This is a genomic window from Arthrobacter sp. C2 (assembly GCA_024207135.1).
Lineage (GTDB): Bacteria > Actinomycetota > Actinomycetes > Actinomycetales > Micrococcaceae > Paeniglutamicibacter.
Genome location: CP042428.1, coordinates 1,708,880 through 1,764,454, shown reverse-complemented (window position 1 = coordinate 1,764,454; position 55,575 = coordinate 1,708,880). Strand labels below are relative to the sequence as shown.

The window sequence follows — 55,575 nt, the reverse complement described above, 5'->3', positions numbered from 1 at the left end:
GCAGGTCGCCGAATATGCGCTGCGCCTGGGCGACGACGCCCTGATCCTGGCCCAGCGGCTCTCGCACTGGATCTCGCGCGGACCGGAGATCGAGGAAGACATTGCCCTGGGCAACATCGCCCTGGACCAGCTGGGCCACGCCCGCTCCTTCCTTTCCTACGCCGCCAAGGCCTGGGACAAGACCGAGGACGATTTGGCCTACTGGCGCGAGGAAGAGGAATTCCGCTCGCTGCACATCGTCGAACAGCCCAACGGCGACTTCGGCGTGACCATTGTGCGCCAGTTGATCATCTCCATCTACCAGCACCTGCTCTACACGGCGTTGCTGGAATCGAGCGACGAGACCATCGCGGCGATTTCCGCCAAGGCCGTCAAGGAGGTCGACTACCACCGCGACCACGCCATCGCCTGGACCCTTCGTCTGGGCCTCGGCACCGAGGAATCGGCCCGGCGGATGCGCCATGCCCTGGACATCCTCTGGCCCTACGTGGGGGAGATGTTCGAGGACGAGGAACTGCACACCGCCCTGGGCGACGTCGCCGTGGCCCCTTCCTCGCTGCGCGCCGCCTGGGACGAAGAGTTCACGGCCGTGCTGAAGGACGCCGAACTCGAGCTGCCCACCGTTCCGTTCGCGATGGCCCGAGGACGGCGCGGCGAGCACTCCGAACACCTCGGCTTCATCCTGGCCGAGATGCAGGTGCTGGCGCGCAAGCACCCCGGCGCCACCTGGTAAGCAAAGGACACAAGAAATGACTGCCACCATCACCGAGCTTCGCGAGATCGCCTCGCGCGTCACCGACCCCGAAATCCCGGTGCTCACCATCGCGGATTTGGGGATCCTGCGGGACGTGGAACTGGCGGGCGACACCGTGGTCGTCACCATCACCCCCACGTACTCGGGATGCCCGGCGATGGATGCAATCACCGAGGACCTCGGCACCGTCTTCAGGGAATCCGGGTACCGGGACGTGAAGGTCAACCTGGTCCTGTCCCCGGCCTGGAGCACCGACTGGATGACCGAGTCGGGCAAATCCAAGCTCCAGGCCTACGGCATTGCCCCGCCCACGGGCACCGGCCACCGCGGCCCGGTGACCCTGGGGCTGGCCGTGAAGTGCCCGCAATGCCATTCGCTCAATACCAAGGAACTTTCCCGTTTCGGTTCCACTGCCTGCAAGTCCATGTACCAATGCAAGGACTGCCTGGAACCCTTCGACTACTTCAAGGTGCTCTCATGACAGACACGACTGCCTCCCTGCCCGCCAACGAGGGCATCGATCCAGAGGTCCCGGGCCGACGCCGGACCACCTTCCACACCCTGGAGGTCTCCGAGGTCCGCCGGCTCACCGCCGACGCCATCGAAGTGACCTTCGCGGTCCCCGCGGCGCTGCAGGGCCAGTACGACTACCTGCCGGGCCAGTACGTGGCCCTGCGCAAGGAACTGGAGGACGCCGACGGCAACCTCGTGGAGCTGCGCCGCAGCTACTCGATCTGCGCCGAGCCGACCGCCGGGGAAATTCATGTGGCCATCAAGCGCGACATCGGCGGCATCTTCTCCACCTGGGCCAACGAGTCCCTCGTGGCCGGCGACACCATGGACGTCATGAGCCCCACCGGCGGCTTCATCTCCAAGCACAAGATGAACGGGATGAACGACCCCGGGGACATCGACGTGGAAAACGAGGACACCTTCGTGGCGGTTGCCGCCGGCTCGGGCATCACCCCGGTCATGGCGATCGCCCGCACGGTGCTGGCCGCCAACAAGAACGTCCACTTTGACCTGATCTACGCGAACAAGGCCGCCATGGACGTGATGTTCCTGGAGGAACTGGCCGACTTGAAGGACCGCTACCCGGCCCGCTTTGCCCTGCACCACGTGCTGAGCCGCGAACAGCGAATCTCCCCGCTGCTCTCGGGCCGCATCGATGCCGAGAAGCTGAACAAGTTGCTCGGCGCGGTCATCCGCACCGACCAGGTCGACGAATGGTTCCTCTGCGGGCCCTTCGAGCTGGTCCAGCTGGTGCGCGACAACCTCGCCGCCCAGGGCGTCCCGGCCGAGAAGGTCCGCTACGAGCTGTTCACCACCGGCGAGCCGCACCGCCCCGAGGGAAACATCGGACGCCCGGTGCTGATCGACGAGTCCGACGAGACCTACCAGATCGCGTTCAAGCTCGACGGGCTGCAGGGCGAGGTCAAGAGCCCGGTCAAGGCGCGCGAAACCATCCTGAACGCCGCGCTGCGGGTCCGCCCGGACGTCCCGTTCGCCTGTGCCGGCGGGGTCTGCGGAACCTGCCGCGCCAAGGTCGTCGAGGGTTCGGTGGACATGGACGAGAACTACGCACTGGAACCCGACGAAGTCGAAAAGGGCTACGTGCTCACCTGCCAGTCCCGCCCCACCACCGAACGCGTGCTGGTCGACTACGACGCCTAGAAATAACCACATCGGCAAGGATCCATCCGCGAGGCGCGGGTGGATCCTTGCCGCAGGACCCGAGAAACCCCAGTGAACGGACCGAAGATGATTGAACTGAACATCACCGGCGGCGTGGCAGAGATCGTGCTCAATGCCCCCGAAAAGATGAACTCGCTGAACGAAGCCGCGCTGGCGGAACTGGAAGCCGCCTACGACAAGGCCGCCGAGGGCGTCGAAACCGGCCAGGTGCGCGCCCTGCTGCTGCGCGGCGAGGGCCGCGGCTTCTGCGCCGGGCGCGACATCTCCGGGGTCGTCCCGGCGGACGACGACGTCATGGGCTACCTCGGCGGGAAGGTGCAGCCGCTGCTGGCCAAGATGTCCTCCTTCCCGGCACCCACCTTCGCCGCCGTGCAGGGCGCCTGCCTCGGGGTCGGGCTGGGCCTGGCCATCGCCACCGACGTTGTCTACGTAGCGGAGAACGCGAAGATCGGTTCCCCCTTCGCCAACCTGGGCGCGACCCTGGATTCGGGAGGACACTGGCTGTTCACCGAGCGACTGGGCACGCACCGCACGCTGGATTTGATCTACACCGCCGAGCTCATCAGCGGCGCCGACGCCGTGGCCTCCGGGCTCTTCTCCCGGGCCATGCCGGCGGAGTCCCTGCTGGAAACCACGCGCGAGATCGTCGCGAAGGTCGCGACCGGAGCCACCGGCGCGTTCCGTGCCTCGAAGGAACTGGTCGCCGAAATCCGCGACGCCCGCCTGGGACTGTGGGACTCGATGGCCAACGAGAACCAGGCCCAGGCCGACCTCTGCGCGACCGAGGACTACGCCGAGGGATTCGCGGCCTTCCAGGAAAAGCGGAAGCCCGCCTTCAAGGGCTGATTTTCCGGATTGAATCGAAGCGGTGCCCCTGCGACGAACGGGGGGCGTCGCTTTGTCCGGCAGGGCACGCTCTGATCGCCATGATTGCCTTGGCCCGGTGAACCCGGTACTCGTGGCAGATGCATGCCTCATCGGGACACCGGAAGCCGTACTCGGTCACCGGACGAGGTCGCTTGGAAAAATTCAGAGTAGCAACGCAGCATAGCCATGGATAGGCGACCAGACATTGGTTTGGTTGCGCCATGTCCATGTTCGCGCTGGACGCGGCGCTTGCCCACTGCGGCAACCAGGTGGGCCACCTTGGAGACATGGACATGGCCTCCGCGGGAGCCCATGGAAAGCGCCATGTGGCAGACAACCCATGCCTTCTCGAGGTCGGGAAGGTATGGGAAGCAAGGTAGGTGGCACCTGCAAGCAGGCGCACCACGCCATCCAGGTTCAATCAAGCGGCACTACCGCAAGCCATCGATCTGGCCACAGGCGGGACGGCTGCCTTGCGGTGCTGCTACCTGCAGAGTGGCTCTCAATCCGTCATGCGGATGCGTCTATGACCATCCAGGGGTTGTACCCAGAGGCAGTCGCGCCGGGCCTGGGCTTCCGAAAACCAAACCCGCTGTGGAACGGTCCGGGTTGCCACCAACGCGGTCGAACTGACATGCTCAATGCCATGCGTCCCAACCCGATCGTCATCCTGAGCATCGTTGTCACCCTTGCCGCAAACATCGCGTTGGACACGTTTACGGATGTTCCCATGCTGATTCGTTGGACTCTATCGGTTGGCCTTGGGCTGCTCGCCACCCTCGCACTGAGCAAGTGGTCCCAACGCCGGAAAAGCCGGCGTAACAACGATGCATTGGACCGCCCGTAGGTCGGCGACGGAACAAACCTCCAGGAGCGGGCATGCCGAGGTCGAAGCGTCGCAACGTCCTCGACCCGGTGGCGACCACGGATCCGTCGGGTGCCGTGTAGAACGAAAACGTCGTCCCCGACCTCACCTTGAACTTCGCAGCCCATCGGCCCGCCGCGTTCCCTGTGGGAGTTGTGTCGGATTTTTTCGTTCCAACAGGGGTCCCCGGGACCAGGTTATTCCGACTCGGCGGCCTCGCCGGGAGGAAGCCGCCGAGAACTCCTCCCGGCAGTTCGAAAAGAACCAAGGCCTCTCGCGGGAAGCGCCAGAAACCGTGCCACAGGGCATCCTGGATTCCCGTCCTCCGCACGTGGGCAGCGGCCTGTGGGACGGGAGTCTTCGTGGAGGGTGTGGGCTCGAACCGAATCCTGGCGGGGATGATGATCGGTCACATAGGTGCAGGTGATCGTTCTTCGTGCAACATTGGAACAATGTCACCATTCGCCTTGTCCACGTCCCCAGTCATCCCCGATGCCGAGATCCTCTCGCTGTACGACTCTGTTGGCTGGACGGCCTACACCAAGAGCCCGGATGTGCTCCTCCAGGCGATCAAGAGTTCTTCCTTTGTCGTATCTGCCTGGAGCGAGGGCGGCAAGCTGGTTGGTCTCGCCCGGACGATTTCCGACGATGCAACGATCTGCTACCTCCAAGACATCCTGGTTCATCCGGACCTTCACCGAACCGGCGTGGGGCGTGCCCTCTTTGAGCAGGTGCTGGAGCGATACGACCACGTACGCCAAATGGTGCTCATCACGGACGACGAGCCACAGCAACGTGCCTTCTACGAGTCCATGGGGTTGACCGAAGGCGCCGATTTCAGCGGTCGACCGGTGCGTGTCTTCGCCAGGTTCCGCTAGCGGCGGGTCGAACCAAAGCCAAGGCTTCTGCGCGTCAAGGTCTGAACGGTGAGGTGCATCCGGACCGATTGGGAGGCCTGTGTCGGCCGGCCTGTGGCAGGATTGAACGATGCATCCCGAGTGGTTCGATAGGCCAGGTGGGGAACCCGTGGAGCTGTGTGCGGGCGATCCATTGTGGCCGGAAGCGGCGGCGGAATGGGCGGTCCGCATCCGAAGCGCGATCTTGCCAACGCTCGCGACAGTGGAGCATGTGGGCTCGACAGCGGTCCCTGGGCTGGTTGCCAAGCCGGTGCTCGACCTCCAAGTAGCAGTGCCCGACATAACCCACGAGGCTGCCTACCGTCCCGGCCTGGAATCGCTCGGCCTCGTGCTCCGGCAGCGTGCTTCCGAGCACCGTTTCTTCCGCCCGCCGGCCGGAGAACCTCGGACAGTGCACGTGCACGTCTGCGGGAGCGGGTCAGCTTGGGAGCGAGACCACTTGCGTTTCCGCGACCGGCTTCGAGCCGATCCCGCTCTTGCCGCCCGATACGCCGCGCTGAAACGCAGTCTCGCCGGTCAGGTTGGCCACGATCGGTTTGCCTACAACGACGGCAAGTCGCAATTTATCGCGGATGCCATTGCCCAGCGGTAGCCATCTCAAAACGGTGCTCCCGGTGGCCGATCGAAGTGGTGCGCGCTCCTTGGCGGAAAGAGACTGATCTTCCCTTTGGCCTCCCTGGGGAAATTTCCGGGGGCGGTCACCCGCAGTGGTTCGGCTCTTGCCGCGACCACGGTGCTGGCTCGTGGGACGCCAGCGGGCTATTGCCTGTTGGCGTCGATTTCGCGCACGTGGACGCGAACAAGGTCTTCGACCAAGCGGCCGGGCAGCGTCTTATCCAGCGTAAATTGGATCGCGTGTTCGGTGGTCTTGTAGCCCTTGAGCTGGTCCCTCAACGCTTCGATCGCCCACGAGGACGGGTAGAAGCTCATGTGCTTCTTGGACGCGGTGAAGTACACCAGTGCCCGGTTCTTGTATTTGAGCGTCGGCATCCCGTAGCTTATGGTTTCCTCGGTGTCCGGCACGAGCTGCGTGACGAGCGCACGGATCCGTTCGAGTTCGGCTCGGACCGCGGGGTCGAGCGCCTTGAGATACTCTTCGACGTTCTTCGCTTTTTCACCCATGACTCGAGTGTAGCGATCCGCGGCCCTGGCTACGCGTCGGTGACGACGCTCCCGGGCCCGCGGCGGCGGTACCCATCCTCCGCCACGAGGACTGGGGCGGGACCGGATTCCTCGGTCGCTGAAGTTGATCCTGCAGCAGTCCCTTGAAGAGGCCGGATTCCGGGACGCCATACCCTGGCACCTGGACGAGGAATGCCCGCCATGGTGTGTCCCACGGACGGCCCCCGAGGGGAACGGTTGCATGGCCTTGGTTCTTTGTTTGGCGCCCTGGACACGTGTGGCCGGTCCGCTCACTGCCTCGGTCGGCGGCCGGCGTGCGGGTGCTACTTGGTGCCGTGGGCCGACAGGCCGGCGATGACCGAGGGCAGGAAGCCGGGGTAGGCCCGCTCCATGTCGTCGATTCGCAGGAGGTTCATCCTGGAGGTGCCGACGTAGTACTGGTGCAGGACACCTGCCTGCCGCAGGGCAGCGAAATGGTGGGTTGCCGTGGATGCCTTGATGGGCAGTTCGATGGCTCCGCAGCTCAGTGCTTCCTGCGCGTTGGCCAGTTGCTTGAGGATGCTCAGGCGCACGGGGTCTGCGACGGCGGCGAGGATGCGGGGGAAATCGAAGTCGGCGATGTCGGGTTCGTCCGAGATCTTGGTGGTTCTTGCCATGGTTGTCCTCCTGTCAGCCTTCGATCCTACTAGTCGCCGCCGTCCGCCGGTTAGCTGACCTGGATGACGATCTTCCCGAACGCGCCGCGGGAGAGCTGGTCGTAGGCGGCGTGGGCTTCCTCGAAGGGGTAGACGGTGTCGATGACCGGGTGGATGGTGTGTGCGTCGAGGAACGTGGCCAGGTCGCGGAAGGCGCGCAGGTGCCCGACCGCGATCCCCTGGATCTGGGCCTGGTGCCAGATCACGTCCATCAGGTCCAGGGTGGCGCTCTGGCCCTGGAGGAAGCCGATGACCGCGACCAGGCCGTTGCCCTTGGTGGCACGGACCGAATCCCGCAGCCCGTCGCCGCCGACGACGTCGAGCACGACATCCACGCCCTGGCCGTCGGTCATTTCCAGGACGGCGGCAGCCCAGTCCGGGGTGGTGCGGTAGTTGATGGTGTCGGTCGCCCCCAGCTCGCGAGCCCTCAGGAGCTTCTCGTCGCTGCTTGAGGTCACGATCACCCGGGCTCCGAGGGCCGAGGCGAGTTGGATGGCGAAGATGGATACGCCGCCGGTGCCCTGGACCAGGACGGTGTCGCCGGCTTTCACCTTGCGGTACTCGCGCAGGACGAACCATGGAGTGAGCGCCGCGATGGGCAGGGTCGATGCTTCAAGGTCGGTCATGTCCCGGGGAGTGGGGACGACGTTGTCCTCGCCGAGGATCTGGTATTCGGCCAGCCCGCCGTTGATGGGCCCGCCGGTCTGGAAATCGGCGTATTCGTTCAACCACGGCCCGTCGTGCCAGGTGGAATAGAAGTGCGAGGTCACGCGGTCCCCGACCTTGTATTTCGTCACGCCTGCGCCGACGGCGGCCACGACTCCTGCGGAGTCGGCCACAGGGATAAGCCCCTTCGGCATTTTTTCCGGTGCGTAGATGCCATCCACCAGGGCCTTGTCCCGGTAGTTCAGCGAAACGGCCGAGACCTTGACCAGAAGTTCCCCGGCAGCCGGCTGGGGTGTCGGGATCTCGTGCAGGTTGAGGTTCTCGAGGCCGAAGTCGTCTAGCATCCAGGCGCGCATATGTGTCCTATCGTGTGGGCGGGGCACCGTGCCTCGCTTCGTCCATTCTTCGCCTTATTTCGATCTACGTCAAATATGATGAATATCGAACAATGCCCGTTCAGGCGCCGGCCCGGCACTCACCTACGCGGTCCGATGCCGCGGGAGCGCATCCTCCGTGCTCCGTGTTTTTAGCCGCCTTGCCATTGAAATCGACGCATCGCCCCGAACGGGGTGTTCCGCCTGGGTGCCGACCAAGCGTCCTGAGGCCGGTATTCTGCCAGTCTTTCCGATCTCGTGGGTGCCGGGTTGTAGATCGGCGGCTATCGCCGCGGCGTACAAACGTGGTGAATCGTGGCCAGCTCGGCAATTCCATCCGGGAGCTCAGGGCAAGAAAAAACAACATGACCCAAGTTGAGCTTGCCGCCCGGGTCGGCGTGACCCGGCAAACCATCATTGCCATCGAACAAGGGAAATAATCGCCATCTCTGGAGACCGCTTTCCTCATCGCCCATGTCCTGGGAAAACCGCTCACGCGGGTCTTTAGCTACGCGCCGGGATCGCAGGGCGGAAGCTGAACCTAATTCCCAGGCCGATTCCCGCTCCGCAGCAATGACATCAGCGGCAACGCCGCAAAAGCGGTCAGGCCCACCCAGATCCACATTGCCAACTGCAGGCCCAGCGCGTCGCCCGCCAATCCGCCCACGATGCCAAGGACGGGTACCGGCCCCATGGTGAACACCAGTCGGAATCCTTGCTGTCGTCCCATCATCTCGTCCGGGGTGAACTTGGCCAGCAAGCCGTAGGCCGTGGCGTTGTAGGAAACCATTAGCGCGTTGTAAAGAACCGAATGGCACACCACCATGGCAATGGCTGCACCCGGGACGGACGCGGCCAAGGGGAGAACGGCAACGGTAAGCGGCAGGCTGAGGATCGACAGTGCCAAGACCCCGTTCTCGCCCAGCCTCCTGACGAGCGAGGGAACGGCAAGGGAGCCGAGCAATCCGCCGACGGCGATGGTCGAGATGACCAACCCGATGACCTGGGGGCTGAAACCCAGGACCTTGACGAAATAGAGGGTCTCCAACGCCGAACCGAATGCCAGGCCCATGTTGGTGATCGCGGATGAGGAAACCAGGGCACGAATGGTTCGGTGCTTGAGGGTGAACCGGAGTCCTTCGGCGAAGGACTCCCTGAATCCGACCCGTGGGGCGGGATCTTCCGGGGACGCGACGGATCCGGATTTCTTCCTGAAGCCCCGCAGCAGGGTTGCTGCGGCCAGCAGGTTTGCGGCCCCTGCCACGATGAGGGTGAACGGCGCCGACATCACGGCGACAAGGACGCCGGCGATTCCCGGGGAGATGATTCCCACCGAGGTGTCCACGGTTTCCTTGCGGGCGTAGGCGCTGGAAACCAAATCGCGTCCCACGATGCCCGGGATCGCCGATCCGGCACCCATGCCCCACAACATGCCTGCCACTCCGACCAGGAACGACACGATCACCAGCTGCTGGTAGGTCAGCACGCCGGCGGACCTGGCCAGCGGCACCGAGAAAATCGCCAACCCGGAGGCCAGCTGTGCCCACAGCATGGTCTTCACCCGGTTGACGCGGTCGAGCATGATGCCCGCGGGGATGGCCAGAAACAGGAAGGCCACCGACTCGGAGGCGTTGAGGAATCCAATCTGGGTGGCGGTGGCGCCAAGGGCATAGATGGCGACCAGGTCGTTGGCTACGTTCAGGATGCCCGAGGCCACGGAGCCAAACGCGATGGACAGCAGCAAGGTCGGGAACCCGGGGCGGTGTCGCAGCAGTTGGACGGGTTCGGCTGCCAGGGGATCGGTGCCGCCCGCCTTGTCCACCGTTTCCTCGTCCACGAAACTCCCCGTTCTCCCGTCTCGGATCAAGCCATTGGGAAGAGTCTATGGGTGCTTCGGCATTTAGCGAGTGTCGACATCCTCGAAGACCAGGAACGTCTGGGTGTCCAGTATGCCGGGCATGGCCTGGAGCTGTTCAAAGATCACCCTGCGCAGATCCACATTGTCGCGGGCGCGCACCAGGAGGATCACGTCGAAGTTCCCGCCGACGAGTCCGATGTGGTGGACCTCGGGCATCGCGGCGAGGCGCTCGCGCAGCTCGCGCCAGGAGTGCTGGCGCAATTTCAGCGTGACGTAGGCGCTGGCCCGCAGGCCGGCGCGAAGCGGATCGATGACTGCGGTGTAGCGCGTGATGACCCCCTCGTCCTGGAGCCGGTTGATCCGGGAATAGGCATGCGCACGGGAGACATGGACCTTTTGCGCGACGGTGGTCACTGACTGGCGACCGTCCTTGGTGAGTTCCTCCAGGATCCGTCGATCCACCTCATCGAGCCGAACCGAGGGAGTCTCCATCAAATGCCTCTTTCCACTTTGTCCAAAAACCGTCATGTAGCGACGGTCACACTTTCAATCTGTCTCCAAGAGTAGTCATCCTATGCGCACTTTTCCAGAATATTCCAAGAAGCTGGATACGTTTCATGCCAAATACCCATAATTAAGGCAAGAACTGACGCTTGGGTGGGCATGGCCCAATGCCCTTGTCCCGAAAAACCAGAAAGGCGTGAACCGTGACGACCACCGAACCACGCGATGCAATCGAGCAGGTGAGCAGCAAATTCGGGATCACCCCCGAGGACTACATGCTCCCTGCGCGCACCGAAATCCACATGCTCGACATCAACGGCAAGCTGCACCCCTCGGGGCAGCAAGGGGCCGAACCCGGCCACGAATACCCGCTGCCAAGCCCCAAGGCCTTGGTGGACGCCTACGAGCAACTGGTCATTGGCCGGCGCGTCAACGACCAGAATTCCGCCCTGGTGCGCCAGGGCCGCATGGCCGTCTATCCCTCCAGCCACGGGCAGGAGGCCTGCCAGGTGGCGGCTGCCCTGTGCCTGGGCGAGAACGACTGGATGTTCCCCACCTACCGCGACACCGTCGCGGTGATGGCCAAGGGTGTGGCGCCCATGGAAGTGATGGCCGGGTTCCGCGGGGACTGGCACAGCGGGTATGACCCGAAGCAGTACAAGGTCTCGATCCAATCCACGCCGCTGACCACCCAGCTTTTGCACGCGGTGGGCGTGGCCCACGCGGCCAAGCTGCGCGGCGAGGACACCGTGGTGCTGGCGATGTGCGGCGACGGCGCCACGTCCGAGGGCGACTTCCACGAGGCACTGAACTTCGCCGCGGTCTTCAACCTTCCGGTGATCTTCTTCGTGCAGAACAACCAGTACGCGATCTCCGTGCCGCTGTCCCAGCAGTCGGTTGCACCCTCCCTGGCCCACAAGGCCGTCGGCTACGGCATGGCCGGCGAGCGCGTGGACGGCAACGACCTGGTGGCCCTGCTGGCCGTGCTGGGCCGTGCGGTCCGTCTGGCCCGAGAGGGCAACGGCCCGCTGCTGGTCGAGGCGCACACCTACCGCATGCAGGCGCACACCAATGCCGACGACGCCACCCGATACCGCGAGGATTCCGAGGTGCAGGGCTGGATCGACAAGGACCCGGTCACCCGCATGCGCACCTACCTGGCCGATGCCGGGCTGCTGCCCCAGGACACCGAGGCACGGATCACCGCCCATGCGGAGGCCGTCGCCACGGCCCTGCGCGACGGCATGAACTCGGAAAACGTTCCCGACCCGGCCGACCTGTTCGCCCACGTCTATTCGACACCCACCACCCAGATGGCCGAGCAGGCTGCGATGCTCGCCGACGAACTCGCCCGCGAGGAGGACGCAAAATGAGCCCCACGGCAACCACATCTTCGGCGGCCAACGGCAACGTTTCAGCCGCCACCGCCGCAGCCGCGGCACGCACCGCCGACGCCGGGACCCAGCCGGTCACCTTCGCCAAGGCGCTGAACAGCGCCCTGGCCGACGCCATGGCACTGGAGGATTCGGTCCTGGTCTTCGGCGAGGACGTCGGGGTCCTGGGCGGGGTCTTCCGCATCACCGACGGCCTGACCAAGCGCTTCGGCACCGGGCGCTGCTTCGACACCCCGCTGGCCGAGTCCGGCATCGTGGGCATGGCCATCGGCATGGCGATGAACGGCATGCGCCCGGTCATCGAGATGCAGTTCGACGCCTTCGCCTACCCGGCCTTCGAGCAGATCGCCTCGCACGTGGCCAAGATGCACAACCGCACCAAGGGCAGGATGCCCCTGCCGATGGTCATCCGCATCCCGTATGCCGGCGGCATTGGGGGAGTGGAGCACCACTGCGACTCCTCCGAGTCCTACTACGCCCACACCCCGGGCCTGAAGGTCTTCACCCCGGCCACGGTGCGCGACGCGTACCTGATGCTGCGCGAGGCCATCGACTCCCCGGACCCGGTCATTTTCATGGAACCCAAGAAGCTGTACTGGACCAAGGAGCAGGTGGACCTGGAGGCGCTGCGGCTCTCGCACGAGACCGATGCGGTGCCACCGACCGAGGGGCGCGCCGCGGTGGCCCGCTCGGGCACCGACGCGACGCTGATCGCCTACGGTCCCTCGGTGTCCACCGCGATGGCCGCGGCCGAGGCAGCAGCCCTGGAGGGCCGCAGCCTCGAGGTCATCGACGTGCGCACCATCGTCCCGCTCGACGACGCAACGATCTGCGAGTCCGTCCGCAAGACCGGGCGCGCGGTGGTTATCGCCGAGGCGCCGGGCTTCGCCTCGGTCTCCAGCGAGATCGTCGCCCGGATCCAGGAGCGGTGCTTCCACTCGCTGGCTGCTCCGGTGCTGCGCGTGACGGGATTCGACACCCCGTACCCGGCCCCGAAACTCGAGAAGTACTACCTGCCATCCGTTGACCGCATCCTGGATGCCGTGGATGCATTGCAATGGGAAGAAGGGGCATGAGCGTGAAGACCTTTTTGTTGCCGGACCTTGGCGAGGGATTGACCGAGGCCGAGCTGGTGAAATGGCTGGTTGCCGTGGGCGACACCATCGTCATCGACCAGCCCGTCGCGGAAGTCGAAACCGCCAAGTCGATGGTGGAGGTGCCCAGCCCCTACGCCGGAACCGTCCATGAGCTCCACGGCACCGTCGGCGAAATGGTGCTGGTGGATTCCCCGCTGTTTTCGGTGTTGGAGGAAGGCGCGGTCGCCCCGGCGGCGCCCGCCGTGGAACCCAAGTCCGGCATCCCGGAACGCGAGGTCGCCCAGAGCTACCGCGAGGAGGAACGAGCCGGAACCAAGGCCCCGGCGAGCGAAGGTTCGGGCAACGTGCTTATCGGCTACGGAACCCCGGAGGGGCTCTCGGCCAAGGCACGCAAGCGCCGCCCGCGCACCGATGCCGGCACCGCACCGGCCACCGCCATCGGGGTGCCCGCCGCCGTGCCGCGCCGCGCCCCTCTGGTGATCTCGCCACTGGTGCGCAAACTGGCCCGGGACCACGGCATCGACATCGCCACGCTCAACGGCAGTGGTGCCGGCGGGCTGGTCCTGCGCTCGGACATCGAGGCGGCTGCCGCCGCAACCACGGCAGCGCCGGTGGCGCAGGCCGCGGCACCGACCGCCGAACCGGCGCGCGAGGCTGCCTCGGCATCCGGGGCCGAGGGCGGAATCGATGCGCGCTCGGGCCTGGGAATTTCCACCAGGACCCCGATCAACGGCGTGCGCAAGACCATCGCCCAGGCCATGAGCCGGTCGCGCAGCGAGATCCCCGAGGCCACGGTTTGGGTGGACGTGGACGCCACCAACCTGGTGCGGATGCGTTCGGCCATGAAGGGAACCGACCCGGACAACACCCCGGGGCTGCTGGCCTTCATTGCGCGCTTCGTGGTTGCCGGGCTGCAGAAGTACCCGGCGCTCAACTCCCGCATCGAGCACAACGCGCAGGGTGAAGCCGAGATCGTGGGCTTCGAGGGCATCAACCTGGGCATTGCCGCGCAGACAGAACGTGGCTTGATGGTCCCGTCCATCCGCAACGCCCAGCTGCTCAGCGCCCGCGGGCTGAATGCCGAACTGGCACGGTTGACCGAGGTCACCCGTTCCGGCAAGGCCACGGTCGCCGAGCTCACCAGCGGCACCTTCACCCTGAACAACTACGGGGTCTTTGGCGTCGACGGTTCCGCGGCGATCATCAACTACCCGGAAGTTGCGATCCTGGGCGTCGGGCGGATCATCGACAAGCCCTGGGTCGTGGACGGCGAGCTCGCGGTCCGCAAGGTCACCGAGTTGACGCTGGCCTTCGACCATCGGGTTTGCGACGGCGCCACGGCCGCCGGCTTCCTGCGCTTCGTGGCCGACGCAATGGAAAACCCGGCCTCGGTCCTGGCGGACCTGTAGCGGTTTCCCGTATCGCGGCCTAGCAGGTGCCCGCGGCGAGAGGTTCCTCATGGAACCGCGCCGCGGGCACCTGCGCATCCGCCGCCGGGGCTCAGGGATGCTGCCGCTGGCACGTGATTCGCCTCGCCATCGCCAACCGCCTTGGCCGAGGCCCGGATCAGCTTCCCACCACCCCCTATTGAAAGCGGCGGCGACCAACTATCCTGATGCCATGGAAAAGCTACCTGCTGAATACGAGCATTACCTTGTAGGCAAGGACGAACTCCACATCGAAACGGTCATGCCGATCTTCCGGGAGTCCATGGCCGAAGGCAAGTACGGGGTTCACATCCGCGGACTCGGCGGCCATTCCGAACAGGCCTTCGTTGACGAGACCGTCCCCTTCGGGAAGATCAAGATCACCGTTCCCTAGCACCTGCCGTTCCACGGTGGTGCCACCCGATTCCCCGGCATGCCCCTGCGGTCCCCGGGGAATCGGTTTTGCCCGGACCGATTTTCATGCAGAATGTGGATATCGCCAAAACACCGGCACCGCCCGGCACCGAGGAAACGGGGAACCGCCATGAAGCAGCCCTTGGTACCCAGCGTGGAACAGCTTGCCCCGCATTGCTGGCGACTGCTCAACCACGGATTTTCCATGAACACCGGCCTGATCGTGGGCCAGGACCGCGCCGCTGTCATCGACACCGGCTCCGGGCCGCGGGAAGCGGAGGGCCTGTATGCGGCCATCCGCAAGATCACCGACCTCCCCTTGCTTGTGGTCAACACCCATGCCCACGGCGACCACGTCTTTGGCAACGGCTACTTTGCCGCGCAGGGCGTTGAGAACTTCCACGCCACGGCAGCGGCAATCGAGCACCTGCGCCGCAACGGGGAGTTCGAGCGCCAGCTGGTGCGCTTCCTGGAACCCGAAATGGCCCTGCGCCAGGGAGACCACTCGGGCATCGTCGTGCCGGCCAACATCGTCGCGGAAACCGGGGGCACGCTGGAGCTTGGCGATGTCACCGCGCAGCTCTTTGGCCTGGGCCCCGGGCACACCAGCGGAGACCTTCTGGTGCGCTGCGGCAAGGTGTTGTACACCGGCGACCTGGTCGAGGAGGGCGGACCGCCGAACTTCGAGGATTCGAACCCCTATCTCTGGGCGGAGGTGCTGGGCAGGCTCGTGCGCGAATGCGACGACGACGTGGTGGTGGTGCCCGGGCACGGAAACCCGGTTGACCTGGAATTCGTGCGCCGGCAGCACCGCGAAATGCTGGCCGCAATCCTGGAAGGGGAAACCATCGTGCGCTCCTGGCCGACCGGAAGCTTCGACCCCACCGCCCACCAATTGGAAGTGCTGCCCTACGGCCCCGAACAATCCACGATCTTCCTGCAAAGGCTGAGCAAAACCATGCCATAGCCCGTTCAGTAGGATGAACACATGAGTGCACAAACTTTCAGCCTGCGGAGGATCGCGGTGAAAGTGTATTCACCTTCCCTGCTGTACGGACTGGGGCTGGGTGCGGTCACGCCCATCATTGCCCTGTCCGCCCTGGACCGCGGGGCCAACCTGGCCACGGCCGCACTGGTCGTCACGCTGGTCGGCGTGGGCTCCCTGGTTTCCAATGTCCCCGCCGCGGTGCTGACCACGAAGGTCGGCGAACGGCTGGCCATGGTCTTCGCTGCAGGGTGGGCGGCCCTGGGCATGGTGCTGGGCATCGTCCCCTCGAGCCTCGGCCTCTTTGCCGTGGGCGTGACGATGCTGGGGATGGCCGGGGCCGTGTTCAACCTGGCCCGGCAGACCTATCTGGCCGAGGCCGTCCCGCTGGAATTCAGGGCCAGGGCCATGTCAACCCTGGGCGGGGTGATGCGCATCGGGGTTTTCATCGGACCTTTCGCCGCCACCCTGGCCATGAAGTGGCTCGGCATCGCCGGGGCCTACTGGGTGGGCATGGTGGCCATGGCCATTGCCACGGTCGTATGCCTGTGGATTCCGGACCTGGAGACCCGGGCGCCGGTTGAAGCAGGCCAAAGCCGCGCCGGGGGATCGATGCTCTCCATTGCCAAGGACCAGTGGCGGATCCTGCTGGGGATCGGGCTGGGCATCGTTTGCATCTCCGCGGTGCGCTCAACCCGCCAGGTCGTGCTTCCCCTGTGGGGCGAAAGCATCGGGTTGGACGCGGCCACGATCTCGTTGGTCTACGGGTTCTCCGGGGCCATCGACATGCTGATCTTCTACCCCGCGGGCAAGGTCATGGACAAGCGCGGCCGGGCCTGGGTCGCGGTGCCCTGCATGGCGGTGATGTCGTTGGCGCTGTTCCTGCTGCCGCTGACCCACTCCATGCCCACGATGCTGGCCGTGGCCATGGTGCTGGGATTCGGCAACGGCATCGGCTCGGGAATCGTGATGACCCTGGGAGCCGACTACTCGCCGGTGGCCGGGCGGCCCAAGTTCCTGGGGCTGTGGCGGTTGATGTCCGACACCGGCGCCATGGCCGGACCGGTGCTGCTCTCGGTCCTGGTGGCCGTAGCGACGCTGGGCGCCGGGGTGATGGCGATCGGCGGGATCTCGCTGCTGGGAGCGGGGATCTTCGGTTATTTCATTCCTCGGACCAACCGGCGGCGGATGGGTGCCCCGTAACGGGCAAAAAGCTCATGAATGAACCAGCCCGTGACCATGGCGGTGCCAAGGACCAATGCCAGGCCCACGGCCAGGAAGACGAACAGGGCGCCGTTCCCTACGGTACCGATCGCCGGGTGGTCCATGGCCAGCGCGAGGCCCAGTGCCGCTGCCGCAGCCACGGCGCCCACCACCGCTGAGGCGCGCAAGAGCCGCTCGGGAACCGACCTGGAGCCGGCGGCCGCGGTGCGGGGTCCGGGACCGCTCCCGTGGGCATGGCGCAGGAACAACCCGGCCAGCACGCTCCACCAAGCAACCACCAGGTAGGCGGCAAGCACGTCGCTGGGGCGGTGCCAGCCCAGCACCAGCGTCGAGGCCCCGGCCACCGCTGCGTAGGCCCAGCCCAGCAGGGCCACCGGCGGACGGTGCGCCACGGGGGCGACGATGAAGATCGCGGCCATGGCCGCGGCGGCGAACGTCGTGTGCCCCGAGGGGAACGAGTTCATCGAGGCGCCCGAAATGTTCAAATCCGGCCGCACCAGCAACACATGCTTGAGCAATTGGGTGGATCCGGCGGCACCCAGCAGCAGGGCCCCGGCTACCGCGGGGCGCAGGAAATCGCGCCTGCGAAGCAGGGCAAAGAGGATGAATCCGCCGGCCAGCAGCGCCGAGGCCGCCGGCATGTGGTCCAGGAAGGCCAGCGCGGGGCCCCGGGTCTTGTCCGCAGCCAGGAACGCCTCGCCGCCCAGCAACGCCGCCTCGTCGATCCATTGGCCGAGCTTGGTCATCACGAAGAAGCTGTAGCAGGCCCAAAAGAGGGCAGCCAGCAGCACCAACGCGCCGTACCAGGGGAGCAGGGCGCTGCCCGTTGATTGGTTGGGCGGGGGCTTGGAGGAAAAACTCATTGCCAACAGGGTTTCACACAATCCTTGCCGGTGGCCCGGAACGTGGGCTTTCTCCCATGGATCCGCCAAGCCCGCGCACGAGGAGAGGGCAACGCCGCAGCGGGTTACGGACCTCGACGATCCATTGACAAATTAATTTGTCAGTGAGATTCTTGGAAACATGTTGGACCTCGAAGTGATCGAAGACCCGCGGGCCGCGGCGGCAACGCTGGACCCGATGCGCCAGCGGCTGCTGGCCGAGCTGGCCGAACCCGCCTCGGCGAGCATGCTGGCGGCCAGGCTGGAGATCCCGCGCCAGAAAATCACCTACCACTTGAACCAGATGGCCGAACTCGGGCTGCTGGCCCAGGTGGAATTGCGCCACAAGGGCATCATGACCGAACGGCTCATGCAGGCAACCGCGGCGTCCTACGTGATCTCGCCGCAAAGTCTTGCGTCGCTCACCCCGGCGCCCGCGGTCCTGCGGAACGAATTCTCCGCAACCTGGCTGCTTGCCCTGGCCGCACGAACGATCCGCGAGGTCGGCGCCCTTCTCATCGGCGCACGCAAGGTGCGCAAGGGCTTCGGTACCTTCGCCATCGACGCGGACATCGTCTTCGCATCCGCCCGCGAACGGGCGGAATTCAGCGCCGAGCTCGGCCTCGCCGTCGCCCGGCTCGCCACCAAGTACCACGACAACACCAACGCACCCGCTGCCCGGGCCCACCGCCTGGTCGTGGCCCTGCACCCCACCTTGAAGGAAGGTACGCCATGAGCAAGGAATTCGAGATCGTCGAAGAACTGGCGATCGACAGCACACCGGAACGGATCTGGGAAGCTGTCACCAACGGCACCGCAGCCTGGATGTTCCCCACGGACCAATGGCCCTCCGTGCGCACGGTGGACGAGTACCCCACGCACCTGGTTACCCGGATGGACGGACCCGACGGCTGGTTCAACCAGCTCGAGCACGTGCTGACCCCGGGGGAGAACGGCACCGCGCTGCGCTACGTCCACTCGGGAATCTTCGTCGACGACTGGGACAACCAATACGACGGGGCCTCCAAGCACACCGCCTTCTACCTGCATACCCTGGGCGAGTACCTGCGCCACTTCGATGGGCTCCCGGTGGCCTTCAGCGACATCCAGGGACCCGAGGCCTCTAAGGCCCCGAACGCACTGGAAACCTGGCTTTCGGCCCTGGGCCTGGACGACGCCGCGGCCGGCGCCGAACTGGAACTCCAACTGCCCGGGCGCGGAACCACCCGGGCCACCGTGGACTTCCGCAACGAGAACTTCGTGGGTCTGCGCACCTCCGACGCACTGGTGCGGATCTTCGGCCGCAACGCCTTCGGCGGCCCCGTTGGGCTGACGGTGCACGACTTCGCCACGGGCGCCGATGCGCAGGCCAACACCGCGGCCTGGCAGGAAGCGCTCGACGCCGCCTACCAGGGCTGAGCATCAACGGAAGATAGGCTGGAGCCCATGACCCAGTTGCCCGACCTTGACGAGCTCATCAACGCCTCACATGTGATTTCCCTGCCCATGACCGTGCAGTTCCGCGGCGTGCGGCACCGCGAGGCGATGCTCTTTGAGGGCCCGGCGGGCTGGGGCGAGTTCTCTCCCTTCCTGGAATACGGTCCGGCCGAGGCCTCGGCCTGGCTGCGCTCGGGGATCGAAGCTGCGTGGGAAGGCCACCCGGATCCGGTGCGCCAATCCGTTCCGGTCAACGCCACCCTGCCGGCCGTGGGCCCCGAAAGGGTCGCTGCCGTCCTGGCTTCCTACGACGCGGCGCACACGATCAAGGTCAAGGTCGCCGAAACCGGCCAGGACCTTGCCCAGGACGTGGCCCGCGTGGCCGAGGTCCGCCGGTTGTTTCCCGAGGCCGCCATCCGCATCGACGCCAACATGGGCTGGACCCATGACGAAGCCCTGGCCGGACTGGAAGCGCTGGCCGGATTCGGGCTGCAATACGCCGAACAGCCCGTGGCGGGAATCGACGGCCTGGCGCGGGTGCGCGAGGAAGTCGCACGCCGCGGACTCGGGGTGCTGATCGCCGCCGACGAATCGGTGCGCAAGGAATCGGACCCGCTCGCGGTGGCCCGTGCCGGGGCTGCCGACCTGATCGTGATCAAGGCCCAGCCGCTGGGCGGGGTCCGTCGGGCGCTCCAAGTGGTTCGCGATGCCGGGTTGCCCGCGGTGGTTTCCTCCGCCCTGGACACCTCCATCGGCCTGCGCCAGGGCGCCGCACTCGCCGCCGCGCTGCCGGAGCTGCCCTACGCCTGCGGGCTGGCCACCGGTTCGCTTTTTTCCTCCGACATCACCAACGACAGGTTCCTGGCCGTGGGCGGGGAACTGCACTTGCGGGACATCGCCGCCGATCCCGACCTGCTGCGCAAACACGAGGTCAACGCCGAACGCCGCAGCTGGTGGCACCACCGCCTGGCCGACTGCCACCGGGAATTACTTGCGCCCAACCGGTAGCCGGTGCAGGGTACCTTCCCGCCGCAAATGCCGGATCTCCGCCGGCTTCGTGACCCGTGCCACGATTCGGCCCCCGCACCTCGAAACGGACACCCACCGCTTGCCTGCCGTTAACCTTGCGGCGGCCGGACGCTCACCGGTGGCTGGAACGCTGGGAATCGAAGTCATCCACTCGATAGCGTTGCACGGAGAAAACCATGAGCCTTACACGAACCTTCCTTCCCATGCTCGGCCACACCCGCGGCAACCGCGACGCGGCCACCTGCCACTTCAAGTGCGGCAACGCCTGCGCCAAGGACGTGTGCAACACCAGCTCCAACAGCTACTTCCGCGACATCGCCGACGCAGCCCTGAGCCGCCGCTCCATCCTGGGCATCGGTGCCGTGGCTTCGGCCGCACTCGTCATCGGCGTTGACACCCTGGGGGCACCGGGAGCCCAGGCGGACACCATCGTGGCCCCGCAGGGCGGCGGGAAGCTGTCCTTCCAGGCCATCGCCCCGGTGCCGCGCACGGTTGATGCCATGACGGTACCGGAGGGCTACGACTGGGCCCCGATCATCCGCTGGGGCGACCCGCTGTTCAACCACGCACCGAAGTTCGACATCACCAAGCAGAGCGCCAAGCGCCAGGCCGGCCAGTTCGGCTACAACAACGACTACCTGAACATCATCGTGGACAAGTACTCCGGACGCTCCGGCGTGCTGGTGGCCAACCACGAATACACCAACGAAGACCTGATGTTCGACCCCGCCTGGTTCGAGGCGAACAAGGCCGAGGCCGCGAAGATCGCCATGGCCGCCCACGGGTTCTCCGTGGTCGAGGTCAAGCGCGTGAAGGCCGGCACGCCCTGGAGCTACGTCCGCGGGGGCGAGCGCAACCGCCGCATCACCGCCACCACGGCCTTTGCCATCGACGGCCCGGCCGCCGGGTCCGAGCTGCTCAAGACCGTCGCGGACCCCACTGGCCGCAAGGCGCTGGGCACCCTGAACAACTGCGCCGGCGGCACCACCCCGTGGGGCACCGTGCTCTCGGGGGAGGAGAACTTCAACCAGTACTTCCGCGGCACCGGCTCGGCGACCGACGCCCGCTACGGCATCTCCGACAAAGCCACCGAGCGCGGCTGGGAGGACGTGGACCCGCGCTTCTCCGCCCACAACCCGGGCTACGAGAACGAGATCAACCGCTTCGGCTGGATCGTGGAGATCGACCCGCAGAACCCGGACTCGACCCCGGTGAAGCACACCGCGCTGGGCCGCTTCAAGCACGAGGGAGCCAACGTCCTCATTGCCAACGACGGGCGGGTCGTGGCCTACTCGGGCGACGACGAGCGCTTCGACTACGTCTACAAGTTCGTCTCCAAGGCGAAGTACCGCCGCGGGGACCGCAAGCACAACATGGGCCTGCTCTCGGAAGGCGACCTCTACGTCGCCAAGTTCTCCGGCAACTCCCCGGCCTCCCAGATCGACGGGTCGGCCGCCGTTCCCGCCGACGGTTCCTTCGACGGCACCGGCACCTGGATCCCTCTGGTCAAGGACGGCGCCTCCCAGGTCCCGGGCATGAGCCTGGAAGAGGTGCTCGTTTACACGCGCCTGGCCGGCGACAAGGTCGGGGCCACCAAGATGGACCGCCCCGAGGACGTCGAGCCGAGCCCGGTCACCGGAAAGCTCTACATCGCCCTGACCAACAACACCCAGCGTGACACCACCGGCAAGGCAACCGTGGACGAGGCCAACCCGCGCACCCGGAACCGCGACGGCCACGTCATTGAGCTGACCGAGGCCAACAACAACGCGACGGGCACCGCATTCGCCTGGAACATCCTGTTGGTCGCCGGGGACCCGTCCAAGGACGCGAGCACCTACTTCTCCGGCTACCCCAAGGAGAAGGTCTCCCCGATCTCCTGCCCGGACAATCTGGCCTTCGACTCCAAGGGCAACCTGTGGATCTCCACCGACGGGCAGCCGGGCACCATCGGGTACTGCGACGCCCTGCACAAGGTCACCCTGACCGGAGCGGACCGCGGCCGCGTCGAACAGTTCCTGGCCGTCCCGGCCGGCGCCGAGACCTGCGGCCCGCTGATCCACGACCGCGACGGTTCGGTGTTCGTGGCCGTGCAGCACCCCGGCGAGGGCGGCACCTTTGCCGACCCGATCTCGTTCTTCCCGGACTACGTGCTGAACCCCTCCAAGGCCAAGCGCGGCGAGGTCTACGGCCCCCGCCCCTCGGTGGTCCAGGTCTTCACCTCGGCCAAGGGCCACGGTCCCAAGAAGTAGCCGCGCTTCGCCGCATGCGTGCGGCGTCGATGCGCCACCGAGCGCCCTTGGCGGCAACGAGAAGGTTCGTTGCCGCCAAGGGCGCTTTTGCCTGCCCGGAAGATTTTCGGTTTCCCCATGTCAGGAACGCCCCGCTGGTGGAAATAGATAGGGTGTAAGACTTACCAACGAGATCGAGGGAGGCCCATGCAACCGGATGCAAGGTTGCTGGAGGGCGAACACGGACCCCCAAGCGCACCCGAAGAGCGGTTCAGCGACTTCTACCGGCAGCATTATTGGCTGGTGCTTGCCTATGCCCAACGCCGGATCAACAACCACGAGACGGCCCGGGACCTGGCCAGCGAGACCTTCCGGGTGGCATGGTCCAAGTTCGAGCAGGCCGAGCACCTGGGCCTGGCCTACCTGTACCAAACCTGCAAGAACCTCATCGGCAACGAGTACCGGCGCCAGCTACGTGTCGCCGCCCTCGAGGTCAAGCTGCAGCACTGTCCCGAACGCCATGCCGGGGACGAACACTCCCTCCAGCTGCGCGAGGCCATGCTGGGCATGCGGGATGCCGAACGCGAGATCCTGTACCTGACCTATTGGGAAGAGCTCAGCGCCCAACAACTGGCCAACGTCCTGGGCTGTTCCCAGGAAGCGGCCTGGGCACGGGTCAGCCGCGCACGCAAGTCCCTCAAGAACATCCTACGAAGCGGGGTTCACCATGCCTAAGCAACTTTTCGAGGACGACAGCACGCTCGACGCAGGGATCCGGAATGCCAACCCGTTCCCCGTCGAACAGGTCCAGGAGCTGGATCAGCGCGCCCTGGACGACCTGGCCTCCATCCTTGCCGCGACACCCGCCACGATGGCTTCAACCGACTCTGCTGTGGAGCCCGCCGCAGGGGAGCCTGGGGAGCCGGCGCCCAGCAACGTCGTGGCGCTGGACGCCACCCGCAGGACCACGCGCCGGTGGATACTGGGAGCCCTGGCCGCCGTCGCCGCCGGCGTGCTCGTGGCAGTGCCGCTGGGATCCGCTTTGGATGGCACCACAAAGGCCACCGCATCACCCATGCCCGTGGAAAAGATGACTCCAAGCGCCGTGGGAACCAAGGAAGCTCTGGGGAACCTGATCCAGGCAGCGGAATCCCATCCGGACCCGGCCGACTTTGATCCGGGCCGGATCGACATCGGGCACTGGGAGGGAGGGGCCTTCGGCGACGGTGGGGACTTCGATGATCGCTTGTCGATCCCGACGTTCAACGAACATCGAGTGAACCCGGATGGCAGCAGCTCCATCCGGCAAACCGTTGGAGAGCCTTTTTCGTTGACCGGCGAGTCCGTCAAGTACAACCGCAAGAATCTGATGGACAAGCCAGGCACCGTGATCAACCACGAGTTCGCTCCCGGCGAGCGCAGGAACATGTTCGACACCACGCTGGGTCGCACCGCCGAGGACTTCTATTCGAGCATCTACGATCAATTGCGGCCTGACAGTGCAGCCGTTAACGACGGTCCCCAGGGATTCTTGCAGATCATGGGCTTTGTCATGATGGACAGAAGGCTCGATCAGGCGGAATCCGCTTCGCTGTTGGGAGCGCTGGCCAAACTCGAAGGGCTGAATGTCATCGGGACCACCACCGATCGATGGGACCGGGAAGCCGTCGCCTTCGGTGTGGAAACACCCAACGAGGGAGGGACCTACCGGACCATGCTCATGTTCAATCCTCAGACCGGGCGGCTGACGAACTACATGGAAGAGTTCGTGGCCGACGACGACCCGGAAACGCGGGGGCACTTCGAGACCAGCATGGTCACCCGCTACATCGCCATCTCCGAATAGGCGGAAAACGGTTCTGGTCGGGGACGGAATTAGGATGGTACCCATGCCCTCCGATTCCGTTCCCGAACTTTCCTCCATGGAAGTTGCCCGCCTGTTGCTTGCCGCGCTGCAGACCCACGGGGTCCGCGACGTGGTGATCTGCCCCGGATCACGCAGCGCCCCGCTGGCCTACGCCCTGGCCGAGGCGGAAGCCGCAGGAACCATCCGGCTGCATGTGCGCATCGACGAACGCGTTGCCGGGTTCACCGCGCTGGGGCTGGCCCTGGCCGGCGGCGGGCCGGTTCCGGTGCTGACCACCTCGGGCACCGCGGTGGGGGAGTTGCTGCCGGCAGTCATGGAGGCCAACCATGTCGGAGCCACGCTGGTGGTCCTCTCGGCCGACCGTCCCTCCGAGCTCCACGGGACCGGCGCCAACCAGACCACCAACCAGATCGACTTGTTCGGTGCGCATGTGCGCGGAAGCGTCACCATTCCCGCCGGTACACGCCCCGATGCCCTGGTGGCCGAGGCCCTGGCCCTCGCGCGGGGCACCGCCGCGGTGGCACCGGGCCCGGTGCAGATCAATGTGGCCTTCCGGGACCCGCTGGTTCCGGCACCCGGGGACAGATTGCCGGAATTCGGCGCCAACGTCACCTATCCGCCCGTCGCGCTCGCCTCCGACAACGACCCGGGATGGCGGAACCACAAAACGGTGACCGAACGCCGAACCGTGGTGGTCGCCGGCCACGGTGCCGGCCCCGAGGCCGAGGGCTTCGCCCGGGCGCTGGGCCTGCCGCTGTTTGCCGAGCCGAGTTCCAATGCGCGATTCGGACCCAACGCCATTGGCCCGTACCGGACGCTGCTGAGCAGTCACATGGCACGGATCGAGCGCGTGGTCCTGTTCGGCCGTCCCACCCTGACCCGGCCCGTGGGCATGCTGCTGGCCAACCCGGACATCGTTTCGGCGCTGTGGGCCCCGGCCCCAGCCCCGTGGTTTGAACCGGGACGCCGGCGCGAGCAGGCCATCGGAGATCCCGCCGCATTGGCACGGTTCGCCGGGGTCGGTCCCGCCGGCTGGCTGGGGCAGTGGCAGGAACTGGGGCGGCAAGCCGAAGAGGCCATCGAGCAAGTCCTTGCGGCGGACGGCGTCCTGGACGGACCGGCGGTCGCACGCGAAACCTGGGCACTGTCCCGCGGGAACCTGGTCCTGGGATCCTCCAACGTCATCCGCGACGCCGACCTCTGCGGCCGCCCTGCACCCCATCCCTCCGCAACGGTCTACGCGAACCGGGGACTGGCCGGGATCGACGGAACGCTGGCCACCGCCACGGGCATCGCCCAGGCCCGCGGCGGGCGCAAGACCACGCTGCTGGTCGGGGACGTGACATTCCTGCATGACGTGGGAGCGCTGCTGATCGGCGAGGGTGAAGTCGCTCCAGAGATGGATGTCGTGGTCCTCAACGATTCGGGCGGCGCCATTTTCTCCACCCTGGAACACGGTGCGGTGGCCGAATCCGGGCGCTACGCCAACGCCGTCGAGCGTCTCTTTGCCACACCGCACCGGGTCAAAATCCAGCCGCTGGCCCAGGCCTACGGCTGGGAATACCTGGCCGTGGACACCGTGGACGAGTTGCGGGACGTGCTGCAGCGCCCCGGGACCCGTCGCATCATCGAGGTGGCCGTGACGAGGTCCGGTCTGCGTGCCCTGCATGCGGGCATCGCGGCACGGACCGGAGAACTGGCCTGGCCACCAATCCGCTAGACCGGAGCCGCCGGAAACGTACGGGCCCCCTTGCTGGGGCAAGCTTGGCCCATCGTCTAACCGGGCGGGTCCCGTTCGCGAAAGCTCGGCTGAAGGGGCAGCTACGGCCGCAGGCGCGCCGCTTGCGGTGCGGTTAAGGACCGAGGGGCGGTTTGGCATCCGGGTGGATGCCAAACCGCCCCTCGGGGTTTCCGGTGTGCGGGACCTACTCTGCGATCTCCACGTGGGTGGGATCGAGCACGCGCTTGAGGAAGTCCTGGGTGCGCGGCTGCTGCGGGTTGCCGATGACCTCCTTGGCGGGCCCCTGCTCGACGACGACGCCGCCGTCCATGAAGATCACCCGGTCTGCGACCTCCTTGGCGAAGGACATCTCGTGGGTCACCACCAGCATGGTCATGCCCCCCTTGGCCAGCGAGCGCATGATCGCCAGCACCTCGCCAACGGTCTCCGGGTCCAACGCCGAGGTCGGCTCGTCAAAGAGCATCAAGGTCGGATCCATCGACAGCGCACGGGCGATGGCCACCCGCTGCTGCTGGCCGCCGGAGAGCTGGTCGGGGTAGCGGTCGCCGAAGTCCCCGAGCCCCACGCGGGTCAGGTTCTTCCGGGCCGTTTCCTGGGCCTGGGCGGCAGGGCGCTTGAGCACCTTGGTCTGCGCGATCGTGCAGTTCTGCAGCACCGTCAGGTGCGGGAACAGGTTGAACTGCTGGAATACCATGCCAACTTTCTGGCGCATCTTGTCCAGGTTCACGTCGAGGTCGGTGGCGTCGAATCCGCCGACGTGGATGACGCCGGCATTCGGCTTCTCCAAGAGGTTGACGCAGCGCAGCAAGGTCGATTTCCCCGAACCCGAGGGTCCGATGAGGCATACGACTTCTCCGGGCTTGACCTCCAGGTCAATGCCCTTGAGGACTTCGTTGTCGCCGTAGGACTTGTGCAGGCCGCGGATGTCCACGCCTGATGCCTTGAAAGTGGTTGGGGTGTTGTTGTCAGACATGAGGTACTTCCCTAACGCTTCGTCCGTGCAGAACGGGATTCAAACTTTCGAGCGATCAGGCTCAAAGGAATGGTGATGACGAGGTAGAACGCACCGGCCACAATCAAGGGGGTGATGCCGGCGCCCAGGGAGGTGATCCCGTCTCGGCCGATCTTCGTCATTTCGTACTGTGCCATGCTCGCCCCCAAGATGAAGGCCAGGGACGAGTCCTTGGTCAGCAAGATGATTTCGTTGGTCATCGGCGGCAGGACGATCTTGAAGGCCTGGGGGATCACGATGGTGACCATGGCGCGCCACGCGGGCATGCCCAGCGACCTGGCGGCTTCAATCTGCCCCTTGGGGACGGCTTGCAGGCCCGCGCGCAGGGTTTCGGCGATGTAGGCGGCTGAAACCAAGCCAAGGGAAACCATGACCACTACCGGTTGCGGCCAGCTCGTGCCGGGGAAGGCGGTGGGCACACCGTAGCCAAAGGCGATCAAGACCAGGATTGCGGGAACCCCGCGGAAGAACTCGATGAATCCGGTCGCGAACCAGCGGTACGGAGCGAAGCTGGCCATCTTCATGAGCGCCAGGAGCAGACCCAGGGCCAATCCGAAGGCAAAGGAGATGACCGTGTAGTACAGGGTGTTCTTCAGGCCGACCGTGATCAGCTCGGGGAAGATGGGGCCCAGCTTGTCGAACGCGAAGAAGTTGTCGCCGAGGATCTTCCAGTCGACTTGGAGCACCACCGCCACGATGACGCCGACGAAGATGACGATCTGAATGATTTTGCTTAATCGGGCGCGTTGACGAGTGGTCATGGCCATGGGATTGAAGCCTTCCGTGAAAGATGGCGAGGCCCCGGTTCCGATCGGGAGCCAGGGCCTCGCCTGAGTGCCTGCATCAAATGGGACTGAAGTTAGTTTGTTGCGCCGAACCAGGTCTCGGTGAACTTGGCCAGTGAACCGTCATCGGTCAGGCGCTTGAGCGTGGTGTTGACCTGGTCGAGCATTGCGCCCGCACCCTTGGGGACTGCAACACCCAGCTGTTCGCCGGTCTTGAAATCGGCAACGCGCTTGAGCGTGGGGTCGTCCTTGATGGCGTAGCCCAGCACCGACTGGTTTCCCAGTGTTGCAACGGTGGTTCCCGCCTTGAGCGAAGCGAGCTGGAGACCCGAGTCCTCGTAGCCGATGGCGTCAAGGCCGTTTTCCGTGGCGAATTTCGCACCGGTGGTGGCCTGCTGTACGCCGACCTTCTTGCCCTTGGCGGACTCGAGGTCGGTGACGCCCGAGCCTTCCTTGGCGACGAGGGTCAGGTCGTCATCCATGTACGGGGTGGAGAAGTCCATGTTTCCCTTGCGCGCATCGGTGATGGACACCGAGGAAATCGCGATATCGCACTGCGTCTTGAACAGCCCGGACTCGATTGCATCGAAGCCGGAATCGATCACGGTGAGTTCGACCTTCATGTCCTTGGCGATTTCGGCGGCGATGTCCATGTCGAAGCCGACGTTCTTGCCGCCCTTGACGAATTCGAACGGCTCGTACGGGATGTCGGAGCAAACGGTGAGCTTGCCGGCATTGATGAGCTTGAGCGCGTTGGCGTCCGTCGACGATGCAGCAGGGGTTTCGCTGCTGCCGCAGGCAGTCAGGGCCAGGGCCCCCACGGCCGCTACTGCCAATGACTTGAGCACGGTTGATGTAATCCGCATGGAGTGTGATCCTTCTCTAGGTGATCGCTCGCAGGTTTTGCGTTGAAGTTCATTCTAACCGGCAGCGCAGCCCTTGTGAGATGTGCCTCACAGGCTACATTGTTTTTCTCATGGTAAACAAGCTTCGTTGTTCAATCGTTGTACGACGTGGGCTTGCCCAAAAACCTAGATGCCCAGTGCCTCGCGCATGGGGCGCATCTTGGCCCAGGACTCGGCAAGCTCGGCCGCCGGATCGGAAGCGGCAACCACGCCGCACCCGGCGTAGAGCCTAACCGAGGTGGGCGATTCGATGACTCCACCACGCAGGGCAATGCCGAACTCGCCGTTTCCGCGGGTGTCGATCCATCCCACGGGTCCTGCGTACGGCCCGCGGTCCATGCCCTCGAGCTCGCGCAGGATCCGGCCGGCCTCCTTGGTGGGAGTCCCGCACACGGCGGCCGTCGGGTGGAAGACCTCGGCCAAATCAAGCACGCTCGGCACCGAACCATCGGCCCTGGCCGCGAGGGACGCCTTGACGTCAGAGGCCAGGTGCCAGACGTTGGGCAGCTGCAGGACAAAGGGCTCGTCAGGGGCGTCCATGCCCGAGGAAAGCGGGCCGAGCTGCTCGGTGAGCGAGTCGATGGCCAACTGGTGCTCGTGGCGCTGCTTCTCGTCCTCGATCAGCATGCGGTGGGCGTAGCGGGAATCCCCGCTCGGGGCAGTGGCTCGGTCAAGGGTCCCGGCCAGGACCCTGGCCTCGGCAATGTCCCCGCGCACGCGCACCAACATTTCGGGGGTGGCTCCGATGAGCCCGTCCACCGAGTAGGTCCAGCAGTCGTCGTAGCGCAGCACCAGCTGGCGCAGGACCTGGGCCACGGCGATCGGGGAAGCGAGCTCGGCCACCGCGTCGCGGGCGAGCACCAGCTTGGTCGCGGCACCGGATTCGATGACCGCAACCCCCTTGCGCACCGAGTCCTTGTATTCCTGCTCCGAGATTTGCCCGGCCACGAGCCGGTCGAGGCCCTCGCCCAGCTCGTGCTCGGGGGAGTAGTCCTCCAGCAAGGCAGCCAGTTCCGCCTCGGCCGCCTCTGCGCTCAGTTCCGTTTCGGGGTCCGACACCGTGTAGGTGATCCAGCTGCAGGTCTCGTTGCGGCCCACCACGATCCGCGGCACGATCAAGCGGGAGGAGTAGGTGCTGGAAAACGAGAAGGCAAACGCCCCGAAGGCGATCAGGCCGGTGCCCGGTAAATCCAGCGGGTCACTTACCTGCGCCGCATCGGAAACCGCATCCCACCACGCGTGTGCCAGGGCAAAGCGCTCAGGGCCGGTGGATTCGAACCTCGCGACCTGGCCGAAACCGATGGTTCCCTCGCCATGTCGGGACCACACCAGGGAATCGTCGCGGGTGATGTAGTCGAGCAGGCCGTGTTCGCTCATGGCCGGCCGCTGGACGGTGAGCGAACGCAGGAGCGGGACGGTGCCCGGGACCGGGGTCCCCAAGGCGGCGGAAAGTTGCGAAGTCATGATCTGCCTAGCTTACCGCCGCGGAACGGGCCCCATGGGGCGGTAGTGGCCCCGCTCACCCGGGCGCCGGAGCAGCAAGGGTTTTCCCGATGCCCGTGAACTTTGCAACAATGAAACGGTGAGCCGTGCATCGCTGGAAAAGCGCCCCGAAGAAGTCCAAGCCATGTTTGATGATGTCGCCCCGCGTTACGACGTGATGAACGATGTCCTCTCCCTGGGCCAGACCCGGCGATGGCGAAAGGTCGTTGTCGACGCGGTGGGTGCCAAGCGCGGCCAGCGGGTCCTTGACCTGGCTGCCGGCACCGGCACCTCCTCCGAACCGTACGCGGATGCCGGAATCGGCGTCGTGGCGTGCGACTTCTCCCAGGGCATGCTCAAGGTCGGCAAGCGCCGCCGCCCCGACATCGACTTCGTCGCCGGGGACGCCACCAACCTGCCCTTCGTCGACAACAGCTTCGATGCCTCCACCATCAGCTTCGGGCTGCGCAACGTCAACGAGCCCAAGAAGGCGCTGGCGGAAATGCTGCGCGTGACCAAGCCCGGCGGAACACTGGTCGTAGCCGAGTTCTCGCACCCGACCTTCGCCCCGTTCCGCACCGTGTACTCCGAGTACCTGATGCGGGCGTTGCCGCCGGTGGCCACCAAGCTTTCCTCCAATCCCGCCGCATACGTCTACCTGGCCGAATCCATCCGCGCCTGGCCCACCCAGGATGGGCTGGCCGCGTGGATCGAGGAAGCCGGCTGGGAAAATTGCCGTTACCGAAACCTCTCCGGAGGGATCGTGGCGGTGCACCGGGCCACCAAACCGAAGGCCTGAGAATGGCCAATCGCGCCCTCCCGGGGTCCTCGACCTGCCGCGATCCCGGCACAAAGGGAGCCCGCGCGGTGAATGGCGATAGAGTGAACCTTGTACTTGAGCAGCTGGTGCCAACCGACCAGCACCCAGAATCGGCCACACGCCGCCCCTGGAGCCGACCGTCGAGAGATAGTAAGTCTTAGAACAGTGACCGATTCCCAGACAAACTGGACAGCTGCCGGACACGGCGTGCACGACTCCTTCGATTTGAACCCGGAAACCAGCGTGCTGGCCGCCGCGGTCAACCTTCCCGGCGGTTTTGGGCTCATCGCCCAGGACCCCGAGTTCGGTCCCGCCATCGCCACCGGGCTGGCCAGGGTCGAGAAGCTGCTGCGCGATGCGATCGCCAATTCCGACCCGCTGATCGATGCCACCAGCCGCCACCTGGTCGAGGCCGGGGGCAAGCGCATCCGGCCCCTGCTGGTGATCCTCACCTCCCTGCTGGGCGAGGGCGTGACCGAGGACGTCATCAAGGCCGCGGCCATCGTGGAATTGACCCACCTGGCCACGCTTTACCACGACGATGTCATGGACTCGGCGCCGCTGCGCCGCGGGGCCCCCACCGCCCACGAGGTCTGGGGCAACTCGGTTGCAATCCTCACCGGCGACCTGATCTTCGCCCGCGCCTCGGTGATCGGCGCGGAGCTGGGCCCGGAGGCCGTGTCCATGCAGGCACGCACCTTCGAGCGCCTGTGCCTGGGCCAGCTGCACGAATCCGTCGGCCCGCGCGAGGACGACGACCCGATCGAGCACCACCTGAACGTGATCTCCGACAAGACCGCATCGCTGCTGGCCACCTCCGGTGCCTTCGGCGCGCTCTTTGGCGGAGTGGCGCAGTACGTGGAGGTGCTGCGTTCCTACGGCGAGAAGGTCGGGGTGGCCTTCCAGGTCGCCGACGACGTCATCGACGTCACCGGCGCGCAGGTCCGTTCGGGCAAGACCCCCGGCACCGACCTGCGCGAGGGCGTCCCGACGCTGCCGATCCTGCTGATGCGCGATGCGGCCGCGGCCGGAGACACCGCTGCAGCGAAGGTGCTGGAGCTGGTGGACGGGGACCTGACCGAGGATGACGCGCTGGCCAGAGCCGTTGCCGCGGTGGCCTCAAACCCGGCGACCAACCAGGCCTGGGACGTGGCCCGGCACTGGGCCGATGCCGCCATCGAGGCCCTGGCGCCGCTGCCGGAGGGAACCGTCAAGGAATCCCTGGCCGCCTTTGCCGACGCTGTGGTCACCCGCGAGCTCTAAGCCGGGTCGGACACCAGGAACTAAAAACCGAATCCGTCGGGGGAGTCTCCCCAAAGATTTGCTTCGTCAAGGGCCGCCCGCAACTGGGCGGCCTTTTGCGCGCGTTCTTCAACCGATACGCGGTGGCGCAGGTGCCCGTAGAGGTTGTCGCCGGGGAAGCGCGGGAAGACATGCTGGTGGTAGTGCCAGACGTGCTGGTTCCCGGCCGGCTCGTTGTGCTGGCGGGTGCTGGTCCCTTCCGGGTTCCAGGCATGCTTCATGGCCAGGGCGACGCGCCTGGTCTCGAACATGATGTTCGCGGCGACCTCGTCGGGCAGGTCGTAGAGCGCCTCATGGTGCTGGACCGGGATAACCATCGCATGCCCGCCGTAGGGGCCGAATCCGTCGCAGGCCATGATCACGGCGACGGATTCGGTGCGGTAGATCAGGTCGGTGGGTACGCAGAGGTTTCCCTCCGAAAGCGGGCCGCCGGCCAGCAGCTCGCAAAACGGGCAGGCATAGCCCTGCGGAGCATGCGATTTCCACAATCCGCCCATGGGCCGCGCGTTAGTTGTTGAGCTCGGGGGAGAGCTCGTCGAACACCCAGCTGAACATGTCCAGGACGTACTCGCTGAAGGTGCCTTCCTCGGACTTCCAGATGCCGCGGGCATTCTGGCGGCGGTACACGATCGGGTCCGGGACCTCGAGCTGGTCCACGCGGATGCCCCATACGTACTTTTCCTCTTCGTCCTCCAGGAACAAGAGGTAGCCGTCTTCGATCTCGAGCTCGTCCGGGTCGAAGAAGTAGTGGTAGGCCTCCATGAGGTCCTCGCAGCCGCCCAGGGCCAGGTAGAACTCGCGCAGGACCAGCGGGATGGGGGAGCCGACCTCGGACAGGGCATCTTCGATTTCGGACTCGGTCAGTCCATCTTCAACTTGCCACTCGTCCTCGAGGTAAAGCGGAACCAGCGAACGGAACTTCTCAAGGAACATTTCAGCCATGCCAACCATCTTAGTCGGCCGGCGCCCTAGTTCAGGTCCATCGCGGTCAACGCCAGCCACAATTGCACCCGGTCCGCGGTGGTCGTGGGGTCGTAGCCGGAGAGCTCGCTGATTTGCTGCAGCCGGTAGCGCACGGTGTTCCGGTGCAACCCGAGGGCTTCGGCCACCGCCCCGACGCTGCCGTCGAGTTCCAGGTAGCTGCGCAATGTGCCCAACAACTCGGCCGAGTGTTTCTTGTCAAAGACCTGCAGCGGCTCCAGGGCCTCTTGCGCCAGGGCCTGCAGCGGCACGTCTCGGGCAGCCAGCAGCAGCGAGGTCAGCGACAGCTTGGAGGGGGTGTTGATTCGTTCGCCGTGGCGCAGCGCCTCGATGGCCTCGAAGAAGCTCCAACGCAGTCCGTTGGGTTGGGTGTAGCCGCCGCCGAACCCGACACGGGCCCCGATGCCTGCACCCTGGAGGTAGCGGTCGATCCCGTCGGCCACCTCGGTGCCGTCGTTGCGTGCCACCACCAGCGCCAGCCGGTCCTCGACAATGGCCGAGACGATGTGCTCGAATTGCGGCGGGATGGGCAGGGTGCGCAGGGCATTTTCCTGCCCCGGGGACGCCGCGACCAGCACCACCGAGTGCGGCTGGCTGGGGACGACCCCGATTCCCTGGAGCCTCGCGTTGGCCTCCGAGCCCTTGAGGGTTCCGGCCATGAGGTCCGAGAACACCTGCCCGGCGACCAGGCGGTTGGATTCCCGCAGCCTGGCCTGGTTGGCCAGTTCCAGGCCGATCAGGCCCTGGGCGTAGTGCACCAGGCCGTCGTGTTCGTAGGGCTCGGACAGGTACAGGGTGCATTTGTCCCGGAGCCCGGTGGCGATGGGCACCTCGTGCCAGGTGTCGTCGCCCAATTCGGGTCCGTGGATCCGGGCGGCATATTGGGTCAGGGCCACGGCGGTGCCCAGCATCCGGGACAGCTCGCTGAGCATCGCGCGCAGGCCGCCGGTCAGCAGGGTGGAGGCGAGCTTCTGGTGGCCCTGGAGAAGCTGCTCGAGGCGCTTGAGGTGGTCGTCGTTCAACGCATCGGCGATGAGCTTGGTGATGGCCATGAACGGGGTTTCGTAGGGGACTTCGAAGACCGGCAGTCCCAGCTCGGTGGCCTTGCGGACCACCGCGGCCGGGACGCTGCGGTGGCTCAGCCCTGTCCCGTAACCCAGCGCCAGGGCGCCAGCACCGTGGACCGTGGCGACGAAGGCCTCCTGGTTGGCAATCGTGTTTTGCCGCAGGCCCGTGGTGAGCACGATTTCCCCTCCGCTGAGAAAGGGGGAGGGGTCTCGCAGCTCGGTGACGGCCGCCCACTCAATGGGTTTGTGTCCCACCCCGGCGACGTTGGTGTGGGCCTTGAGTCCAAGGGTTTGGGACTCAAGAAGTTTCAACAGAGTGATGGCCATGCACTAATACTAAGAGAAATTTTGTGCACTCGTACTATGGCGATGGCCGAAAGCGGCCGGTAAAGGGATTCACTTCACAAAGGGCCGCACTCTTTGGGTAACGTTGAAACATGACCACTCCATCTTCAGTCCAGGGCGGAAACCCCGTCCAGGAGCGCCGGGAAACCTTCTCGTCGCGAAAACTCTTTATCCTCTCCGCCATCGGCTCCGCCGTCGGCCTGGGTAACATCTGGCGCTTCCCGTACATCGCCTACGACAACGGCGGCGGCGCCTTCCTCATCCCTTACCTGGCGGCGCTTCTGAGTGCCGGCATCCCGTTGCTCTTCCTTGACTACGCCATCGGACACAAGTTCCGTGGCTCGGCGCCCTTGGCATACCGGCGCCTGCACCGTGGCGCCGAGGTCTTGGGCTGGTGGCAGGTGCTGGTGTGCTTCATCATCGCCATCTACTACGCGGTCATCATCGCCTGGGCGGCCATGTACACCTGGTTCTCGGTCACCAAGGCCTGGGGTGATGACGCGGCCGGCTTCCTGATGGGGGAATTCCTGCAAGTCGCCGACGTCCCGGGGGTTAAGCTCGAATACGTGCCGGGTATTTTCTGGCCGCTGCTGGTCGTCTGGCTGGTGATCATCGTGATCATGGTTGCCGGAGTCCGCAGGGGCATCTCGCGAGCCAACGGCATCTTCCTGCCGCTGCTCGTGGTCATGTTCGTCCTTCTGGTGGTTCAGTCGCTGTTCCTGCCCGGCGCGATTGACGGCCTGAACGCATTCTTCACCCCCAATTGGGAAGCCCTGGGCGACCCGGGCGTGTGGGCCGCCGCCTACGGCCACATCTTCTTCTCGCTTTCGGTGGCCTTCGGCATCATGGTCACCTACTCCTCGTACCTCAAGCGCAAGACCGACCTCACGGGCTCCGGCATGGTCGTCGCGTTCGCCAACTCCGGGTTCGAGATCCTCGCCGGCATCGGTGTTTTCGCGGCGCTGGGCTTCATGGCCCAGGCCGCCGGCAGCGCCATCGACGAGGTCGCCACGGCAGGTGTCGGGTTGGCGTTCATCGCCTTCCCCACGATCGTCTCGGAGGCCCCGTTCGGTGCGCTGATGGGCGTGCTCTTCTTCGGGTCGCTGGTTTTCGCCGGCATGACCTCGCTGATCTCGATCCTCGAGGTCATCGTGGCGGCCGTGCAGGACAAGACGGGCTGGGGCCGTGTCGCCTCGGCGGTGTCCGTGTGCGTCCCGGTTGCGTTGATCTCGATAGTGCTCTTCCCGACGGTGACAGGCCTGTACCTGCTGGACACCTTCGACGCCTTCGTCAACAGCTTCGGCATCCTCGCCGGTGCCCTGGTGGCCGTTGTGCTGATCTCCTGGGTGTTCCGCAAGCTCCCGCTGCTCTCGAAGCACCTGAACCGCACCTCCACGGTCAAGATGCGCCGGACCTGGATGGTGTTGGTCGGCGTCGTTGCACCGCTGGCATTGGCCTACATGCTGTACAACGAGTTCGTCACCAAGATCACCGAGCCGTACGAGGGCTACCCGGTGGAGTTCCTGGCCATTTACGGGTGGGGCATGGCCGGAGCCCTAGTCGTTGTGGCGGTCATCCTGACGCTCGTGCCCTGGAGCCGCAAATCCAAGGTCGACGACCCCGAATACGCGGCGATCGCCGCCGACGAAGATGAGGAAAAAGTATCATGACACCCATCGCCATCACCATGTTGGTTATCGCGCTGCTGACCATTTGGGGAGGGCTTGCGCTCTCGCTGGTCAACCTCTCCCGGCACCCCGAGGACGAGGGCCAGCTGCCCGAAGACATCGCGCCGGAACTCTAACTGCGGACAAACGCACCACACGCGGGCCCGTGCCCCGGGAACAGACCCCGGGGCACGGGCCCGCGCTCGTATCGGGGCCGGTGCTGCTCTGTGCAACTGCACTGCGCCGCGGGAACGGAACTGTGCCAATTTCACTGGCGGGCGCCGAACGCCACAACATAGGCTTCGAGGTAGATAACACCACCACATCACCGGGTTTCCCCGCGCGCCTTCGTCGCCATTGCCGCCGCACGGCGCAACCAGGGGGAACCCGGCCCGGGAAAGGACTGAACGTTCATGGCCATCACCTACCGCATTGAACAAAAACGACAGATCAACGGCGCATTCCCCGGACCGAAGTCGGTGGAGCTGGCGGCACGCCGCACCAACGCCGTCGCCGCCGGCGTGGCCTCCGCCCTGCCGGTGTACGTCGCGGATGCCGACGGCGGCATCATCGTCGATGTCGACGGCAACTCGATCATCGACCTGGGCTCGGGCATCGCCGTGACGTCCGTGGGTGCCTCAAACGAGAAGGTCGCCGCAGCGGTCGCGGCCCAGGCCGCCCGCTTCACCCACACCTGCTTCATGGTCACCCCGTACGAGGGATACGTCGAGCTGGCCGAGAAGCTGGCCGAAATCACCCCGGGCACCCACGCCAAGAAGGCCGTCTTCTTCAACTCCGGTTCCGAGGCCGTGGAGAACGCCATCAAGGTTGCCCGCGTGGCCACCGGCCGCCAGGCGGTTGTCGCCTTCGACCACGCCTACCACGGCCGCACCAACCTCACCATGGGCCTGACCGCCAAGGCGGCCCCGTACAAGCGCGGCTTCGGCCCGCTGGCACCGGAAATCTATCGCATGCCGATGAGCTACCCGTACCGCGAGGAAAACCCGAACATCTCGGGCAAGGAAGCCGCCGAGCGCGCCATCCTGGCCATGGAGAAGCAGATCGGCGGCGACCAGATCGCAGCCATCATCATCGAGCCGATCCAGGGCGAGGGCGGTTTCATCGTCCCGGCCGAGGGCTTCCTGGGCCGCATTGCCGAGTGGGCCAAGGAGCAGGGCATCGTCTTCGTCGCCGACGAGGTGCAGGCCGGCTTCTGCCGCGCCGGTGCCTGGTTCGCCTCCGACATCGAGGGGATCGTCCCGGACATCATCACCGTGGCCAAGGGCATCGCCGGCGGCATGCCGCTGTCGGGCATCGTGGGACGCGCCGAACTGCTCGACTCGGTCCACCCCGGGGGCCTGGGCGGCACCTACGGCGGCAACCCGGTTGCCGTCGCCGCAGCACTGGAAACCATCAAGTACATGGAAGAGCACGACCTTGCGGCGCGCGCCCGCGAGATCGAAGAGCAGTTCTTCACCCGCATGCGCAAGATCGCTTCCGAGGTTTCGGTCATCGGCGACATCCGCGGCCGCGGCGCCATGGTGGCCATCGAGCTGGTCAAGGCCGGCGGCACCGAGCCGGATGCGGAGATCACCAAGAAGATCGCCGCCGACTGCCTCGCCGCCGGAGTACTGATCCTCACCTGCGGCACCTACGGCAACGTCATCCGCCTGCTGCCGCCGCTGGTCATCGGCGACGAGCTGCTGGCCGAGGCCTTCGAGGTCCTCGAAGGCGCGATCCGCGCCAACGCCTAGCCCCTGGGCTGGCGCCGCACCACGAAAGGGACCGATCCGGTCGTCCAGGGCTTTGGACAACCGGATCGGTCCCTTTTCGTGGTCCCGTACCCGGGCGCCCCCGGATCCGCCACGGCGGCCACGCCGAAATCCCGGGTGCGGATGCCTGCTAGGAGACCTTGGTCGGGGTGAGCCTGCGTGGCTGTCGGGCCATGTCGATGCACAGCATGGCCACGGCGACCCAGACCAGGGCAAAACCAACCAGCCGCTCCACCGGCATGGGTTCCTTGAACACCACCAGTGCCACGATGAACTGCAGGATCGGGGCCAGGAACTGCAAGGTCCCCAGCGTCGTCAGCGGCAGGCGTCGTGCCGCGGCCCCGAAGAGCAGCAACGGGACGGCGGTGATGATTCCGCTGGCGGCCAGCAGCCAGAAGTGCGCCGGCCCGGCGGAAAGAACGGTGTCGTTGTCCGAGGCGACCAACCAGACAAGGAACCCCAGGGCGGGGAGGGCGAGGATCGCCGTTTCCATGCTCAGGGACGTCAGCGCCGTGGCGGTGCGGCCCACGCGGTTCTTCACAAAGCCGTAGAAGCCGAAGGAAAATGCCAGGATCAGCGCGATGTAGGGGACGTTGCCGTAGGCAAAGGTGAGCGTGATGACCGCTGCCAGCCCGAACCCGATGGCCACCCACTGCAGCTTGCGCAGTTTTTCCTTCAGGAAGATCACGCCCAGGGCAATGGAGACCAGCGGGTTGATGAAGTATCCCAGCGCCGCCTCCGCCGCGTGCCCGTTGAGCACCGCATAGGTGTAGGTCAGCCAGTTCACCGCGATGAGCACCGAGGCCACCGACAGGCGGACCATTGCCCGGCGATCACGGCCCAGCGTGAGGAACCGGCCCCAGTTCCTGGTCACGCTCAACAGGATCGCGCAGAAAACCAGCGACCACACGATGCGGCTGGCAACGATCTCCCAGGGGGAGGCGAGGGCGATGGTCAGGAAGTACAGCGGCAGCAGTCCCCACAGGCCGTACGCACCCAAGCCCTGGATCAGGCCCGTCGTGCGTTCGGCGGCTGGCCCGCCAGCGCCTGCCGTGGCGGTGGTCGTTGCTGTGGACGGCGTTTGGGTCATGATCGACTCAACAGGGCGTGCATCGTTTCCATTCCGGGCGCGCGATCCCGTGAGGGATTCGCGCAGGTCTTGGGGCGGTCGGGCGCCGGTTCGCGATGCTCACGGGTAGCATGGGTGTTTGGCGTCGTGTTGGGGCACGATTTGCCCCTTACTAGGTGAGCCTATCGCGGGCCCGCGCCCGCCGGAGGCCCGGCGGCAGTGTCGGAACGTGCTGATTGCCCACGGCAAGCCGGGGCTGACCGCCCAGGGCGTGAGCATCCCCACAATGGTTCACGTTCGGCGACCGGTGCCAATTAGACTAGTTGGGTGTGCGCTATTTGCGCGGTCCAGTGATCATTCTCCGGAAGGAACCCCCCTCGTGTCCGATTCAGCAGTACGCCCGCTCCGTGTCGCCATAATCGGGGCAGGTCCGGCGGGAGTCTATGCTGCCGACATCCTCACCAAGGCGGAGCGCGAGTTCGAGGTCAGCATCGACCTGCTCGACGCCTACCCGGCCCCCTACGGATTGATCCGCTACGGCGTCGCCCCGGACCACCCGCGCATCAAGGGCATCGTCAATGCCCTGCACAAGGTGCTGGACCGCGGCGACATCCGCTTCCTGGGCAACGTGACCTACGGCCGGGACCTGACGCTGCGCGACATCCGCGACATGTACGACGCGGTCATTTTCGCCACCGGCGCCATCAAGGACGCCCGCATGGACATCCCGGGCATCGACCTTGAGGGATCCTTCGGCGCGGCCGACTTCGTCTCCTGGTACGACGGCCAGCCCGACGTGCCGCGCACCTGGCCGCTTCAGGCCAAGCAGATCGCGGTGCTGGGCAACGGCAACGTGGCCCTGGACGTGGCCCGCGTGCTCTCCAAGCACGCCGAGGACCTCCTTGTCACCGAAATCCCCGACAACGTCTTCGAGGGCCTGAAGGCCTCGCCCGTCACTGACGTGCACATCTTCGGCCGCCGAGGCCCGGCCCAGGTGAAGTTCACCCCGCTGGAACTGCGCGAGCTGTCCCACAGCCGCGATGTGGACATCGTGCTCTACCCCGAGGACTTCGAGTTCGACGAGGCCTCCGACGCCCTGATCAAGTCCAACAACCAGGTCAAGACGATGGTCAACACGCTGACCAACTGGATCGTCGAGGAGCAGGACACCGGCGCCTCGCGCCGCCTGCACCTGCACTTCCTGCACAACCCCGTCGAGGTCATGGGCGAGGACGGCAAGGTTGCGGGCATCAAGTTCGAGCGCCAGGAACTCGACGGCACCGGCAACGTGCGCGGCACCGGCGAGTTCATCGACTACCCGGTCCAGGCCGTCTACCGCGCCATCGGCTACCTCGGCTCGGAACTGGCGGAGCTCGAATTCGACGAACGCCGCGGGGTCATTCCCAACGAGGGTGGGCGTGTGCTTGATGCCGAGGGTGCCCACGTTCCGGGTCTCTACGCCACGGGTTGGATCAAGCGCGGCCCGGTCGGCCTGATCGGCCACACCAAGGGCGATGCCCTCGAGACCATTGGAAACCTGCTCGAGGACCGCCTTTCGCTGCCGGTGGCAAGCCACCCGGGCGAGGACGAGATCATCAAGCTGCTGGAATCCCGCGGCGTTGAGTACACGACCTGGGACGGCTGGAAAAAGCTGGACGCACACGAGATTTCCCTGGGTGCAGCGGCCTCCCCGGCACAGACCTCAAACGGTCCGGTTGACCGTGCCCGCGTGAAGGTTGTGGAGCGCGAGGAAATGGTCAAGATTTCCCGCGGTTAGACTGTATAGCGCAAGGGCCTGTGTTTTCCGAAGTAGCGGAGAACATGGGCCCTTGTTTTTTGCTTAATTCCACGGGGTTCCCGGGAGCCGTTGAAGCGTCCTGATGTCCATTGGCACCGGCTCGACGTCCAGGTGCAGGCCCTGTGCGGGGACGCCGTGGGCTTCCGGCGCCCGCTCGAGCTCCAAGCCCGGCGCATTGAAACGGCGGTAAGAGGTCGGATCCGTTTCAACGAGCGGGGCCTGCGGTTTCCGCGATACGTGGCCTCTGCCTCCGGTACCGAATCCTTGAAGGCCTTGCCCGTGTCCGCAGCCATCATGGACGTGGTTCGCTCCTCGTGGTCGATGCGCAATTGCCGGGACCGGGCCAACACCTGGGGAACCTCGCGGGTTGTTGGGCTTCGCGACGTTCGTGGACCCGGCGTTCAAGGTGCTGCCGGCGTGAGGGTCCGCTGCCGGGGTCCGAGCGACTCGGATGCCGTCCGGGCCAAAAGCCCTCCAGGTCCGCGCGGCACCTGGAAGCGGTTCGGCCCGGCCTCCCCACCGTGGGGAGGCCGGGCCGAACCGGTATTACTTGGTGGATGCCAGGGGCGGGTTAGGCCTTGCCGGCCATTTCAGCTGCACCGTCGGTGGAGCCTGCGACGCCGGCTGCATAGCCGTCACGCAGGATCTGGCCGAGGTTTGCATCAACGTTGGTCCAGTACTGGAAGAAGCCTTCGCGGATGGACTCGATGGTGATGCCGCCGCACTGGCCCAGCAGGGTTGCGTGGAAGCGTTCCTTGGCGGCTGCGTCGTAGACCTCGCGGTACAGGGTTCCGGCCTGGCCGAAGTCGTCGTCCTCGGAACGCAGGGTCGCGGCGGAGCGCACGAGCTCGCCGTCGTTTTCCCAGCTGCCTTCGCCGGCGCGAGCTGCGTCGGCTTCGGGTCCGCCGAAGGAGTTCGGGGTGTAGACGCGGGCCTCCGGGGCGTTGAAGGTGTACTGCATGGCACCTTCGTGCATGTAGGTGCGCACGGTCGAGGCGTGCGGCTGGTTGACCGGCAACTGGTTGTAGTTGGTGCCGATGCGGTTGCGCTGGGCATCCGGGTAGGAGAACACGCGGGCCATCAGCATCTTGTCGGGGCTGATGTCGATGCCCGGAACCAGGTTCGAGGGCGAGAACGCTGCCTGCTCGATCTCGGCGAAGAAGTTCTGCGGGTTGCGGTTCAGCGTGAAGTGGCCGACCGGGATCAACGGGTAATCCTTGTGCGACCAGGTCTTGGTGATGTCGAACGGGTTGAAGCGGTAGGTCTTGCCCTCTTCGTACGGCATGATCTGCACCGAGACATCCCAGGTCGGGAAGTTTCCGGCGGCGATGTTGTCGAACAGGTCGCGGCGGTAGTAGTCGGCGTCCGAGCCGGCAAGCTTCTCGGCTTCCTCGTTGGACATGTTGTGCACGCCCTGGCGGGAGTGGAAGTGGTACTGCACCCAGAAGCGCTCGCCCTCGGCGTTGATCCACTGGTAGGTGTGCGAGCCGTAGCCGTTCATTTCGCGCCAGGAGGTCGGCAGGCCGCGGTCGCCCATCAGGTAGGTCACCTGGTGTGCGGACTCGGGGGAGTGCGTCCAGAAGTCCCACTGCATGTCTGCATCGCGCAGGCCGGAGGCGCCCAGGCGCTTCTGCGAGTGGATGAAGTCCGGGAACTTGATGCCGTCGCGGATGAAGAACACCGGGGTGTTGTTTCCGACGATGTCGTAGTTGCCCTCGGTGGTGTAGAAGCGAAGTGCGAAGCCACGCACGTCGCGCCAGGTGTCGGGGGAGCCCTGCTCGCCGGCCACGGAGGAGAAGCGCAGCAGCGTCTCGGACTTGGCGCCCGGCTGGAAGACCGCTGCACGGGTGTACTTCGAAACGTCTTCGGTGATAACCAATTCACCGAAGGCTCCGCCGCCCTTGGCGTGCGGGTTGCGCTCCGGGACACGCTCGCGGTTGAACGAGGCGAGCTTTTCGACCAGGTAGCGGTCGTGAAGCGCGGTGATGCCGTCGGGACCGGCGGTCAGCGAGTGTGCGTCGCTGGCGACCGGGGCACCGGACTGGGTGGTGGTGAAGTTCTCGCTCAAGAGATTCTCCTTCATTGTGGGTTGGTAACTCTTCTGCCGGTGTCCCGGAGCGCAGCTAGGCGGCGCCGGTCTTCCTGCAGTCTTCACAGATGCCCTGGTAAAGGACATCGGCAATCTGGATGACCATGCCGTGGCTGTCCGAGGGGGTCAGGCAGGGGGCGTGGCCCACCGCGCATTCCACGTCCTCGATCCGGCCGCAGCTGGTGCATATGGCATGGTGGTGGTTGTCGTTCACGCGGGTCTCGTAGAGGGCCGGCGAATGCGGGGGACTGAAGCGGCGCAGCATGCCCTGCTCCGTCAGATCATTAAGCACGTTGTAAACGGACTGGATGGAAACATCGGGCAACGCGTGGTGGACCGCGGCAACAACCTTCTCCGCCGAGGAGTGCGGGTGTTCGTCCAGGACCTCGAGCACGGCAAGGCGGCCGCGGGTAACCCGCAGGCCGAGGTCCCGCATCTGCGCCGAATAGTCCATGTGATCCATTCCACCTCCTTATTTTGAATATGTCAAGATAGCGGTCGTTGCGGCGTGGCGCCTGTGGCTAGACTCGATTCGTGGCACGACTCCTGGCTGACCTCACCCCCTTGCGCGAAAGCCCCGCCTTCAGGCGGCTGTGGATCGGCAATGCCCTCGCGGCGGTCGGCGGCCAACTCACCCTGGTGGCGGTCAGCCTCGAGGTCTACGCACTCACCGGTTCCAGCCTGCACGTCGGGCTGCTCGGAGCCTTCGCACTGGTGCCGCTGGTTCTCACCGGCCTGTACGGGGGCTCGATCGCCGATGCCCACGACCGGCGCAAGGTCGCCCTGGGCTCCGCGCTGGTGCTGTGGGCGGCCACCGCGGCCATCGCGGCCCAGGCCTGGCTGGGCGTGGACAACGTCTGGGTGCTCTACGGGCTGGTGGCCATCCACTCGGCGGCCGGCGGAATCAACCAGCCCACCCGCGGGGCCATCATCCCGGCCATCGTGGGCCTGAAGCTGCTGCCGGCGGCGAACTCGCTGAACATGGTCACCTTTGGCATCGCCCAGATGGTCGGCCCGCTGCTCGGCGGCCTGCTGGTCGCCCAGGTCGGTTTCGGCTGGACCTATTCCATCGACGTGCTCACCTACGCCGCAGCCGTCTGGTCCGTCTACAAGCTGCCGTCGCTGCCGCCCTCCGGCACCCCGGCCAAGGCCGGGCTGCGCTCGGTCATCGAGGGATTCAGGTTCCTGGGTTCCCAGCCCAACGTGCGCATGACGTTCCTGATCGACATGGCGGCCATGGTGCTGGCCGCGCCGCGCGCGCTGCTGCCGGCCATCGGCGCGGTGCTGATCGGCGGGGGCGAGCTGACCATGGGCCTGTTGCTCGCGGCAACCGCCATGGGCGCATTCCTGGCCGGAATGTTCTCCGGGCCGGTGGGCCGCATCCACCGCCAGGGCGTGGCGGTGTTCGTCTGCGTCAGCGTGTGGGGTGCCAGCATCGGCCTGTTCGGGGTCGTGGTCATCCTGGCCGCACGCGCCCCGGTCCCGGCCGACGGTTCGGCCGGCGTGTGGCTCTGGCCCGCCGCCGCGGCCATGGCGCTGGCCGGGGTGGCGGACGCGATTTCCTCGGTCTTCCGCACCACCATCTTGCAGACCGCAACACCCGACCACCTGCGCGGACGCCTGCAGGGCGTGTTCATCGTGGTGGTCGCCGGCGGGCCGCGGCTGGGGGAGATGCTCTCCGGGACCGTGGCCACCGGCCTCGGCGAGGGCGCCACACTGCTGGCCGGCGGCGTCGCGTGCATCGTGGTTGCGGCCGCCTTGATGCGCTGGGAGCCGGGCTTCCTGCGATACGATGCCAGGCACCCACGGTCCTGAAAGAGGGGCACCAGCGGGAACAAAGCCGGCACACAGCAGGTTTGCGTAAACTGGATGCAAGCATCGATCCGGCACGTCCGGAACGTCTAACGAGGAGTGAACCGCAGTGCACAATCACAACAACGGCCTGAAGACGGCGGGGTTGCTCGGCGGCCTGTTCGCGCTGCTGCTGGCCATTGGTGCCTTGCTGGCGTCGGGAACCGGAAGCAGCAGCTTCATCTGGATCTTCGCACTCATCGGCGTGGCCACCACCGCCTACGGGTACTGGAATTCCGACAAGCTGGCCATCCGCTCGATGCAGGCCTACCCGGTCACCGCGGCGGAACAGCCGGCCATGTACCGGATCGTGCACGAGCTCTCGGTGGCAGCCCAGCAGCCGATGCCGCGCCTCTACGTCTCACCGACCAGCGCGCCCAATGCCTTCGCCACCGGGCGCAACCCGGAAAACGCCGCGGTCTGCTGCACCGAGGGAATCCTGCAGCTGCTCAACGAGCGCGAGCTGCGCGGGGTGCTGGGCCACGAACTCATGCACGTGTACAACCGCGACATCCTCACCTCCTCGGTGGCCGCTGCCGTGGCCGGCGTCATCACCTCCGTGGCGCAGATGATGCTCTTCTTCGGCGGCGGGGACCGGCGCAATGCCAACCCCATCGCCCTGATCGCCATGTCGCTGCTGGCGCCGCTGGCTTCCACCGTCATCCAGATGGCCATCAGCCGCACCCGCGAATACGACGCGGACGAGGACGGGGCCAAGCTGACCAACGACCCGCTGGCCTTGGCCTCGGCCCTGCGCAAGCTCGAGAGCGGGGTGCAGCGCGCACCGCTGCCCGCCGACGACCAGCGCCTGGTGAACACCTCGCACCTGATGATCGCCAACCCCTTCCTGGGCGGTGCCAAGAAGCTCTTCACCACCCACCCGCCGATGGACGACCGTGTTGCCCGGCTGGAGAAGATGGCGGGCCGGTCCCTGGGCTACTGACCCGACGGGCGCAATCGAACCAGCAAGCGACAGGGCGGTTCCCGTTGGGGAGCCGCCTTTGGTGTGCCGCGACTTTTCACGCAATCTTCGGCAATCTGCATCTCCGCGGTCTCGAGCTGATCCGCCCACGTGAAAGTCCATTTTGTTGCCCGCGGGCGGCCGTGGCGCGGTGCGCGGCGTGCGTAGCGGGACGGAATTTGGTTTGCGGGGGGAACTAAGCCGGGCGTAATCTCATTAGGCGATGGGCATATGGCCTATTGAACCCAGTCACGCCTAAGTCCAGCCAAGGGCCTGCAGCCGCAGGCCCTTTTGCGACCGGCGGTGAACCACGAAGGCACCCCAGATATGACCGGAAACTTCCTCATCGGCCTGCGCGAAGGCCTCGAAGCGGTACTCATCGTCGTCCTCCTGCTGGCCTACCTGCGCAAAAGCGGACGCACCGCACTCATCCCGCGGATCTTCACCGGTGTCGCGGTCGCCATCGCCGTCTCCCTGGGCTTCGGGGCGCTGCTGACCTTCGGGCCTCGAGGGCTGACCTTCGAGGCCCAGGAAGCCATCGGCGGGGGACTGTCGATCCTCGCCGTCGGATTCGTGACCTGGATGGTCTTCTGGATGGCAAGCGCGTCCAAGACGCTGGCCAGCGACCTGCGCGGCAAGGTCGATGGAGCCGCCGAAGGCTCGGGCTGGGCACTGGTGCTGGTCGCTGCCCTGGCAGTGGGGCGCGAGGGCCTGGAAACCGCGCTGTTCCTCTGGGCCGCGACGCGGGCCACCGGGGAAACCTGGCAGCCGCTGCTGGGCGCCACCCTGGGAATCCTGGTCGCCGTCGGGCTCGGTGCGCTGCTGCACCGCGGCGTGCTGCGCATCAACCTCTCGAAGTTCTTCACCTGGACCGGGGCCGCGCTGATCGTCGTCGCCGGCGGCGTCCTGGCCTACGGGGTCCACGACCTGCAGGAGGCCGGCATCCTTCCGGGCCTGCACCACCTCGCCTTCGATGTCTCGCACCTCATCGCCCCCTCGGGCTTCCTTGGCACCCTGCTCAAGGGCATCTTCAATTTCTCGCCCGCCACCACCTGGATCGAGGCCACCGCCTGGGTCGCCTACGTCGTGCCGGTGACGATCCTTTATTTCCGCAAGATCCACACCCACAATGGAGCCAAGCGGGCAGCAACCCCGCAGCCGGCCTCCGCCTGACACCCTCTCGCACCCAACCACGAGGACCTTCATGAAACTCGCTCGCCCGCTCCAGATCACGGCGGCACTGTCCGTGGCAGCCCTGTCCATCACCGGCTGCACCACCAACACCCCCGCGGCCGAGGGCGACGGTGCCATTGCGGTCACCAGCACCGCCGACGCCTGCACGCTGTCCACCACCAGCGCCCCGGGCGGAACGGTCAAGTTCACCGTCAAGAACGAGGGGCCGCAGGTCACTGAGTTCTACCTTTTGGCCCAGGACGGGCTGCGGATCATCGGAGAAGTCGAAAACATCGGCCCGGGCCTGAGCCGCGACCTGGTCGTGGTGGCTCCCGAGGGAAACTACATCACCGCCTGCAAGCCGGGCATGGTCGGAGACGGCATCCGGGCCGAGCTCGCCCTGGGTGCGGCACCGGCGGGCCAGGTCGTCAGCACCGACCGGGCCGAAAAGCAGAAACAGGCCGTCACGCTGTATGCCGCCTACGTCAAGGACCAGACCGAGCAGCTGGTCACCGGCACCAAGGACTTTGCCCGGGCCTTCGCAGACGGGGACACCGCCACCGCCAAGGACCTCTACCCGTCCGTGCGCATGCACTGGGAGCGCATCGAGCCGGTCGCCGAGTCGTTCGGCGACCTGGACCCGATCCTCGACGCCCGCGAAGCCGACCTGGAAAAGGGACAGGAATGGACCGGCTGGCACCGCGCGGAAAAGGACCTCTGGCCGCCGGCCGGCGGATACAAGGCCATGAGCGACGCCGAACGATCCGCCCTGGCCACCAAGATGGTCGCCGACACCGAGGAACTCTACGCACGCACCCGCGAGCTGACCTACACACCGGACAAGCTCGCCAACGGCGCCAAGGAACTTCTCGACGAGGTCGCCACCGGCAAGGTCACCGGCGAGGAAGAAATCTGGTCGCACACCGACCTGTGGGACTTCCAGGCCAACGTCGACGGAGCCCGCATCGCCTACGAGGACCTCAAGCCGCTGCTGACCGACTCCGACGCCGAACTCGACGCCACCTTGCAAAAGAACTTCGACGCCCTGCAGAAGCTGCTCGACGGGCACAAGAAGGGCCAGGGCTTCGTGTTCTACGACGAATTGGACCAAGCCCAGGTGCAGGAACTGAGCGCCGCGGTTGACGCACTGGCCGAGCCGCTGTCCAAGTTGACCGCCGCCGTGGTGAAGTAGGAAGCATGCTCGGCAAGAAGAATACCGGCACAAAGGTCCCTGGGCAGGGGACCGGGGCGGACGCGGCCGCGCCCAAGGCCGCACCCAGCCGCCGTTCGCTGCTGGTCGCCGCCGGGGCCGGCGGTCTCGGACTGGCCGCGGGGGCCCTGGGACATGCTGCCCTGGGTGCCGAAGCCTCCGGAGGCGCACAGGTCGACGACGTCGTTGCGTTCCACGGACAGCACCAGGCCGGCATCGCCACGCCCATGCAGGACCGCATGCACATCGCCGCCTTCGACGTCACTGTCGACAGCCGGGACGAGCTCGTGGCCCTGCTGAAGGACTGGACGGCCGCCATCGAGCACCTGATGCAGGGCACGGACGTCGGGGAGTTCGGCGCGACCGGCGGCAGCTACGATGCCCCGCCGGAAGACACCGGCGAGGCCATCGGGCTCTCGGCCAGCCACCTGAGCGTCACCGTCGGCTTCGGGAGGACCCTCTTCGAGGATGCCCGCGGCCCGCGCTTCGGGCTGCAGGGGCGCATCCCCGACGCGCTGATCGACCTGCCGCATTTCCCCGGCGACGCCCTGGAGGAAGCCCGCAGCGGGGGAGACCTCGTGCTCCAGGCCTGCGCCGACGACCCGCAGGTCGCTGTCCACGCCATCCGCAACCTGGCCCGCATCGCATTTGGCCGGGCCCGGGTGAGATGGTCCCAGATCGGGTTCGGACGCACCTCCTCGACCTCCACCAGCCAGATGACCCCGCGGAACCTCTTCGGGTTCAAGGACGGCACGGCAAACCTGAAGGCCGAGGAGCAAAAGGCGCTGGACACCCACGTCTGGGTCGGCGGCAACACCGGGAAAGAAGCATGGATGAACGGGGGAACCTACCTGGTGGCCCGGCGCATCCGCATGCACATCGAAACCTGGGACCGGACGTCCCTGGGCGAACAGGAAACCATCTTCGGACGGACCAAGCGCGAGGGGGCGCCACTGTCCGGCGGCACGGAGTTCTCCGAACCGGATTTCGCCATGCCCGGTCGCGGCGGACCGATCATGCCGGTGGATTCACACGTGGCCCTTGCCCATCCCTCGGCCAACGGCGGGGTGCAGATGCTGCGCCGCGGATTCAACTACACCGACGGATCCGACGGCCTGGGCCGGCTGGACGCCGGGCTTTTCTTCATCGCCTTCGTCATTGACCCGCGCACGCACTATGTGCCGATGCAAAACGCCATGGCCAAGAACGATGCTCTCGTGGAGTACCTGAAGCACACCGGATCCGGGCTCTTCGCGGTCCCTCCGGGAATCACCCAAGGCCAGTTCCTGGGGCAATTCCTGTTCGCCTGATGGCCCGCGGCCCGGCCCGGCACCCGTTGGGAACGCCAAAAGGAGAGGACGGGGTGGAACCACCACGGTGGTTCCACCCCGTCCTCCCCTTGCGTGCGGCAGGGCCGCGGGATTCGGAAGGTCCGCTTAGCGGAAGTTCACGAACTGCAGGTCTGCTTCCTCGAAGCCGCGCAGCAACGCCATGGTGGTCTGCAGGTCGTCGCGGGACTTGGAGGACACACGCAGTTCGTCACCCTGGATGGTGGACTTCACGCCCTTGGGTGCCTCGTCGCGAATCAGCTTATTGATCTTTTTCGCCACGTCCTGGGCAATGCCCTCGACGATCTCGGCCTCGATGCGGTATTCCTTGCCCGAGGCGAAAGGCTCGCCCGCCTCCAGGGACTTGAGCGAGATGTTGCGCTTGACCAATTTCGACTGGAAAACGTCGAGAACGGCCTTGACCCGCTCCTCGGAGTTCGCCTTCATCAAGATCTTCTCGCCGCTGAAGTCGATCTCCGCGCCGATGCCCTTGAAATCGTAACGCTGGACGATTTCCTTCTGCGCCTGGTTCAGTGCATTGGACACTTCCTGGCTGTCGACCTTGCTGACAACATCAAAAGTTGAATCGCTCGCCATGTGAGCCTCCTTGGGTAGTGATTGTGCTTTGCCTACAAGAGTACCGGGGCGTCCCAAAAGCCCGGAGGAACCGTGCGCTGACGCGCCGCCGAACCCTCGATTTGTACTCTTGGGAAAAAGTCGGGTAGAGTTTCTACTCGTTCCGAAGGGAACAATTCGGCAGATTACCCGAGCGGCCAAAGGGGGCTGACTGTAAATCAGCTGGCAACGCCTTCACTGGTTCGAATCCAGTATCTGCCACCGAATGAACAAAGCCCGTGTTCAAATCCACAAGATTTGAACACGGGCTTTTTCGTGCTCGGCCCCGTTGCCACAGGTGGGAGCCCGTATTGGAAGTCGGGCGACGGGCCTCGTCCAGGAATGTGACCCACTCAACATCCCTTAGGTGGGCGATACCCGCCGCCCAAGATGTCAGGCGGCCATCTTCTGTCCCATCGGGACCACGTAGAGGTCCCAGAGCAACATGATGGAATCGCGTGGGGCCGACAACACCGCGTGATAGTGCGCCCACTGCCATTCGGTGGCCCCGTTGTCTTCCAGCGGCTTGGGAGGGCACGATCCGGGAGTGAGCCACCGATTCCCGTTCCAGATGGCCTGCAGCGGGCCAACGGAGGTGGCCGCGGCCGTGCTGTCTTCGAGCGGAACGGGAAAAGATACCCGTTCTTGGATTCGCAACGCGGGAGCGACAGCGAACGGGGTGGATTCAACGATGGCCAAATCCATGGGTAGCGCATCGACGTAGCGCTCGGCCAGCAGCATTCCCTCGGAGAGCGCCTTGCGTCCGGACCCTCCCGTTGTGACCAGCAACAATGTGCAGCGTGTCATGTTCTTGTTGGCGTCCGGTCGCGTTCCCGTTCGGGTGGTCGCACTCCGGATGCATCCTTCCTGTGATCCGTTGAACCGGTGCTCCCGGCAGGGGAGCTGGGCTGCATGGCAAACCCGATTCGGCCGCGAAGCCGGGGGGTTCATGGTGGTGCGGTCGATGGCTGCCTCCTTGGGTGGTGACGAGGATTCCTTCGAGCATAAGGTCGTGCGAAAGCCCGCGGGGCCGAAGCGGCAAATCTGTGGATAAGTTTTGACATCGGGCCCCTGATGCCGTGGACAGGGACCAAGCCGGCCGAAAATCGGATGCCGACTGCGGCGCCAACGGCATCACGCGGTACCGTTGGTACATGGCTACTATCAATATCACCGAGTCTGAGTTCACGACGACGCTGGAAGAAAATGACATTGTCTTCGTAGACTTCTGGGCAGCGTGGTGCGGACCTTGCCGCCAATTTGCCCCGGTTTACGACGCAATCTCCGAAAAATACACCGACGTGAAGTTCGCCAAGGTGGACACCGAAGCCGAACAGGGCTTGGCGCGCGCCGCGAACATCACCTCCATTCCCACCCTGATGGCGTTCCGCGACAAGGTGCTGGTCTTCTCGCAGCCCGGCGCCATGAATGCCTCGCAGCTGGACGACCTCGTGGTCGCCGTCAAGGGCATCGACATGCAGCAGGTCCACGCACAGATCGCCCAGCAGGAAGCCGAAGCCAAGTAGCTTCCGCACCGGCCTAGCGGCGTCGATGGTCCATGGGCGCCAGCCGGGGACCGAAGGACTGCTTGCGCTGCCCGGAAAGGCCGATCAGTCGCACCACGCGCTGGCGGTGACCGCTGAAGGGCGCCAGCAACTCCAGCATCCCGACGTCGTCCACCCGACGCCCGGTGAGCACCTGGCCGACGAATGCCGCCAGATGGTAGTCGCCCACCGACACATGGTCGGGTGCGCCATGGGTGCGCTGCAGCACCTCGGCAATGCTCCACGGTCCCACCCCGGGAATCGATCCCAGCGCGGCGGCCAGGGTCCCTTCGCCCATCACGTTTTCCCGCACGGCCCCCAGCTCCAGCAGCGCCCAGCGTTCGAGGCTTGCGGCGGCCGCCGCCGCACGAACCGCGGTGGCCGCTCTCTTGGAATCCACGCGCGCCTGGTGCCATTGCCACGGCTGCAACGCACGGACCGCCGCCGGGGACGGCGGCAATCGCATGTCTGTGGGTGCGGGGCCCGGAGGGACCTGGCCAATGGCCCGGCAGAGGTAGCGCCAGGCGAAGTGGGCCTCGACGACGGTGACCTTCTGCTCGAGGATGGCCGGCAGCAGGGCGTCGAACACGCGCCCGGTGGACGGAAACCGCAGCCCCGGGTTGAACTTCCTGCTTTGGGCCACCACCGGGTGCAGCAACGCCGAGGTGTCCGGGGCGTCGAAGGCACGCCAGTCGTCGTAGGCGCCAAGCAGGTGCAGCCCGCGCTCCACCGCATGCTCCGCGCCCGGCCCCCAGGCCTTGAGGAAAACCTCGGTGCCGCGACCGGCAGGGTGCCTGGCCAGCAGCGTCACCGGTCCGCGCGGGGAGTGGAAGCACAACCAGGCCGCGGAATCCGTGACCTTGGCGGTCGGGTCGCCCGCACCGCGTTGCAGGATGCCCAGGGACTGGCGCAGCGAATAGGTGCCGTGCGGCTTCCACGAGGCCTGCGCATCGCACCCCGGCAAGACTGTTGCACTCGAATCGGGCATACCTCCATACTCCCACCGGGCCGCGGCATTTCGGTGCATGAAGATTCACTACGAACGGCGTCTTCAATGTGACGGCGCGCCGGTAGAGTGGCGCCATGAAGTATGCGCGCACAGTCCTGGACCTGATCGGCAACACGCCGCTGGTCAAGCTAAATTCGGTCACCGCAGGCATCGAGGCCACGGTCTTGGTCAAGCTGGAATACCTGAACCCCGGCGGGTCCATCAAGGACCGGATCGCCCTGAAGATGGTGGAGAACGCCGAGGCCGACGGGCAGTTGCTGCCCGGGGGAACCATCGTCGAACCCACCAGCGGCAACACTGGGGTGGGCCTGGCCATGGTCGGCCAGCTCAAGGGCTACAAGACCATCTTCGTGACCCCCGACAAGGTCGGGGAGGAAAAGCGCGACGTGCTGCGCGCCTACGGGGCCGAGGTCGTGGTGACCCCCACCGCGGTCGCCCCCGATTCCCCCGAGTCCTACTACGGCGTCTCGGACCGCCTGGTCCGCGAGATCCCCGGGGCCTACAAGCCCGACCAGTTCTCCAACCCCGCAGCCCCGGAAAGCCACTACGAAACCACCGGCCCGGAAATCTGGAGCGACACCGACGGCACGCTGACCCACGTGGTCATCAGCGCCGGCACCGGCGGCACCATCACCGGCACCGGCCGCTACCTCAAGGACATCTCCGCCGACCGCGCCTCCGGCCCGGTGAAGGTCATCGGCGTGGACCCGGACGGCTCGGTCTACTCCGGGGGCACCGGCCGGCCCTACTTCGTCGAGGGCGTCGGCGAGGACATGTGGCCGGGGAACTACGACCCGAAGGTCCCCGACGAGGTCATCGCCGTGAGTGACGCGGACGCGTTCGAGATGACCCGGCGCCTGGCCAAGGAGGAAGGCCTGCTGGTCGGCGGTTCCTCGGGCATGGCAGTGGTTGCCGCCCTGCAGGCGGCCAAGGACCTTCCGGCCGAGGCCGTCATCGTGGTGATCCTGCCCGACGGCGGGCGCGGCTACCTGGGCAAGATCTTCAACGACTCCTGGATGCGCTCCTACGGCTTCTTGCGCGACAACGCCACGGACACCGTCGGTGCGCTGCTGGCCGCCAAGCCTGCCGGCCTGCCGGCGCTGGTCCACACCCACCCCAACGAGACGGTCCGCGACGCGATCGGCATCATGGGCGAATACGGGGTCTCGGCCCTGCCGGTGCTCTCCACCGAACCCCCGGTGCGCCTGGGCGAGGTCCGCGGCTACATCGACGAACGCACGCTGACCGAGCGGCTCTTCCGCAACGAGATCTCGCTGACCGACCCGGTGGGCCCGCTGGTGACCACCGCGCTGCCGCTGATCGGCATCCACGAAACCATCGACCGGGCCAAGGAGCAACTCTCCACGCACGACGCCCTGCTGGTCACCGACGACGGGGCGGCGGCCGGGGTCGTCACCCGCCACGACCTGCTCACCTACCTCACCCACTAAGAAAGTTGGCTCCCAGACATGAGTGAAAACATCCAAGGATTCAACACCCGCGCCGTCCACGCCGGGCAGGCGTTCGAGCCCCGCACCGGGGCCGTGGTCCCGCCGCTGCACTTCTCTTCCACCTACGCCCAGGACGGCATCGGCAACCTGCGCGCCGGCTACGAATACGGCCGCGGCGGAAACCCCACCCGCGACGCCCTGCAGGAACAGCTCGCCGCCGTGGAGAACGGCACCCACGCCTACTCGTTCTCCTCGGGCCTGGCGGCCGAGGACTCGCTGATCCGCGCGCTGGCCGAACCCGGGGACCACATCGTGCTGGGCAACGACGCCTACGGCGGCACCTACCGGCTGATTTCCAAGGTCCTGGGCGGCTGGGGCATCGGCAACACCCCGGTGGACATGTCCGACCACGCCGCGCTGAAGGCGGCCATCGCCGCGAACAAGACCAAGCTGGTCTGGGTGGAAACCCCCTCGAACCCGATGATGCGCATCACCGACATCGCCGCCGTCGCGGCCATCGCCCACGAGGCCGGCGCACTGCTGGTGGTCGACAACACCTTCGCCTCCCCGGCGCTGCAGCAGCCGCTGGACCTGGGCGCCGACGTGGTGGTGCACTCCACCACCAAGTACATCGGCGGGCACTCCGACGTGGTCGGCGGCGCCATCGTGGTCAAGGACCCGGTGCTGGCCGAGGCCATCGGCTTCATCCAGTTCGCCGTCGGCGCGGTCTCCGGCCCGATGGACGCTTTTTTGACCACCCGCGGCCTGAAGACCCTGGGCGTGCGCATGCGCACCCACTCGGAGAACGCGATGGCCGTGGCCACCTGGCTGGCGCAGCGCCCCGAGGTTCAGGCCGTGCACTACCCGGGCCTGGAGTCCCACCCGGAGCACGAGCTGGCCAAGAAGCAGATGAGCGGTTTCGGCGGCATGGTCTCGGTGCAGTTCGCCGGCGGCGAGGACGCAGCACGCATCGTGGCCGAGGCCACCCGCGTGTTCACCCTGGCCGAGTCCCTGGGCGGCATCGAGTCGCTGATGAACTACCCTTCGGAGATGACCCACGCCTCGGTCAAGGGCACCGAGCTGGCAGTGCCGGTGAACCTGCTGCGCCTCTCGGTGGGCATCGAGGACATCGCCGACCTCATCGCGGACCTCGAGCAGGCCTTCGCCAAGCTGTAGGCGCACGCGCAGCGGCAACCCACGCGGGGTGCGTGCCTGCCGGGATCTCCCCGCAGGCACGCACCCCGCGTTTGTGGGTTCCGGATTCCGCCTGCGCCTATTCGGGCACGACCTTGCGG

At 66.0% G+C, this 55,575-nt stretch carries 55 protein-coding genes and 1 tRNA gene (2 of these 56 only partly in view); 36 read left to right on the top strand and 20 right to left on the bottom strand.

Annotated features, from left to right (window positions below; genetic code table 11):
* The 7 genes from paaC to FPY90_RS08260 form a co-directional block, all read left to right on the top strand.
* On the top strand, positions 1–733 hold the 3' portion of the coding sequence (gene paaC, locus FPY90_RS08290) for a 1,2-phenylacetyl-CoA epoxidase subunit PaaC (protein ID WP_071212833.1). Its footprint begins 128 nt before the window's first position; 733 of the gene's 861 nt are visible here — the last part of the coding sequence; its start codon lies off the left edge, out of view; the stop codon is at positions 731–733.
* Positions 734–749: 16 nt separating this feature from the next.
* Complete coding sequence (gene paaD, locus FPY90_RS08285; protein ID WP_071212834.1) at positions 750–1,235, top strand: 1,2-phenylacetyl-CoA epoxidase subunit PaaD; 486 nt, start codon at positions 750–752, stop codon at positions 1,233–1,235.
* Positions 1,232–2,428, top strand: coding sequence for a 1,2-phenylacetyl-CoA epoxidase subunit PaaE (gene paaE / locus FPY90_RS08280; RefSeq protein WP_071212835.1), 1,197 nt, complete (start codon positions 1,232–1,234; stop codon positions 2,426–2,428). The genes paaD and paaE overlap by 4 nt, the downstream gene beginning before the upstream one ends.
* 87 nt (positions 2,429–2,515) lie before the next feature.
* Positions 2,516–3,295, top strand: coding sequence for an enoyl-CoA hydratase/isomerase family protein (locus FPY90_RS08275; protein WP_071213227.1), 780 nt, complete (start codon positions 2,516–2,518; stop codon positions 3,293–3,295).
* Positions 3,296–3,842: 547 nt separating this feature from the next.
* Entirely contained in the window at positions 3,843–4,163 is a 321-nt protein-coding gene (locus FPY90_RS08270; RefSeq protein ID WP_139194663.1) for a hypothetical protein, read from the top strand.
* A 485-nt stretch (positions 4,164–4,648) separates the two neighbouring features.
* On the top strand, positions 4,649–5,059 hold the full coding sequence (locus tag FPY90_RS08265) for a GNAT family N-acetyltransferase (RefSeq protein ID WP_498684950.1): 411 nt from the start codon (positions 4,649–4,651) through the stop codon (positions 5,057–5,059).
* Between the two features lie 109 nt (positions 5,060–5,168).
* A complete protein-coding gene (locus FPY90_RS08260; protein WP_071212838.1) occupies positions 5,169–5,690 on the top strand; it encodes a GrpB family protein in 522 nt (173 codons plus the stop codon).
* Positions 5,691–5,857: 167 nt separating this feature from the next.
* On the opposite strand, the gene FPY90_RS08255 is transcribed toward FPY90_RS08260, so the two are convergent.
* From FPY90_RS08255 to FPY90_RS08245, 3 genes are all read right to left on the bottom strand, one after another.
* Positions 5,858–6,220 (bottom strand): iron chaperone, encoded by a 363-nt coding sequence (locus FPY90_RS08255; RefSeq protein ID WP_071212839.1) that lies wholly within the window; start codon positions 6,218–6,220, stop codon positions 5,858–5,860.
* A 323-nt stretch (positions 6,221–6,543) separates the two neighbouring features.
* Positions 6,544–6,876 (bottom strand): ArsR/SmtB family transcription factor, encoded by a 333-nt coding sequence (locus FPY90_RS08250; RefSeq protein WP_071212840.1) that lies wholly within the window; start codon positions 6,874–6,876, stop codon positions 6,544–6,546.
* Positions 6,877–6,926: 50 nt separating this feature from the next.
* Positions 6,927–7,937, bottom strand: a complete 1,011-nt coding sequence (locus FPY90_RS08245; RefSeq protein ID WP_498684948.1) for a zinc-dependent alcohol dehydrogenase family protein — start codon at positions 7,935–7,937, stop codon at positions 6,927–6,929.
* Positions 7,938–8,029: 92 nt separating this feature from the next.
* On the opposite strand from FPY90_RS08245, the gene FPY90_RS08240 reads away from it, so the two are divergent.
* Positions 8,030–8,395, top strand: a complete 366-nt coding sequence (locus FPY90_RS08240) for a helix-turn-helix transcriptional regulator (protein ID WP_498685551.1) — start codon at positions 8,030–8,032, stop codon at positions 8,393–8,395.
* Between the two features lie 101 nt (positions 8,396–8,496).
* Here FPY90_RS08240 and FPY90_RS08235 read toward each other — a convergent pair whose 3' ends face one another.
* Positions 8,497–9,792 (bottom strand): MFS transporter, encoded by a 1,296-nt coding sequence (locus FPY90_RS08235; RefSeq protein ID WP_498684946.1) that lies wholly within the window; start codon positions 9,790–9,792, stop codon positions 8,497–8,499.
* A gap of 63 nt (positions 9,793–9,855) precedes the next feature.
* Entirely contained in the window at positions 9,856–10,305 is a 450-nt protein-coding gene (locus tag FPY90_RS08230; protein WP_071212844.1) for an Lrp/AsnC family transcriptional regulator, read from the bottom strand.
* Between the two features lie 215 nt (positions 10,306–10,520).
* Here FPY90_RS08230 and FPY90_RS08225 point away from each other — a divergent pair, with 215 nt between their 5' ends.
* The 6 genes from FPY90_RS08225 to FPY90_RS08200 all read left to right on the top strand — a co-directional run bounded on the left by FPY90_RS08225 (position 10,521) and on the right by FPY90_RS08200 (position 16,837).
* The gene (locus tag FPY90_RS08225) at positions 10,521–11,690 is read left to right on the top strand and encodes a thiamine pyrophosphate-dependent enzyme (RefSeq protein WP_071212845.1); all 1,170 of its coding nucleotides are present in this window, start codon (positions 10,521–10,523) and stop codon (positions 11,688–11,690) included.
* The gene (locus tag FPY90_RS08220; protein WP_071212846.1) at positions 11,687–12,787 is read left to right on the top strand and encodes an alpha-ketoacid dehydrogenase subunit beta; all 1,101 of its coding nucleotides are present in this window, start codon (positions 11,687–11,689) and stop codon (positions 12,785–12,787) included. The genes FPY90_RS08225 and FPY90_RS08220 overlap by 4 nt, the downstream gene beginning before the upstream one ends.
* Positions 12,784–14,217: a dihydrolipoamide acetyltransferase family protein gene (locus FPY90_RS08215; protein WP_071212847.1), complete on the top strand. Its 1,434-nt coding sequence runs from the start codon at positions 12,784–12,786 to the stop codon at positions 14,215–14,217. Before FPY90_RS08220 ends, FPY90_RS08215 begins: the two co-directional genes overlap by 4 nt.
* Before the next feature lie 211 nt (positions 14,218–14,428).
* Positions 14,429–14,629: a hypothetical protein gene (locus FPY90_RS08210; RefSeq protein ID WP_071212848.1), complete on the top strand. Its 201-nt coding sequence runs from the start codon at positions 14,429–14,431 to the stop codon at positions 14,627–14,629.
* Between the two features lie 150 nt (positions 14,630–14,779).
* Entirely contained in the window at positions 14,780–15,616 is an 837-nt protein-coding gene (locus FPY90_RS08205; protein ID WP_498684943.1) for an MBL fold metallo-hydrolase, read from the top strand.
* A gap of 21 nt (positions 15,617–15,637) precedes the next feature.
* A complete protein-coding gene (locus tag FPY90_RS08200; RefSeq protein WP_498684942.1) occupies positions 15,638–16,837 on the top strand; it encodes an MFS transporter in 1,200 nt (399 codons plus the stop codon).
* Here FPY90_RS08200 and FPY90_RS08195 read toward each other — a convergent pair.
* Positions 16,792–17,721 carry a phosphatase PAP2 family protein gene (locus FPY90_RS08195; RefSeq protein ID WP_498684940.1) on the bottom strand — a complete coding sequence of 310 codons (930 nt, stop codon included), beginning with the start codon at positions 17,719–17,721 and terminating at the stop codon, positions 16,792–16,794. The genes FPY90_RS08200 and FPY90_RS08195 overlap by 46 nt on opposite strands.
* A gap of 160 nt (positions 17,722–17,881) precedes the next feature.
* Between FPY90_RS08195 and FPY90_RS08190 the strand changes: the two genes are divergently transcribed.
* The 7 genes from FPY90_RS08190 (at position 17,882) to menD (ending at position 26,023) form a co-directional block, all read left to right on the top strand.
* Positions 17,882–18,475, top strand: a complete 594-nt coding sequence (locus tag FPY90_RS08190; protein ID WP_071212852.1) for a winged helix-turn-helix domain-containing protein — start codon at positions 17,882–17,884, stop codon at positions 18,473–18,475.
* Positions 18,472–19,158 (top strand): SRPBCC family protein, encoded by a 687-nt coding sequence (locus tag FPY90_RS08185; RefSeq protein ID WP_498684939.1) that lies wholly within the window; start codon positions 18,472–18,474, stop codon positions 19,156–19,158. Before FPY90_RS08190 ends, FPY90_RS08185 begins: the two co-directional genes overlap by 4 nt.
* 27 nt (positions 19,159–19,185) lie before the next feature.
* Positions 19,186–20,184 (top strand): o-succinylbenzoate synthase, encoded by a 999-nt coding sequence (locus FPY90_RS08180; RefSeq protein ID WP_498684937.1) that lies wholly within the window; start codon positions 19,186–19,188, stop codon positions 20,182–20,184.
* A gap of 197 nt (positions 20,185–20,381) precedes the next feature.
* Complete coding sequence (locus tag FPY90_RS08175) at positions 20,382–22,457, top strand: PhoX family protein (RefSeq protein ID WP_498684935.1); 2,076 nt, start codon at positions 20,382–20,384, stop codon at positions 22,455–22,457.
* A 186-nt stretch (positions 22,458–22,643) separates the two neighbouring features.
* Positions 22,644–23,171, top strand: coding sequence for an RNA polymerase sigma factor (locus FPY90_RS08170; RefSeq protein ID WP_498684934.1), 528 nt, complete (start codon positions 22,644–22,646; stop codon positions 23,169–23,171).
* Complete coding sequence (locus tag FPY90_RS08165; RefSeq protein ID WP_498684933.1) at positions 23,164–24,282, top strand: hypothetical protein; 1,119 nt, start codon at positions 23,164–23,166, stop codon at positions 24,280–24,282. Before FPY90_RS08170 ends, FPY90_RS08165 begins: the two co-directional genes overlap by 8 nt.
* Before the next feature lie 43 nt (positions 24,283–24,325).
* Complete coding sequence (gene menD / locus FPY90_RS08160) at positions 24,326–26,023, top strand: 2-succinyl-5-enolpyruvyl-6-hydroxy-3-cyclohexene-1-carboxylic-acid synthase (RefSeq protein WP_498684931.1); 1,698 nt, start codon at positions 24,326–24,328, stop codon at positions 26,021–26,023.
* 205 nt (positions 26,024–26,228) lie between these two features.
* Here menD and FPY90_RS08155 read toward each other — a convergent pair whose 3' ends face one another.
* The 4 genes from FPY90_RS08155 to FPY90_RS08140 all read right to left on the bottom strand — a co-directional run bounded on the left by FPY90_RS08155 (position 26,229) and on the right by FPY90_RS08140 (position 30,210).
* Positions 26,229–27,017 (bottom strand): amino acid ABC transporter ATP-binding protein, encoded by a 789-nt coding sequence (locus FPY90_RS08155; protein WP_071212861.1) that lies wholly within the window; start codon positions 27,015–27,017, stop codon positions 26,229–26,231.
* 11 nt (positions 27,018–27,028) lie between these two features.
* Positions 27,029–27,823: an amino acid ABC transporter permease gene (locus FPY90_RS08150; RefSeq protein WP_071212862.1), complete on the bottom strand. Its 795-nt coding sequence runs from the start codon at positions 27,821–27,823 to the stop codon at positions 27,029–27,031.
* Between the two features lie 92 nt (positions 27,824–27,915).
* Complete coding sequence (locus FPY90_RS08145; RefSeq protein WP_071212863.1) at positions 27,916–28,707, bottom strand: ABC transporter substrate-binding protein; 792 nt, start codon at positions 28,705–28,707, stop codon at positions 27,916–27,918.
* Positions 28,708–28,872: 165 nt separating this feature from the next.
* The gene (locus tag FPY90_RS08140; RefSeq protein WP_498684929.1) at positions 28,873–30,210 is read right to left on the bottom strand and encodes an isochorismate synthase; all 1,338 of its coding nucleotides are present in this window, start codon (positions 30,208–30,210) and stop codon (positions 28,873–28,875) included.
* A gap of 118 nt (positions 30,211–30,328) precedes the next feature.
* Between FPY90_RS08140 and FPY90_RS08135 the strand changes: the two genes are divergently transcribed.
* Together FPY90_RS08135 and FPY90_RS08130 are read left to right on the top strand one after the other, a co-directional pair.
* Positions 30,329–31,027, top strand: a complete 699-nt coding sequence (locus tag FPY90_RS08135; RefSeq protein WP_498684927.1) for a demethylmenaquinone methyltransferase — start codon at positions 30,329–30,331, stop codon at positions 31,025–31,027.
* Positions 31,028–31,213: 186 nt separating this feature from the next.
* A complete protein-coding gene (locus tag FPY90_RS08130; RefSeq protein ID WP_071212866.1) occupies positions 31,214–32,311 on the top strand; it encodes a polyprenyl synthetase family protein in 1,098 nt (365 codons plus the stop codon).
* A 20-nt stretch (positions 32,312–32,331) separates the two neighbouring features.
* Here the strand turns inward: FPY90_RS08130 and FPY90_RS08125 are convergent, their stop codons facing one another.
* From FPY90_RS08125 to FPY90_RS08115, 3 genes are read right to left on the bottom strand one after another with little or no spacing between them, the layout of a single operon-like run.
* Positions 32,332–32,847: an HIT family protein gene (locus tag FPY90_RS08125; RefSeq protein WP_498684925.1), complete on the bottom strand. Its 516-nt coding sequence runs from the start codon at positions 32,845–32,847 to the stop codon at positions 32,332–32,334.
* A 10-nt stretch (positions 32,848–32,857) separates the two neighbouring features.
* Positions 32,858–33,292 (bottom strand): SMI1/KNR4 family protein, encoded by a 435-nt coding sequence (locus tag FPY90_RS08120; RefSeq protein WP_071213228.1) that lies wholly within the window; start codon positions 33,290–33,292, stop codon positions 32,858–32,860.
* 26 nt (positions 33,293–33,318) lie between these two features.
* Positions 33,319–34,725 carry a PucR family transcriptional regulator gene (locus tag FPY90_RS08115; protein ID WP_071212868.1) on the bottom strand — a complete coding sequence of 469 codons (1,407 nt, stop codon included), beginning with the start codon at positions 34,723–34,725 and terminating at the stop codon, positions 33,319–33,321.
* Positions 34,726–34,835: 110 nt separating this feature from the next.
* On the opposite strand from FPY90_RS08115, the gene FPY90_RS08110 reads away from it, so the two are divergent.
* From FPY90_RS08110 to gabT, 3 genes are all read left to right on the top strand, one after another.
* Entirely contained in the window at positions 34,836–36,413 is a 1,578-nt protein-coding gene (locus FPY90_RS08110; protein ID WP_071212869.1) for a sodium-dependent transporter, read from the top strand.
* Positions 36,410–36,547 carry a methionine/alanine import family NSS transporter small subunit gene (locus FPY90_RS08105; protein WP_083410922.1) on the top strand — a complete coding sequence of 46 codons (138 nt, stop codon included), beginning with the start codon at positions 36,410–36,412 and terminating at the stop codon, positions 36,545–36,547. The genes FPY90_RS08110 and FPY90_RS08105 overlap by 4 nt, the downstream gene beginning before the upstream one ends.
* Positions 36,548–36,823: 276 nt before the next feature.
* Entirely contained in the window at positions 36,824–38,164 is a 1,341-nt protein-coding gene (gene gabT, locus FPY90_RS08100; RefSeq protein WP_071212870.1) for a 4-aminobutyrate--2-oxoglutarate transaminase, read from the top strand.
* 148 nt (positions 38,165–38,312) lie between these two features.
* Here the strand turns inward: gabT and rarD are convergent, their stop codons facing one another.
* The gene (gene rarD / locus FPY90_RS08095) at positions 38,313–39,272 is read right to left on the bottom strand and encodes an EamA family transporter RarD (RefSeq protein ID WP_071212871.1); all 960 of its coding nucleotides are present in this window, start codon (positions 39,270–39,272) and stop codon (positions 38,313–38,315) included.
* Between the two features lie 358 nt (positions 39,273–39,630).
* Between rarD and FPY90_RS08090 the strand changes: the two genes are divergently transcribed.
* The gene (locus FPY90_RS08090; protein ID WP_498684920.1) at positions 39,631–41,028 is read left to right on the top strand and encodes an FAD-dependent oxidoreductase; all 1,398 of its coding nucleotides are present in this window, start codon (positions 39,631–39,633) and stop codon (positions 41,026–41,028) included.
* 592 nt (positions 41,029–41,620) lie between these two features.
* Here FPY90_RS08090 and FPY90_RS08085 read toward each other — a convergent pair.
* Together FPY90_RS08085 and FPY90_RS08080 are read right to left on the bottom strand one after the other, a co-directional pair.
* Complete coding sequence (locus FPY90_RS08085) at positions 41,621–43,132, bottom strand: catalase (RefSeq protein ID WP_498684918.1); 1,512 nt, start codon at positions 43,130–43,132, stop codon at positions 41,621–41,623.
* Between the two features lie 40 nt (positions 43,133–43,172).
* Positions 43,173–43,601, bottom strand: coding sequence for a Fur family transcriptional regulator (locus FPY90_RS08080; protein ID WP_071212874.1), 429 nt, complete (start codon positions 43,599–43,601; stop codon positions 43,173–43,175).
* A gap of 71 nt (positions 43,602–43,672) precedes the next feature.
* On the opposite strand from FPY90_RS08080, the gene FPY90_RS08075 reads away from it, so the two are divergent.
* From FPY90_RS08075 to efeB, 5 genes are all read left to right on the top strand, one after another.
* The gene (locus FPY90_RS08075) at positions 43,673–44,953 is read left to right on the top strand and encodes an MFS transporter (protein ID WP_498684916.1); all 1,281 of its coding nucleotides are present in this window, start codon (positions 43,673–43,675) and stop codon (positions 44,951–44,953) included.
* Positions 44,954–45,059: 106 nt separating this feature from the next.
* Complete coding sequence (htpX, locus tag FPY90_RS08070; RefSeq protein WP_498684914.1) at positions 45,060–45,932, top strand: zinc metalloprotease HtpX; 873 nt, start codon at positions 45,060–45,062, stop codon at positions 45,930–45,932.
* Between the two features lie 345 nt (positions 45,933–46,277).
* On the top strand, positions 46,278–47,123 hold the full coding sequence (efeU, locus tag FPY90_RS08065) for an iron uptake transporter permease EfeU (RefSeq protein ID WP_498684912.1): 846 nt from the start codon (positions 46,278–46,280) through the stop codon (positions 47,121–47,123).
* Between the two features lie 31 nt (positions 47,124–47,154).
* Positions 47,155–48,315 carry an iron uptake system protein EfeO gene (gene efeO / locus FPY90_RS08060; protein ID WP_498684909.1) on the top strand — a complete coding sequence of 387 codons (1,161 nt, stop codon included), beginning with the start codon at positions 47,155–47,157 and terminating at the stop codon, positions 48,313–48,315.
* 5 nt (positions 48,316–48,320) lie between these two features.
* Entirely contained in the window at positions 48,321–49,643 is a 1,323-nt protein-coding gene (gene efeB / locus FPY90_RS08055) for an iron uptake transporter deferrochelatase/peroxidase subunit (protein ID WP_498684908.1), read from the top strand.
* A 126-nt stretch (positions 49,644–49,769) separates the two neighbouring features.
* Here efeB and FPY90_RS08050 read toward each other — a convergent pair whose 3' ends face one another.
* The gene (locus FPY90_RS08050; RefSeq protein ID WP_071212880.1) at positions 49,770–50,258 is read right to left on the bottom strand and encodes a YajQ family cyclic di-GMP-binding protein; all 489 of its coding nucleotides are present in this window, start codon (positions 50,256–50,258) and stop codon (positions 49,770–49,772) included.
* Positions 50,259–50,416: 158 nt separating this feature from the next.
* On the opposite strand from FPY90_RS08050, the gene FPY90_RS08045 reads away from it, so the two are divergent.
* Positions 50,417–50,498: transfer RNA gene (locus tag FPY90_RS08045), tRNA-Tyr, on the top strand.
* Positions 50,499–50,669: 171 nt separating this feature from the next.
* Here the strand turns inward: FPY90_RS08045 and FPY90_RS08040 are convergent.
* The gene (locus FPY90_RS08040) at positions 50,670–51,083 is read right to left on the bottom strand and encodes a hypothetical protein (protein ID WP_498684905.1); all 414 of its coding nucleotides are present in this window, start codon (positions 51,081–51,083) and stop codon (positions 50,670–50,672) included.
* A gap of 347 nt (positions 51,084–51,430) precedes the next feature.
* Between FPY90_RS08040 and trxA the strand changes: the two genes are divergently transcribed.
* On the top strand, positions 51,431–51,802 hold the full coding sequence (gene trxA / locus FPY90_RS08035) for a thioredoxin (RefSeq protein WP_071213229.1): 372 nt from the start codon (positions 51,431–51,433) through the stop codon (positions 51,800–51,802).
* 13 nt (positions 51,803–51,815) lie between these two features.
* Here trxA and FPY90_RS08030 read toward each other — a convergent pair whose 3' ends face one another.
* Complete coding sequence (locus FPY90_RS08030; RefSeq protein ID WP_498684902.1) at positions 51,816–52,808, bottom strand: DNA-3-methyladenine glycosylase family protein; 993 nt, start codon at positions 52,806–52,808, stop codon at positions 51,816–51,818.
* 95 nt (positions 52,809–52,903) lie between these two features.
* On the opposite strand from FPY90_RS08030, the gene FPY90_RS08025 reads away from it, so the two are divergent.
* A complete protein-coding gene (locus FPY90_RS08025; protein ID WP_498684901.1) occupies positions 52,904–54,280 on the top strand; it encodes a cystathionine beta-synthase in 1,377 nt (458 codons plus the stop codon).
* A gap of 18 nt (positions 54,281–54,298) precedes the next feature.
* On the top strand, positions 54,299–55,456 hold the full coding sequence (locus FPY90_RS08020) for a cystathionine gamma-synthase (protein ID WP_071212884.1): 1,158 nt from the start codon (positions 54,299–54,301) through the stop codon (positions 55,454–55,456).
* A gap of 97 nt (positions 55,457–55,553) precedes the next feature.
* On the opposite strand, the gene FPY90_RS08015 is transcribed toward FPY90_RS08020, so the two are convergent.
* Positions 55,554–55,575: the 3' portion of an amidohydrolase gene (locus FPY90_RS08015; RefSeq protein ID WP_071212885.1), read on the bottom strand. Its footprint extends 1,166 nt past the window's final position; the window shows 22 of its 1,188 coding nt (coding positions 1,167–1,188); its start codon lies off the right edge, out of view; its stop codon occupies positions 55,554–55,556.

Bases quoted from the DNA above. Each gene is read 5' to 3' on its own strand.
- FPY90_RS08180 (WP_498684937.1), top strand. From the start codon at position 19,186: ATGACCCAGTTGCCCGACCTTGACGAGCTCATCAACGCCTCACATGTG.
- rarD (WP_071212871.1), bottom strand. From the start codon at position 39,272: ATGACCCAAACGCCGTCCACAGCAACGACCACCGCCACGGCAGGCGCT.
- FPY90_RS08270 (WP_139194663.1), top strand. From the start codon at position 3,843: ATGACCATCCAGGGGTTGTACCCAGAGGCAGTCGCGCCGGGCCTGGGC.
- FPY90_RS08210 (WP_071212848.1), top strand. From the start codon at position 14,429: ATGGAAAAGCTACCTGCTGAATACGAGCATTACCTTGTAGGCAAGGAC.
- FPY90_RS08245 (WP_498684948.1), bottom strand. From the start codon at position 7,937: ATGCGCGCCTGGATGCTAGACGACTTCGGCCTCGAGAACCTCAACCTG.
- FPY90_RS08085 (WP_498684918.1), bottom strand. From the start codon at position 43,132: ATGAAGGAGAATCTCTTGAGCGAGAACTTCACCACCACCCAGTCCGGT.
- FPY90_RS08220 (WP_071212846.1), top strand. From the start codon at position 11,687: ATGAGCCCCACGGCAACCACATCTTCGGCGGCCAACGGCAACGTTTCA.
- paaD (WP_071212834.1), top strand. From the start codon at position 750: ATGACTGCCACCATCACCGAGCTTCGCGAGATCGCCTCGCGCGTCACC.
- FPY90_RS08145 (WP_071212863.1), bottom strand. From the start codon at position 28,707: ATGCGGATTACATCAACCGTGCTCAAGTCATTGGCAGTAGCGGCCGTG.
- FPY90_RS08040 (WP_498684905.1), bottom strand. From the start codon at position 51,083: ATGACACGCTGCACATTGTTGCTGGTCACAACGGGAGGGTCCGGACGC.
- FPY90_RS08155 (WP_071212861.1), bottom strand. From the start codon at position 27,017: ATGTCTGACAACAACACCCCAACCACTTTCAAGGCATCAGGCGTGGAC.
- FPY90_RS08230 (WP_071212844.1), bottom strand. From the start codon at position 10,305: ATGGAGACTCCCTCGGTTCGGCTCGATGAGGTGGATCGACGGATCCTG.
- menD (WP_498684931.1), top strand. From the start codon at position 24,326: ATGCCCTCCGATTCCGTTCCCGAACTTTCCTCCATGGAAGTTGCCCGC.
- efeB (WP_498684908.1), top strand. From the start codon at position 48,321: ATGCTCGGCAAGAAGAATACCGGCACAAAGGTCCCTGGGCAGGGGACC.
- FPY90_RS08175 (WP_498684935.1), top strand. From the start codon at position 20,382: ATGAGCCTTACACGAACCTTCCTTCCCATGCTCGGCCACACCCGCGGC.
- FPY90_RS08140 (WP_498684929.1), bottom strand. From the start codon at position 30,210: ATGACTTCGCAACTTTCCGCCGCCTTGGGGACCCCGGTCCCGGGCACC.
- FPY90_RS08255 (WP_071212839.1), bottom strand. From the start codon at position 6,220: ATGGGTGAAAAAGCGAAGAACGTCGAAGAGTATCTCAAGGCGCTCGAC.
- FPY90_RS08020 (WP_071212884.1), top strand. From the start codon at position 54,299: ATGAGTGAAAACATCCAAGGATTCAACACCCGCGCCGTCCACGCCGGG.
- FPY90_RS08260 (WP_071212838.1), top strand. From the start codon at position 5,169: ATGCATCCCGAGTGGTTCGATAGGCCAGGTGGGGAACCCGTGGAGCTG.
- FPY90_RS08185 (WP_498684939.1), top strand. From the start codon at position 18,472: ATGAGCAAGGAATTCGAGATCGTCGAAGAACTGGCGATCGACAGCACA.
- FPY90_RS08275 (WP_071213227.1), top strand. From the start codon at position 2,516: ATGATTGAACTGAACATCACCGGCGGCGTGGCAGAGATCGTGCTCAAT.
- paaE (WP_071212835.1), top strand. From the start codon at position 1,232: ATGACAGACACGACTGCCTCCCTGCCCGCCAACGAGGGCATCGATCCA.
- FPY90_RS08240 (WP_498685551.1), top strand. From the start codon at position 8,030: ATGCCCGTTCAGGCGCCGGCCCGGCACTCACCTACGCGGTCCGATGCC.
- FPY90_RS08250 (WP_071212840.1), bottom strand. From the start codon at position 6,876: ATGGCAAGAACCACCAAGATCTCGGACGAACCCGACATCGCCGACTTC.
- efeU (WP_498684912.1), top strand. From the start codon at position 46,278: ATGACCGGAAACTTCCTCATCGGCCTGCGCGAAGGCCTCGAAGCGGTA.
- FPY90_RS08165 (WP_498684933.1), top strand. From the start codon at position 23,164: ATGCCTAAGCAACTTTTCGAGGACGACAGCACGCTCGACGCAGGGATC.
- trxA (WP_071213229.1), top strand. From the start codon at position 51,431: ATGGCTACTATCAATATCACCGAGTCTGAGTTCACGACGACGCTGGAA.
- FPY90_RS08105 (WP_083410922.1), top strand. From the start codon at position 36,410: ATGACACCCATCGCCATCACCATGTTGGTTATCGCGCTGCTGACCATT.
- FPY90_RS08120 (WP_071213228.1), bottom strand. From the start codon at position 33,292: ATGGCTGAAATGTTCCTTGAGAAGTTCCGTTCGCTGGTTCCGCTTTAC.
- FPY90_RS08215 (WP_071212847.1), top strand. From the start codon at position 12,784: ATGAGCGTGAAGACCTTTTTGTTGCCGGACCTTGGCGAGGGATTGACC.
- FPY90_RS08150 (WP_071212862.1), bottom strand. From the start codon at position 27,823: ATGGCCATGACCACTCGTCAACGCGCCCGATTAAGCAAAATCATTCAG.
- FPY90_RS08115 (WP_071212868.1), bottom strand. From the start codon at position 34,725: ATGGCCATCACTCTGTTGAAACTTCTTGAGTCCCAAACCCTTGGACTC.
- FPY90_RS08110 (WP_071212869.1), top strand. From the start codon at position 34,836: ATGACCACTCCATCTTCAGTCCAGGGCGGAAACCCCGTCCAGGAGCGC.
- gabT (WP_071212870.1), top strand. From the start codon at position 36,824: ATGGCCATCACCTACCGCATTGAACAAAAACGACAGATCAACGGCGCA.
- efeO (WP_498684909.1), top strand. From the start codon at position 47,155: ATGAAACTCGCTCGCCCGCTCCAGATCACGGCGGCACTGTCCGTGGCA.
- FPY90_RS08190 (WP_071212852.1), top strand. From the start codon at position 17,882: ATGTTGGACCTCGAAGTGATCGAAGACCCGCGGGCCGCGGCGGCAACG.
- FPY90_RS08025 (WP_498684901.1), top strand. From the start codon at position 52,904: ATGAAGTATGCGCGCACAGTCCTGGACCTGATCGGCAACACGCCGCTG.
- FPY90_RS08205 (WP_498684943.1), top strand. From the start codon at position 14,780: ATGAAGCAGCCCTTGGTACCCAGCGTGGAACAGCTTGCCCCGCATTGC.
- FPY90_RS08170 (WP_498684934.1), top strand. From the start codon at position 22,644: ATGCAACCGGATGCAAGGTTGCTGGAGGGCGAACACGGACCCCCAAGC.
- FPY90_RS08200 (WP_498684942.1), top strand. From the start codon at position 15,638: ATGAGTGCACAAACTTTCAGCCTGCGGAGGATCGCGGTGAAAGTGTAT.
- FPY90_RS08030 (WP_498684902.1), bottom strand. From the start codon at position 52,808: ATGCCCGATTCGAGTGCAACAGTCTTGCCGGGGTGCGATGCGCAGGCC.
- FPY90_RS08195 (WP_498684940.1), bottom strand. From the start codon at position 17,721: ATGAGTTTTTCCTCCAAGCCCCCGCCCAACCAATCAACGGGCAGCGCC.
- FPY90_RS08080 (WP_071212874.1), bottom strand. From the start codon at position 43,601: ATGGATCACATGGACTATTCGGCGCAGATGCGGGACCTCGGCCTGCGG.
- FPY90_RS08125 (WP_498684925.1), bottom strand. From the start codon at position 32,847: ATGGGCGGATTGTGGAAATCGCATGCTCCGCAGGGCTATGCCTGCCCG.
- FPY90_RS08050 (WP_071212880.1), bottom strand. From the start codon at position 50,258: ATGGCGAGCGATTCAACTTTTGATGTTGTCAGCAAGGTCGACAGCCAG.